Origin of the sequence: Allorhizocola rhizosphaerae, from assembly GCF_003426775.1 — a bacterium.
GTDB lineage: Bacteria > Actinomycetota > Actinomycetes > Mycobacteriales > Micromonosporaceae > Allorhizocola > Allorhizocola rhizosphaerae.
This window is the reverse complement of record NZ_QJUG01000044.1, coordinates 1-47,194: the sequence shown is the minus strand read 5'-3', so window position 1 is coordinate 47,194 and position 47,194 is coordinate 1. Positions and strand designations below refer to the sequence as shown.

Sequence of the window (47,194 nt, the reverse complement as noted above, 5' to 3'; positions counted from 1 at the left end):
GGCCCTGGTCGCGGCCGGCGTGCCGGCACACCACGCGCTCGGCGCGGCCTCGTGGGCCGCCCGCGCCTACCTCGGCCTCGCCGGCCTGGTCGACGGCGCACCCGCCGACGCGGTCGTCTACGAGTCCGACCCACGCGCCGATCTCGACCAGCTCACCCACCCCATGGCCGTTGTCCTGCGCGGAAAACGCCGATAGCTCACCTCACCACGGGCTCGCGCTCGTCGCCCGCAGGACCGCGGTGTAAAGCTCGCGGACCTCGGGACACGGGTCGATCCCCAACCCGTCGGCCAGCCGTCGGGCGAGATCCCGGTACGGGGAAAGCGCCTCGGCCCGCCGCCCGGCGGCCCGTCTCGTGATTGCGGGCCATGTCGCGCCATCGCATCGCGATGTCGGGTGGGCCCAACCTCGCGTACGCTCGCAAGAGAGCCCTGGGGTGTCGGGGCTCACGGTCACGGCACTCCCGGTTTTTAGTACACTCGTTCGAGTGGGATGGGGTAGCAGGTCCGACCTGACGTGGGCTCAGCTGGAGCAGCGCATGGTCGGCGGCACGATCATCGACCCGCTTGCCGACGACGACCGCGCGGGGTGGGCCGGGCCCGAGCGCGTGCCGCCGGCGCCCGGCCACAGCGACGTGCCCTATGCCGAGCTGCACTGCCACACCAACTTCAGCTTCCTCGACGGCGCCTCGCATCCCGAGGAGCTCGCGCATGAGGCGGTCCGGCTCGGGCTGAAGGCGCTGGCCATCACCGATCACGATGGCCTCTACGGGGTCGTGCGGTTCGCCGAGGCGGCGCGCGAGCTGCCGCTGCAGACGGTGTTCGGCGCCGAGCTCGGGTTGTCCGGGGTCGAGCGGGCCGGGCCGCCCGATCCCGCCGGCGAGCACCTGCTCCTGCTGGCCAAGGGGCAGACGGGCTATGCCCGGCTCTCGTCGGTGATCGCGCGGGCCCATCTCGCGGGCGGGCAGAAGGGGCGGCCGCGCTATGACCTCGACGCGATCGCCGGGCTGCACGGGCACGTGGTCGCGCTCACCGGCTGCCGCAAGGGCGCCGTGCCGCAGGCCTTGGCGCGCAACGAAGATGCGGCGCGCAGGCTCGACGAGCTGACCGAGATGTTCGGTCGCGACAACGTTTTCGTCGAGCTCACGGATCACGGCGACCCGCTCGACGGCGATCGCAACGACGCGCTCGTCAAGCTGGCCCGGGCAAAAGGGCTCGAACTGGTCGCCACCAACAACGTGCACTACCACGCCCCCTCCCGCCGCCGGCTGGCCACCGTGATGGCGGCGGTCCGGGCGCGGAGCAGTCTGGATCAGATAGATCCCTATCTGCCGGCGGCGGCAACGGCCCATCTGCGCTCGGGTGACGAGATGGCCGCACGGTTGTTCAGCGCGGAGCCCGTGGTCAACGCGGCCCGGCTGGCCGAGCGGCTGGCGTTCGACCTGCATCTGATCGCGCCGGAGCTGCCACCGTTCAAGGATCTCAAACCGGGACAGTCCGAAATGGACCTGCTGCGAGATCTGGTTTACCGAGGGGCCGCCGAGCGTTACGGGCTGGTGCACTCGGAGGCCTACGCGCAGATCGAGCGCGAGCTGAAGATGATCGATGAGCTCAACTTCCCGGGCTACTTCCTGGTGGTGTGGGACATCGTGCGCTTTTGTCGTGACAACGGGATCCTGTGCCAGGGGCGCGGTTCGGCGGCCAACAGCGCCGTGTGCTACGCGATCGGAGTGACCAATGTGGACCCAATCGCATACAAGCTTTTGTTCGAGCGGTTTCTCGCGCCCGAGCGGGACGGGCCGCCCGACATCGACGTCGACATCGAGTCCGACCGGCGCGAGGAGGTCATCCAATACGTCTATGAGACCCACGGCCGGGAGCGCACCGCCTTGGTGGCCAATGTCATCTCATATCGTCCCCGATCGGCCGTCCGCGATGTCGCGCGCGCGTTTGGGCACTCGCCGGGTCAACAAGACGCGTGGAGCAAGCAGATCGATCGCTGGAGAGCCATTTCCAAAGAAGATATCGATGGGGTACCGGGAAACGTCCTGCACTTCGCCAACGAGCTGCTCACCGCGCCGAGGCATCTGGGCATCCACTCCGGCGGCATGGTCATCTGTGACCGGCCCATCATCGAGGTGTGCCCGGTGGAGTGGGCGCGCATGGAGGGGCGCACGGTCCTGCAGTGGGACAAGGACGACTGCGCGGCCATCAAGCTCGTGAAGTTCGACCTGCTCGGGCTCGGCATGCTGTCGGCCATCCAATACGCTTACGAATTCCTGGGCATGAGAGCGGATCTGAGCCAAAATCAGCCACACGACCCGGAAATCTACGAGATGCTGTGCCGGGCCGACACGGTCGGCGTGTTCCAGGTCGAGAGCCGCGCGCAGATGTCAACGCTGCCAAGGCTGCAACCGCGCGAGTTCTACGACATCGTGGTGGAGGTCGCGCTGATCCGGCCCGGTCCGATCCAGGGCGGGTCGGTGCACCCGTTCATCCGGCGCAAAAACGGGGAGGAGTGGGAGATCCCGCACCCGCTGATGATGAACGCCCTGGGCCGGACCAAGGGCGTGCCGCTGTTCCAGGAGCAGATGATGCAGTTGGCCATGGACGTGGCCGACTTCACCCCCGAAGACGCCGACAAGCTGCGCCGGGCCATGGGCTCCAAGCGATCGCTGGAGCGCATGGCCGAGCTCAAGGACAAGCTCTTCGCGGGCATGGCCAAAAACGGCATCACCGGCGAGCTCGCCGACGACATCTACAACAAGCTCGCGGCCTTTTCCCACTACGGTTTCCCGGAGAGCCACGCGATCAGCTTCGCCCATCTGGTGTATGTGAGCGCCTGGCTCAAGCGCTATCACCCGGCCGCGTTCTGCGCGTCGTTGCTCAAGGCGCAGCCGATGGGGTTCTACTCGCCACAGTCGCTTGTGGACGATGCGCGGCGGCACGGCGTGGAGGTGCTCCGGCCCGACATCAACCGCAGTGAGGTCAAGGCAACGCTGGAGGGCGGCAACTGGGCCGTGCGCGCCGACGGGCCCGGCACACCGCCCTCCCAGTGGGGCCTCGGCGGCCCGTCGGTGCGCCTCGGGCTGGACACCGTGCGCACGATCTCGGAGAGCACGGCCAAACTCATCGTCGAGCGGCGCCCCGAGGCTGGATACGTTGACATTCCCGACGTCGTCGTGCGCACCCGGCTTCCGGCCGCGCAGCTTGAGGCCCTCGCCACCGCCAACGCCTTCGCGTGCTTCGGGCTTGACCGGCGCGAGGCGCTGTGGATAGCCGGTGCCGCGGCGCAGGAACGCTCCGGTCACCTGCCGGGGACCACCGTGGGGCTCGACGCTCCCGCGTTGCCCGGCATGGAAGACGTCGACCTGTTGGTGTCCGACGTGTGGTCCACCGGGCTGTCGCCGGACAGTCATCCCATCAAGCTCGTGCGCCCCTTCCTGGATGAGCAGCGAGCCGTGCCCATCTCCCGCCTGCCGCGCATCGAGCACCGCTCCCGGGTCGCCGTCGGCGGGCTGGTCACGCATCGGCAACGCCCGGCCACCGCGTCGGGCATCACGTTCATCAACCTTGAGGACGAGACCGGCATGCTCAATGTGGTTTGCTCGCCCGGGTTGTGGCAACGTTACCGGCGGCTCGCCATCACCAGCCCGGCGCTGATCGTGCGCGGGACGCTCGAAAGCCAGTCCGGCGTCATCAACCTCGTGGCGGAAAAGCTCACCCGGCTGCCCATCTCCACCAACCCGAAATCGCGCGACTTCAGATAGCCGGGGTGCGGTGGCGCCGAGGGCGGATACATCGCGGTGCCCCCGCTGACGTGCCCGCGTAGCCCGCGGTCACGATCGCGGCCGGTCGATCGGCGCCCCGGGATTGATCTTGTCGCACGAGCATGGCGCACCGGCAGTCAGCCGCAGGCGTCTGGTGCGCGTTCTAGAGACAGGCGCGGATGTCGCGGGGTTGGCGGCGGTCGGCGCGGTGACGGCTTGCCACCCTTGGCGGGCAAGCGTTACCTCGGGCACCGGCGCGGCTTCGCCATCCGGTCCGTCGCCGGAAGCGTTTCGCAATCACCGAGCGCGCCGGCCCTGCCGCCAGTCCGAGCCCGTCGGCCACCGCCGGCGCTCCGCCGGTGTTCAAGCATCCCGGGCTGCTGCACACGCAGGCCGACTTCGAGCGCATGGCGGCCGAGGTCCGCGCCGGGCACAGCCGTGGAAGCCCGGAGGGGACAGTCTGGCCGCCAACCGGCACTCGCACGCCACTTGGGCGCCACGGGCGATGGAGACGGTCATCCGCGGCGGAGACGGAAAACTACACGGTCTTCTATAACGACATCCAGATGGGGTGGCCTATGTCTATGACGGCTTGGTCAGCTGGAAGTGCCAGATAATGGCGCCGGGTACGGCCCACGCTGCCCTGCTCGCCTCGGGGATGAGGTCTAGCAGCGACCACGGCCAGTCGTGCCAGTCGCTCACGGTGAGATCGGCGGGTGGCGGAGGTGGTGGCGTGTCGACGGGGAGGGGGCGGGGTTCCTCGCAGCGTCGGACTTGCAGCCCGGTCGGGAGAGCGGCGCGTAGGAAGTCGCCGGGGGTGTGGCGGTAGGTGGCGACTAGGCCGGGTTCGTCGTTGGGTCCGAGCGCATGTGGGTTGGAGCCGCGGAAGACGATGTCGTGGTGGGCGTCGGAGATGGCCAGGTGCCCGCCGGGTCGCAGGACGCGGGCGAACTCGGCCATCACCGGTTCAAGTGTCGGCACGTGGGACAGGGCGAGGCCGGACACGACGAGGTCGACGCAGCTGTCGGGCAGGGGTAGCTGGTGGAGGTCGCCGAGGAGGAACTCGCCTGACGGTACGCGGGTGCGGGCCCGGTCGAGCATGTCGGGTGAGCTGTCCACGCCGACTACTCGATGTCCGCGTCCGGCGAGGTATTCGGCGTATCTGCCGGTGCCGCAGGCCGCGTCGAGGGCGTCGCCGGGCGGGAGCGCATCGATGATCTGATGCATGACGGGTTCGTCGCAGTCGAACAGGCTGTTGCGTGGCTCATCGTAGGTCGCGGCCCATTGCCGGTACCCGGTGAGCGTGTCGCCGCGGTCGACCATCACCCCGTCGTGGCCGGCGATCGCTTCGGTGGCCAATAGCCGTCGTATCTCGGCCAGGCGTCTGTGGACGAAGTCCTGGTCGAAGTCGCCTACCCAGGCCCGCATTAGCGCGATGCCTTCAAGCCCCAGGAGATAGGCCAACGGGTGCTGATAGATCATGTGTGGGACGTTAGCGTTCGCTGGGGCACCGGTCCACGCATTTATGTATATGCGGGTAAGCGTCTGTTACGGCGTCGGGCTGGTCTGGTGTGGACGGTCACGGCTTTCTGCCGCCCGTTGCGGGTGCTTTTGAGCCGGTAGGAGTCGGTGCCGGTTTCGATGATGCAGGCGTTGAAGGTGAGCCGGTCGACGATGGCGGCGCAGAGCCGCGGGATATGTCGCGTCGGGGATCAGCCGAGCACCCCAAATGCCTCCACATGGCCTTCCAAAAAGCCTGCTGAGATTGGGAAGCAAACGCGCGATGGATCGTCTTGCTCGAGTAGGACAAGCGCATCGAGAACAGGTGCACCCGCACCGGCTCCGGCCGGTCGATCAGACGCACCCAGGCGTCGCAGAAGTCAACCTCGGCCGTCGGTCCTCGGCTTGGCCGGGTCCACGACGACGCGCGAGGGCCACGCCTCTTCGGTGGCGGTGGGATCGCCGACAGCAACGCCGCATGCACTGTCTTACGCGACACCTGGTACCGCGCCGCCAACTTTCCGCTCAGACAGAGACGGATTAAGACGGCGGTCCTGGCGGATCTGCGCGAACAGCTCGACACGCGACGACAAACTCGGCCTCCCGACACGACCGCTGATCGACGCAGAAGACCATCCCAGCAAAGCCATCCAAGGTCGGAAGACACTCAAACGAGGGAGTGTCACCAGCCCGCCTGACACAGGAACGGTGGCCCCCGAAACCTTGCTCAATTGGACCGACTGACGTTGCTAGGAACAACCGGTGCAAAGCCATGCTCCGCAACGCCTTCGCCACCATGGCCGAAGACTTCCTCACCCGGCACAACGGAGCCTCATGGCTGGGAACGCGTCGGCGTAGGCACGCAACGTGGCGGCGTCGCTTACCCGGCCGGTCGCGATGAGGCAGCGGATCGGCGTCGCGGAAGGCGGGCCACATGGCGGCGAGGTTGGCCGCCTTGAGCCGATGGTTGTCGGGATCGTCGACCGTGTCGGCCGGCAGAACCCGATCTGAGCGTGCCACAACCTTCCCACCGACCACCCAGCCCGCCACCAACCGCCTGCCACAACCTGCCTGCCGCTGATGAGCCCGTGGCCACACCGTCCAAAGTGGATGCCGCCCAGGCGTGGCTATGGACCGTGGGGGCGATGATGGGCGTCCAGCAACAGGTCGGTGAGGGCCGTGGGTTGGGACACCATAGGCCAGTGGCCGGTGTCCAGGTCGACGAACGACCAAGTGGGCGCGCCGTGCAGGGCGAGGACATCGTCGCGCGGCTTGGCGTCGGGCCGCAGGCACCGAATATAGGTCGCCGGAAGCTCGGCAAGGGGTCGTGCGAGGTGGGCAGGCTCAAACAAGGTGCCGCCCGGATGCGGGCTTGCCCGTGCGACAAGCCACGCCACCTGTTCATCGGTCAGGTCGTGCCCGTCGAACTCCTCGATCTCCGGCACCGGCCACCACCCGCCGTTGGCGTCGACAGCGGCGCGCACCAGCTCCTGCCCGCGCGGTGACCACCCGTCGGTCATGGATTGACCGTCAACGGGGAGGTTGGAGTCGACGAACACGGTGTGCGCAATCCGCTCCGACACGAGGGACGCGACTTGGCCGGCGACAACGCCCGCATAGCTGTGCCCGACGAGCACGGCCCCGCGCACGTCGGCCGAGTCGAGCAGCTCAAGAACGTCGGACACATGCGTGGCAAGGCCAATCTCCGCGCCAGGCAAGGACGCCCCGGCCGACGGGCCGGAACCGCCAGAAGCACCAGATCCGGAAGACGCGCTGGATCGGTCAGAGGTGCCGGAGCCGCCGGATGAGCCGGGCCGGGCGGACAGGTCAGGCGGACCGGACTCGCCAGACGACCCAGACCGAGCGGACAGGCCAGGCGGACACAAGTCGCCGGCCTGGCGAGACCCGGCGGACGGGCCGGACCCGTCAGGCAGGCCAGAGTCGCCAGACAGGCCTGACAGCGTGAGCACATGGACGCGGTGGCCGAGCGCGCGCAGGCGCTCGGCCACCGGCTGCCAGACCCATGCTCCCAGCCAAGCACCCGGGATCAGCACAAAGGTGTTCATGGCCCGACGCTAAACCAGGGGTCTGACATTTTCCGCGACCGCCGCAGACCGAAGGCAGTCGCCGCAACAGAAGCAGCCGCGCCGTGGCCGAGGCAAACACCGCACCACGAGCAACCGCACCACCACCAAGGCAAACACCGCACCACGAGCAACCGCACCGCAAACGAAGCAGCCGCCGCAGCGGAAGCAGCCACCCTAAACTGAAGCAGTAGCTCGCCGAAACGGCAGCCACCCCGCAAGCCGCGAGCGGAAACCGTAGGGCCTGGGCCTGACGAATAACGTCAAGGCCTGAGTGGAAACCGCCGCAAAGCCCGAACGAAAACCACAAACCCGAGCCGTAACCCGTTGCAAGGCCAGTGCCGTGACCGGCTACTGCAAATCCTGATGCGGTGGCCGCTCCGGTAAAGGCAATGCGATAGTTGCGGGCCGAAGAGGCCTACGCGAAGGTGAAGTGCGTCCACTGCTCCACCGGGTCGAACTGGGCGATGCGCACCGCGATTTCGGCCCCGACTTCGACCCGGCCTTTGCCGACGACCAGCCCGCCGATGCCGGGCGCGACCTCGACGAACGCGCCGAACGGCACGACCCGGGTCACACGCCCGCGCAGGACATCGCCAACGTCATGTTGGTCAAGGAAGTTTTGCCAGTCCGGATTGGACATTTCTCACCTCCCTCCTGTCAAAGGACGGGGAGGTGCGCCGGGCCGTCACGCCACGGCCGGGTAACCAATCAGCTCGTGGCGACCATCTGTCGCCTGCCCGGCAGTCATGCCATCAACCTAGCACGCTCATCGTCCCGTACCAGATGCACAAGCGTGGAGTTCGCCACCGCCAACCCACCCAGCAGGATCGCCCACCCAACACGGCCCATGTCCACCAGCGCGGCCGTCGCTCCCCCAAACACGACCGCCTCGACCGCAAGCCGCCCCGGCAGCGGCAGGAACCACTTGGCCTTGGGTGCCACGAACCTCGCCCACAGCAACGCAGCCGTCAACGGCAGCACGGTTGCCAGCACAACAGAAATACGCCAGCCCCACACCGCCAACACCACCAACGCGGTGATCTCCAGCGCGAACCGCAGCAAAGCGTTGAGGTACACAAACCACCTGGGCACAGCGTCCAACTTCACGACCACGATCATGACCCTATCCGAACTTCAACGGCCAGGACGCGCGGTGGTCCTGGCCGACGTGGGCATCCGTGGGTCATACAGATCCCATACTTGATTCGAGCAGCGTCGCCTCGGCATCCCCGCGGGCGGCCGGACGGTCACATTCAGCAGCGGCAAGGGTGTGTCGCCGCCGGTGAGGACGCATCGCCCCGCCATCGCTACGCACGCGGCAACGACGTGTGGGCACGCGCCCGGATGCCCCAGTCGTCGCACCGTCCCACGCACCAGTGAATGCCCCGCAACGGGTTGCCCGCCCGGTGCGCAGCACCGGATCGGCGCCGTGCATCCGATTCGCGTCCGGCTCTCACCCCACGAATGACCGCCGACCCAGCCTCTCTCCCAAGCCTCACGGACCGGCGCCCGGAAGCGATCGAAAGCAACGAACGAAGCTAGCTGTCCGTTACCGGCCCGCGCTGGCGCAACTCGTCGACCGCGCTCATTGCCTGGCGCAGCTCGGTCAGCCACTGCTCGGTGTGCTGGCCGACCAGCTTGACGCACCAGGCGAGCGCCTCGGACCGGGAGCGGGCGACGCCCGCGTCCACGAGCGTGTCGAGCACCTGGCGCTCAGGCTGGCGCAGCCGTGTCATGACCGGCGCCGAATGCGTGGTGAACAGCGTGCGTGTGCCCCCGCACCGGGCTCCCCACGCTACCTTGCGCCGGTAGCGGTGCTCGGCCTGGCGGGCGAGCTGGATTCGCTTGTCGCGTGTTGACTCACGGAAGGCGGAGATCCGGCCCGCTTCGGCGGCGGCCTGGTCGGCGTCGGTGGAGTCGGCGGGCAGAGTGGGCTCGGACAACGCGCCCACGATCAAAATCTCGTCGCGGTCGATCGTGATGTCGGGCGGCCCCTGGTAAAGGTCGTCGGGAATCAGCCCGGTGATCCAGGCCTTCGCGTCTGAGGCAGTCGCAGTCATGCTTACATGATTACACCCTTGCAAGCGTTACCGACAACCTCGATCACCGGCGGCACTTTCGTGCCAACTTCCACGCATACCGCTCCATCCGTGAAGCCCACTTTCGAACAGGTGTACTATAACCTCCGGCTGGGGAACACTGTCGAAATTGGAGGGTCACCTAGCATGGTCAGCTCGGTGGCGGTGCTGAGCATTGCCCTGATAGCGGTGGGACTGGTGCTGACGCCGGGCCCGAACACTGTCTATCTCGTCTCGCGCACCGTGGCGCAGGGGCGCACTGCCGGGCTGGTGGCGCTGCTGGGCGTCGGCGCCGGCTTCGTCATCTACCTCGCCGGTTCGGCGGCCGGCGTGACGGCCGTGCTGACCCTCGTGCCACATCTGTTCGACGCCATAAGGTTTGTCGGCGCGGCATACCTGCTTTGGCTGGCGTGGCACACGGTGCGCGCACAGTCCATTGTGGACGACAGCGAGCTGACCACCCACTCGCACGGCCGCCTGTTCCTGGTCGGCCTGGCCACCAACCTGCTCAACCCGACCATGGCCGTGCTCTATCTCTCGCTGCTGCCCCGCTTCATCGACTCGGCCCGGGGCAATGTCGCGGTGCAGGGCCTGATCCTCGGATCGGTGCAGATCGCCATCATGCTCGCGTTCAACTGTCTCGTCGTGCTTGCGGCCGGCCGGATCACGCCGTGGCTCACCAACCGCCCGCGCTGGCTGCGCGTCCAGCGCTGGCTGGCCGCGACCGTGCTCGCGTCGCTAGCCGTGCAAATCGCGGTCACCCAATGACACCAAACACATCGAGCACGTTGTCGCGGTAGTTGTAAGCGCCCGGCCGCGCACGTTGCCACGCTCCGTCCGGCCGCAGACCCCGCCGGAGCACGATCGCGTCAGTCGAACTCGGCATCGATCGCCCACTCCCCCTCGCTCAACGCCAGGATCATCGCACGCCCATCCGACAGCAGCGTCTGCAGTCGCACCAGCCGCGCGGCCCGCTCGCCCCACCAGTGTTCCTCGACCGGCCACGGCCCGGCCCACCCTTCAACGTCCAAAGTGGACCGATCGTTGAGCACGACCCGTGCCGGCTCGCCGCTCAGGCGCAGCCGGGCGTCGACCCCGACCGGCCGCCCCCGATCGTCAACGACGCTGACAGAAACCGATTCGCGAGGAAGGATCCGGGCCGGCGACGGGGGCGGCATCCGGCCCGGCCATGGTCCTTCAGGCAGATTTGGTACCCGTTCATCGCCCCACGGCACGAGGGTCGCCCGCGGGCCGTGCGCCCGCCCGCCGCCCAACACCGCGGTCAGCGACCCCTCCGGCCCGAGGATGCCCTGCGTCCGGTGGAGCGCGCGATGCGCCCGTTCCCGCTGCGCGCCCGCCTCGCCCCACAACCCGGGCTGCAGTCCGACCTGGCTGAGCAAGCCCTCGGGCGCCAGCCGCAGCGCGATGATCCCGCTGGCGAGCCTCCGGTTGGTGAGCCAGCCCTCCAGCTGCCACCGTGTCCGGTCGGCGATCGCGGTGGCGGTCAGCACGCCGTCGTGGCGCCAAACACGGTACAGCTCCTGCCCATCGGCCGTGACCGCGACGATCGCCAGCCGCGTGCACGCCAACCCGTACCCGGTCAGCCGCTCATGCAACCGCTCGGCCAGCGCCCGCGCCGCGAACGCCGCCACGTCCACCCGTTCGATCGGCTCGTCGAACCGCTCCTCCACCTCCAGATCGGGCGGCGGCCGGCGCACCGCGAGCGGGCGGTCGTCCTCTCCCGCCGCGAGCCGCTGCGCCAAGGCGGCGTCCAACCCGAAGCGCGCCATCACCTCCGAGCGCGGCAGCCGAGCGTAAGCCCCCAACGTGCGTATCCCGAGCCGCCACAGCAGATCCGTCAGCTCCGGACGATCCAAAGTGGACACCGGCAGCCCGTCCAGGAACGCGGCCGTCCCACTCGGCGCGACCACCTTCCCGGCCCGCGCGGCCAGCAACGCCGCGAATGCTCCGTCGGCGATGCCGATCTGCGCCTCCACCCCGCACTCGACCGCGATCTGCTCGACGATGTGCTCTGCCGCGGCCTCCTCATGCCCATAGAACCGGGCCGGGCCGCGCGCCGCGAACGCGCACACCCCTGGGCGAAGCACCACCACCCCCGCGACCAACTGCTCGACCGCCATCACCACGGGCTCGAACGCCCGCGCGTCCCGCGCCGGGTCGTGCCCGATCACCACCAGCTCGGGACAGCGGGCCTGCGCATCACGCTTACGCAGGCCCCTTCGCACGCCCTCCGCTCGGGCCGCCGCCGAGCATACGACCACGCGGTTGGCATGAAGCACCGCAATCGGGTCAGACATGGACAGCCCATCGAGCAGCGCGGCCGCGATGATCGGCCAGTCCGGGCACCAGACCACCATCGTCCGCCTGTCGACACGCGCCACCCTCCCACAATAGAACACCTGTGCCAATTCCCAGACCCACGGGTCAGTCAACTGGAGCGCTCCTCGATCCCGTCCGCCGCCGACCCTGCCACGACCCGCCGCAGCTCAGCGCGTGTCGACACGTCGAGCCGGCGGAAGGCACCGGTGAGATGGAACTCCACCGTCTCTACGCCGACCACGAGGCGCCCAGCTATCCGCCGGTTGGACAGGCCCTGGCAGGCGAGCACCGCGGCCGCCACAGCCGGATCACCCCGCGAGCTGCCAGACCGTCCAAACCAGACACCGCGCCTGGCATGCCGGCGTGGGCGAGCTCCGCCAGTGCCTCGCCGCCACGCACCGCCAGCGCCTCGCCGCCACGCAGCAGCTCGGCCTGCCGCGGGTCGATCCACCGCAGCTGATGGGCCAGTTCGGTGTCGGTGTGGCGGATCCACCGCTGGTGGCGCTGAATGCCGTGGTTGTCAAGCCACGCGGGCCCGTGCCCGGCCACGAAGCTGCGCCCGCCCCAGAAGTTGCGTCCGTCGATGTCGGGCGCAGCGATGCTGATGCCGAACTGGTGCGGGTGCGAGTCGGGGGCCGCGTCCGTGACCACGCTGCCGCCCAGCGTACGCACCGGATGCAGGTAGGGCCGTGGCGACGTGGCAAGCGGCACGTCGGGCTGCCAGACATAGTGCGCGACTTCCCGCCCGTGCAGGCGCAGCACGGCCGTGCCCTGCACCTGCGGCGGCGGTGATCCGCGGGCGGCCATGACAACCTCGCTTCTCATCCTGGGACCTGTGCGCTCGCTGGATGACATTATCCTGGGAGCTGGCCCAATACGCCGGACGGGTTCGCGTCGCTGCCCGGCATGGGACGCGGCCCGACCACCGGTGGCGCGGGCGGGCAGACCGTGACGGTCACCAACCAGGCCGACCTCAACCGCTACGTGACGGCGGCGGAGCCCTACGTCATACGCGTTGCCGGCACCATCACGATCAGCCCAAAGGGGATGGAGCTGCGGGTCAACTCCAACAAGACCATCGGCGTGGGTGTCAATGATCCGGATCTGGGTGAAGGTGCTCCAGATCCCGCGGCCCATCCTCTACACCGGCATCCTGGTCTTCGCGACCCTTGGCGTGTACGCGGTTTCCGGCAACATCGAAGATGTCCTCATCGCCTTCGCGATCGGTGTCGTGGCAATGTTCATGCGCCACCTCGACTTCCCGATCGCCCCGGTCATCCTTGGCGTGATCCTCGGGCCGATGATGGAAACACAGTTCCGCCGGGCCCTGCTGCTGGCCGACAACGACCTGTCCATCTTCGTCCGCCGCCCGCTCACCCTGACCCTGCCCATCCTCGCCGTCGTCCTCGCACTGGCACTACCGTTTGTGCCCAGGCTGTTCGGCCGTAAGGAGAAACTGGCGCTCGCCGAAGACGACTGAACCTTCACACGATGATCACCAAAGCGGTTCTGATGCCGGATACGTTTGCCGGCATGAGAACCGCCGCGGTGGTCGCCAACGTCGTCTGCCTCTGCATCGCGTACGGCATCCGGGTTTTCGACGATGGCGCACTCGCGGCCTGGTCCGGCACCGCCCTGTACACCTCCGTCGTGTACGGCGTCATCGTGTTCGCCCGGCCCACGATCCGGCCGTTGGCCGCTTTTGCAGGCGCCACAGGATTCAGCTGGTTCATGGAACTGTCCCAGCTGACCCCGGTTCCCGGCTACCTGTCGGCACGAAGCATCCTCGCGCGGCAGGTATTTGGCGCCCAATTCGACCCGAACGACCTGCCCTGGTACCCAGCCGGGGCGCTCCTGATGATGGCGGCCCACACGGTCTACCGCCGGGTCAGGCAAACCGGCTCAGCGCGAACAGAATCGTCAGATACAGCAACGGACCCAGCGACCCCATCGTCTGGATGAGGACGGGCCAAGACCCTCGCTCGCCCCGCACCATCCCGTCCATCCAAGAAAACGCCCTATTCGAACTCCACGATGGGATTGAGGCAGGAGCCACAGTTGGGGTCTGACCCGGTGCCGGTCGAGCGCATGTAGGGCACGTTCACTCTTGGATCGGGTTCCAGCGCGGGCACCCGATCGCCAAGGCCCGCGCCGACCTGACCGGCCTGCTGTACGCCGACGGCATCCACGACAGCCTCTACCGATCCGGCGGCGCCACGCTCCTGGCAGAGCCGGCGCTCGCGCCGGTCGTGCCGATCCGGCCCGGCCTGCCAGCCGCCGAGCCGTTCGGCAAAGCCGCCTGATCAGCAAAACGCGGTGCCACCCCCACCGGGTGGCACCGCATTACCATGTCCCGGTCAGAAGGTGTGGAAGCCGTTCTCCAGCTCGTACACCACGTCGTTCTCCTTGGCGCGCATGGCGGCGATCACCCTGCGGGCCAGCAACTCCGACATCCGCTCGTTGATCTGCGCCTCATCGCACCAGGCCCAGCTGCGCAGCTCGTCGGGCGGCAGATGGATGTCGGCGGTGTCGCGCTCGGTCAGCGTCCCGCCGTCGTAGACGAACATCAGCCCCTCGGTGCGACCCGGCCGCGGCGGCACCCAGTCCATCACCAGTAGCCTGCCCGGGACGATCGTCTTGCCGAGCTCCTCTTTCACCTACCGGGCGGTGGCCTGCCGCGGGGACTCATTCTCATCGACGCACCCGCCGATGATTTTCCCAGCAGTCCCTGTAGACCGACTCGGGACGCTCGCTCGGCCGGCGCCCTCCTTCTCCACGGCGACGTAGCCAGCCCGCTCCTTCCAGCTTGCGCAGATGGGCCGCGAGGTTGCCATCGGGCTTAAAACTGCAGGCGCAGCACCGCACTGCCCGCCGGGGCCGCGTTGGTCTCGCGCACCGAGGCAAGCTCCGTAGTGGACAGTGCGCGTCGCCAGACGCGCACCTCATCGAGCGAGCCCGCGAACCGGTCGGTGCCGTCCAGCTTCTGCCCGATCGCGAAGCCCCGGATCCCTCCGCCGTGCCCGGCAGTCACCGATCCGGTGGGCGCGATAGCCGTGACAGGAACCCCGCCGTCCACGGACAACTGCACCTGGCCAGAAACCCGTTGCAGCACAACATGATGCCACTGATGATCGGCATACGCGGTCGCCGTGGTGAGCAACGCCGAGCCGGAATCGGTCTCCACCCACGCATGGATCGAACCGTCGGCGGGCTGGGCTCGAAGCCACACTTGCGCGCCTCCTGCGGCTCCCACCGCGTACCCCCAAAGAATGGTTTGACGATTCTGGCTCGCGCCATAACGGAACCACGCCGCGATGGTGAAGTCGCCACTGCCCAGATTGAGCGAGCTTGAGTACGGCACTTCACCGAAGGAGGCCCCGTCAAGCACGAGCGCCTGGCCGAACCGTCCGGCCTGCAACGAACCACCCCGGCGCAGCGCGTGATTGCCCGCGCCCGAACTGTCCGATATGGACGGGCCCTGCGTGGTGAAGGGCAGGCGCAGCACCGCGCCCGCGATGTCGATCCGGTTGTCCAGCCAGATGTCGCGCACCTCGGCCGCGGTCAGCGCGCGGTTGTACATGCGCAGCTCGTCGAGCTGTCCGTCCAGGCGCTGCGTGCCGTCCAGCCGTGCCCCGGCATAGACCCGGAACGGCCGGATCGGGCTGACCGTGCCCGCCGGTGCGGCCGCCGACGCGACCTGTGTACCGTCCACAAACAACCGTAGCGTGCCGCCGGACCGTTGCAGCGCAACATGATGCCACGCGTTGTTGTCATAGGCCGATGTCGAAACGACCTGAGCACTACCGTTGGCCGTCTCCATGAAGCCTCTGATGCGATTGGCGCCCGGCTCGGCGCGCAGCCAAAACTGAGACAGCCCCGCGCCCTGCTGATAGGCCCACAGCAGCGCCTGATCGGTTTGCGTTGCGCCATAACGGATCCACGTCATCGCCGTGAAGTCGCCACCGCCGAACGCGAGCGACTCGGCGTAGCGCAACTGCACGTGGTCGTCGGTGCCGTCCAGGTCGACGGCCTGATCGAACCGTCCGTGCACCAGACCCGCCCCACCCCGTAGATAGGCGTCATTGTCCAACCCGGACAGATCCGGTGTGGCCGGACCGACCGGCCCGTCCGGCAGGCCCAGCGCGGCCTCAGTGAAGTGCGCGAATCGTACCTGATCCCGGGCATCCGTCGCACCACCCTCATAGATGAGCCCGATTTCGCCGTTTGCCAACATTTGCATATCCGAGTACCCGGAAAAGGTGTCAGTGGTCACGTCGGCTCCCTCGGCGGCACTCTGCCACGTGCGCCCCTCGTCATACGACGACCGGATCACCATGTCCCGCCGCAACGTCGGATGCGACGGCGACGTGAACAGCACACGATTGTACTTGTCGCCGTTGGCCGTTGACCGCACCACGAGCGTCGACCCCTGCACCGCGTCGGCGACCAACCCCGGCACGTTGGCAAACGGCGCGGCGAACGTGAGCCCGCCGTCGAAGCTCTGCGCGAACGCCCGGTTGATGCCTGTCGACGACTCCGAGTTGTCCCGCGCGGCCGCGTAAATCGACCCGTCGTTGCGCTCGAACAGGTTCAGCTCCTCCGGAATGATCGTGTCGTCGGGCCGGATCTCCCGCGCGCCGACATGCCACGTCTCGCCCCCGTCATCGGTGTAGACCAGTTGCGCACCATGGCGACCGGTGTTGGTGGAAAAGCTCGTGCCGACAACGACCCGCCCGGCGTGCGGCCCGCGCTTGAGTTGTATCCCGTGCCCGGGACCCGTGGCATACCAACGCCAATCCGGCCGGTCGATCACGCTCTCCAGGCTGCGCGCGGGGCCGAACGACCTCCCGTCATCGGTGCTTGTCTGCACATAGGGCGTGCGGATGCCGTTGTTTTCGGCCGGGTTGAAGGTGCTCAGCAGGATGATGTTGCCGGACTCCTCGTCCTGCACGGGAACGGGATTGCCCCGCGTGGCCGGTGCCGCCGGGTTGGCATCGGTGCCCTCCAGCACCACGGTCGGCGGCTGATCCAGCGGCGGCGTCCACGTGCGACCGTTGTCTATGGACCGACGCATCACCAGGTCGATGTGCCCGGAGTCGTTGCACCACGTGGCCCCGCTGATACGTTTCTCCGCGAACGCGAGCAGCGTGCCTTCCTTGGTGCGCAGCAAAGCGGGGATGCGATAACAGACGGCGCCGAACTCGCCCCGGTTGAACAAAGTGGTGTATGGCAGTGCGCCTGCGCTGGGGACGGCCTGCGTCACGACGGCCACGGCCGTGGCGGCAACCAGCGTGACGCAAGCAAGCATAATCCTCATGAACAAAGCCTCCGAAGACATAGGACGTCCTATGTGGTGGCCCGAGCCTAGGCGTCGCGCCGGCCGTTGGCATCCAACCCAGGTATGACCTTCGATCGTGGCCGAAGAGGACGATGCTTAGACTGTCCCGGTTCGCCGGGAGGAGACGGGTCCGCGGAAGCGGGCCAGGGGAGGGCAGGGCAAGGCAAGGCACCCGCCCAGTGGTCGCCGGCGGCCTGAACCGGCCTAACTCTGCGGCGCCTTCGACTGGGGCAGCTTCCTGCCCCGCTTGAGGGACGGGGCCGACGGCGGGGGCACGACCGGGCCGATGTCGCCGTCGGGTGCCTCGTCCAGATCGACGATCACCGGGGCGTGGTCGCTGGGGCCGGTGCCCTTGCGCGCGTGCCGGTCCACCCATGCCGCCTTGACCCGGCCGGCCACCGGGACCGAGGCCAGTACCAAATCGATTCTCATTCCAAGGTCTTGATGGAACATGCCGGCGCGGTAGTCCCAGTAGGTGAACACCCGCTTGTCCGGCCAGCGGTCGCGGACGACATCGTGCAGCCCGGCCGCCCGCAGCTCGGCGAGCGCGGCCCGCTCGGGCGGCGTGACGTGGGTCTGGCCGATGTAGGCGTCGGGGTCGAACACGTCGGCGTCGGTGGGGGCGATGTTCATGTCGCCGCACACGACCACGTCATCGGGGCCCGCCACGACCATCTCGTGCAGCGCGGCCAGCCAGGCAAGCTTGTACTGATAGTGGTCGGAGTCGGGGGTGCGGCCGTTCGGGACGTACACCGAGTACACCCGGATCCCACCACACGTGGCCGAAATCGCCCGCGCCTCGGGGTGCGGGAAGCCCGGCCCATCCGGAATTCCCACCACCACCTCATCGAGCCCCACGCGGGACAGGAGCGCCACCCCGTTCCACCGCGCCTCACCATGCACGGCCACCTCGTAACCGCGGCGGTCGAGCTCGGCGCCGAGCAGCTCTGTGAACGCGGTGTCGGCCAGTTTGGTCTCCTGCAGGCACACCACATCGGGCTGCCGCTCGTCCAGCCACGGCAGGAACCGGGGCACGCGCTGCTTGACCGAATTCACATTCCACGTCGCCACCCGCACTGCACCACGATATCCGTTATGAGACCAAGCTGAGCTTGGGACGGGCTGGAGCCGTCGCAAGGTCGTCGGGTGCGTGCGGCAGCCACAGCGTGGCCCGGCGTGGACGCGACGCGGCACCCTTGCCCCGCGCGACGACCGTCAGCTCGCGAGTGCGCAGCCGCCCGCGCCCCCACCCGAGCCCGTGCCACACCGACCCTTCCGTGCGCAGGGTGATGTCGGCGCCGTCCCACGCCAACGGTCCAAAGGGGACCAGCACCGAGCCGTGCTGCCGGGCGCGCGAGGCGAGCTGGGCGCGCACACCGGCCGCGGGCACCACCCCGGTCGGCGCGGCGACCACGATGTCGAACCCGTCCAGCAGCGTGGCGACCACGCGGTCGAACGAGACCCCCGGACGTGGGATGAGCGCCATGCGGTCCAGCGCGATGCCCATCTCGTGCGCGGCGAGCGCGCCCAGGTCGGGCACGCCCGCGATGGCCACCCACGATCCGGCCTGCGACGCGGCGGCCAGCAGGGCGAGCATGAGCGAAGTCGAGCCGGGCGAGGAGCCGGGCATCACGGCGACGGTGGAGCCGCGCCGCAGCCCGCCGTCGGGGAACAACTCGCGCAGCGGGGGCGTGACGGGCAGCATGCGGTCATCGCCACGCCCGGCGACCTGCGGGCTGAGCTCACTGGCCCGCTTGACGAGCGCACTGAGCTCAACCCGCCCTTCCGCCACCCTTAGAACACTAGTTCTAACCAGTCCCGGCTCGCCATCGACCCCCTGGTCAGAGCCCTATCGATCACCAAATCCGGAATTTCGCTTCAGATCACCGGGCCACGATCGCAATCAGTGATCAACAGACACCTAGCCGTGATAGGTCTTCCCGTAGTACTCGGCCACGTCCGAGCGATGCCCCTCGATCGCGCCGGGGTCGTACTCCGGCGAATCCTTGATCTGGTCCTTGGTGCGGTCGACGTAGACCTTCCGCTCCAAATGATCAATATGATTGACGGTACCGGCCGGGAGCAGCACCTTGCGGCCGAAGATCCACGGACCGGTGTCCACCACCAGGTAAGCCGCGTCGACCTCGTAGCTGGCCTCGTCGATGGTGCCGATCGAGCCGTCGGCCGCCTCCACCCCGTAGCCGTCGAGCAGCACCCGGCCCGGGTCCTGCTCGCCACCGTCCTCAGCGGAGGGCATCCACTGCGGATCCCGCCATATCCATGGGTTGAACACAATCGGATGCATACACGTGGATTACCCGTGCTGCATGCGCGGGAAACGGCCCCGAGGCCGGCGCGGCCGAGGCGAGAAGCCCGCGCCGCGGCCCGAGCACAGCCCTGCCCACGCCCTCGCGCTTCGGTGTCCCAAACAGTTTTTGGCACAGAAGTACCTCATCCAATGAGAACCAACACCTGTCAAGGAGGAATCGTGGAACGCCGGCCGCCGGGCAGGATCGGCGGCGCAATGATGTCGGTCCGTCGCGCTGTGTAACGTTTCCTTTAAGTACACCGATTCCTCCCCTCCAGGGTCGCGTTATGCCCGTCTGTCCGGTAAGGATGGTGAGAAGTTTTCACCGATGGTCTTCACCGGAAGGCTTAGACGCCAGATGCTGAGGATTCACTTCACCAGCGCCGACCTGATGCGCACGCGGATCGCGAGCTCGCCCGATCCCATGTGGGAGCTCACGCTCAGCCTGCACCAGCTGCGCAGCCCGAGTTCGCCGGTGTTCCGGGAGTGGCGCCAGGCCACGCTCAAGCGCCTGCAGGCCGCGGGCGCCACCGACTGCCTGGCGCTGCTGCTGCAGCTGGTGCCGCAGACCGGATACTTCCCCGACTTCCTGACCCCGGCCGAGACCGGCAAGGGGTTGCAGGCGCAGATCGAGGCCATCATGTCCACGCCGATCGAGCGCCTGTCGTCCGACCTCGGGATCCTCGCCGAGGACAACCGGCTGCCCGCGTGGGTGGGCCAATTGGCCCGTGGCGACGTGGGCATGCTGTCACGCCTGGCCGAGGCCATCCGCGCGTACTATGCGGCCGCCATCGAGCCCTATCTCACGCAGATCCGCGCGAGTGTCCACATCGACCGGTCAAGGCGGACCCGCAGCCTCGCCGATGGGGGCTACGAGCGCCTGCTCTCCGAGATGCAACCCACCCTGCGCTGGCACGACTCGGTGATCGAGGCGCGCTATCCGGGCGAGCAGGTGTGCCATCTGGAGGGACGGGGTCTGCTGCTCACGCCATCGTTCTTCTGCTGGGGCCAGCCAATCACGCTGCGCGACACCACGCTACCGCCGGTGCTCGTGTGCCCGGTCGACGGTGACGCCCGCTTCATGGCTTTGAGCCTGACCAACCGCCCGCAAAGCGAAGGGCACAGCGACGCGCTGGCCGCGCTGATGGGGCGCACCCGCGCGGCCGTGCTCGAAACCATCGGCGACGGCTGCACCACCGGCGAGATCGCCCGGCGGCTCGACGTTTCCCTGCCCACCGCAAGCGAACACACCTCGGTCCTGCGCCACGCCGGGCTTGTCGCAAGCGTGCGCGACGGCAACTCGACCCTTCACGTGCTGACTCCACTTGCGACGGCCCTCCTCAGTGGAATCTGAGTTGTGCGTATCTGACATCATCGGTGTCGTGACCAGCTCGGATCTTGCGAGGAGGATAAAGGCCGTCAGCACTTTGCGCGGCGAGTTCGTGCTGCGCTCTGGGCGCACGGCACACGAGTACTTCGACAAGTATCAGTTCGAGGCCGACCCGGCGCTGCTCGACGAGGTCGCGGGCCGGATGGCGGCGCTGGTCCCGCCGGGCACGCAGGTGCTCGCGGGCCTCGAACTCGGTGGCATCGCCATTGTCACGGCACTGGGCCGCCACACCGGGCTGCCCTGCGCGTTCGTGCGCAAGGAGGCCAAGGCCTACGGCACGGCACGGCTCGCCGAAGGCGCGGCGATCGCGGGCCGGCGGGTGCTCATCGTCGAGGACGTGGTCACCACGGGCGGCACGATTCTGATGGCCTCCAAGCACTTGCGGGTCCTCGGCGCGCAGATCGACCACGCGGTGTGTGTCATCGACCGGCTGGAGGGCGGGGGCAAAGCCCTTGCGGCGCAAGGCATCACCATCCACTCCTTGCTCACCCGCGCCGATCTGGACGGCGCGTGAGGCTGACCGTGCTCGGTGCGAGTGGGGCCTTCCCCACCGCCGAGCATGCCTGCAGCGGGTTCCTGCTGTCGTACGGTGGAAGGAACGTGGTGGTCGACCTCGGTTATGGCACGTTTCAGCGGCTGCTCCAGCATGTGCCGGTTGAATCGGTCGATGCCGTGGTCATCACCCATCGCCATCCGGACCACTGCGCCGACCTGAACCCGCTGCTTCGGGCGCGGGCGATGAGCCCGCAGCGGCCGTCCAGGTTGGACATCCACGCCCCGGCCGGCGCGCTTGACGCGGTACTCGCACTCGACCGCTCGGGGATGCTCGATGATGCCTACCGGCTGCACGAGATGGGCGACCGTTTCGAGATCGGGCCGTTCGACGTCGCGATCCGGTGGCTGCCGCACTGGGTGCCCAACCCTGGTGTGCGCATCTCGGCCGGCGGGCACACCGTGGCATACACCGGCGACACGGGGCCGAGCCCGCTCATCGCCGAACTCGCCCGCGACGCTGATCTGCTGGTCGCCGAGGCTTCCTTTGCCTATCTGGTACCGGATGAGGCCGCCGAGTTCGCGTCGAGCGCGCTGCAGGCGGGACAGGACGCGGCCCGCGCCGGGGTGGGCAAGCTCCTGCTCACGCACCTGTGGCCCGGCTCCGATCCGGCCACGTTCGCCGCGGCGGCCCGCGAGAATTTCTCCGGCGAAATCGGCGTCGCCACGGAACCGAGCGCCGCCGTGGTGACTCTCGGAGCGCATGAGTGAAGTTGTGTGCCCGAGGCGGGCACTGCTGGCGGGGGCGGGGCTGACGATGCTGTTGGCCGCGTGCGGCGAGAATCCACCGCCCACCGCACCATCGCCGAGCCAGAACACGGGCTCGGGCAACGGCGACGGTTCACTGGTCAAGGCCGCGGACGTGCCGGTCGGCGGCGGCGTGGTAACGGCGGACAACGTGCTGGTGTTGCAGCTGACCGCGGGCACGTTCACCGCGTTCAGCGCGGTCTGCCCGCATCAGAACTTCCGCCTGAGCCCGCCCGACCCGCAGGGTCTGATCACGTGCGTGGCGCACCAGTCGCACTTCAAGGCCGCCGATGGTTCGCGCGTGGACGGGCCGGCGCCCAGCGGCCTGAGTCCGATCGCTGTGCAGGTCGTAGACGGGCGAGTGCGCCGCGTGGGCTAGCCTCACCTTGTGAACTGGCTTGACGCAGTCGGCTGGGCCGGGTCGGCGCTGCTGATCTGGTCCCTGCTGCAAACGCGGATCCTGCGCCTGCGGCTGTTCAACCTGGTCGGCTGTCTCGCGCTGATCGGGTACAACGCAGCGATCAGGGTCTGGCCCATGGTGGGCCTGAACGTGGTACTGGCAATCATCAATAGTGTTTATCTGATTCGCCTGCAGCGCATGCGGCACGATCCGCAGGCCTACACGGTCGTGGAGGTGAAGGCCGACGACGCCTTCCTGCACCATCTGCTGGCCGTGCACGCCGAGGACATCACCCGGTTCAACCCGGGCTTCCGCCCGCATGCGGAGCAGCTGGCGTTCGTCGTGATGCGCCACGACGAAGTCGTGGGCATCGTCCTGGTCCGCGACGCGGGCGGCGGCGTGGCGCAGATCGACCTGGACTATGTCATCGGGCGGTACCGCGACTTCACCCCCGGCGAGTTCGTCTACAAGCGCAGCAATCTGTTCACCGACCACGGCTTCCGCAAGGTGGTCACACCGCCGACGATGGTGGCACCCTACTACGAAAATATCGGGTTCAAACGCGAAGGCGGCTCCTATTCGCTGACTTTCTAGCGCTTCCAGCCCCCGATGTATGGGTAAATTGGACCGATGGGAGGTGGACCGCGAATCGCGGCGGTGCGCACGGCGCTACCCCCGCATGTCCACACGCAGGACGAAATCATCGCCGAGCTGCAGCGTTACGGCCGCGCGTTCTCCAGGTTCGCCAAATCCAGCGGGGTCCACACCCGGCACCTGGCCCTGCCGATCGACCGCTACGAGCAGCTGGACGGGTTCACCGACTTCAACAACGCCTACATCGAGGTCGCGATGCAGCTCGGTGAGCAGGCTCTGCTGGAGGCGTGCGACCAGGCGGGCATCACGCCGCAGCAGATCGACCTGATCGCGTCGACGACCGTGACCGGGCTGGCCGTGCCCTCGCTTGAGGCACGCCTGGCCGCGAAGCTGGGCATGCGGCCCGATGTCAAGCGGATGCCGCTGTTCGGGCTGGGGTGTGTGGCGGGAGCGGCCGGTGTGGCCCGCATCGCCGACTACCTGCGCGGCCATCCCGACCATGTCGCGGTCCTGCTCGCAGTCGAGCTGTGCACGCTGGCCCTGCAGCGCGGCGACACCAGCGCCGCAAACCTCGTCGCCACAAGCCTTTTCGGCGATGGCGCGGCGGCGGTCGTGATGACCGGCGACGGGCGCGGGCCGGAGGTCGTGGCCAGCCGCAGCCGGATGTATCCGGACAGCCTGGGCGTCATGGGCTGGGACATAGGCTCCGACGGATTCCGCATCGTGCTGTCCACCGAGGTGGCACCGATCGCGGAGCGTTATCTCGGCGATGACGTGCGCGGGTTCCTCAAGGACCAGGCGGTCGATCAGATCGCCGCGTGGGTGTGCCACCCCGGCGGGCCGAAGGTCATCGAAGCCATCGAACGGGCGCTGTCCCTGCCTGCCGAGGCCTTGGACAAAACCCGGTTCTCATTGGGTACCAGGGGAAATCTCTCATCGGTCTCCGTCCTCGACGTCTTGTCGGCCCACCTGGGCGACCCGCCCGCGGCCGGAGAGCACGGGCTGATGGTGGCGATGGGGCCGGGTTTCTGCTCCGAGCTCGTGCTCCTACGCTGGTGACCATGTTCTATCTGTTGATCCTGGCGGTCGGGGCGGAACGGCTCGTCGAGCTGGTGGTGTCCAAGCGCCATGCCGCGTGGGCAAAGGCCAACGGCGGCAAGGAATACGGGCGCTCGCACTATCCGTTCATGGTGGCGATCCACACCGGACTGCTGGTCGGGTGCGTGGTCGAGGTGTGGGCGCTGGAGCGGCCGTTCCTCCCGTGGCTCGGGTGGACGATGTTCGCGCTCGTGCTGGCCAGCCAGGCGTTGCGCTGGTGGTGTGTCGCGACGCTGGGCAAGCGGTGGAACACGCTGGTCATCGTGGTCCCCGGGCTGCCGCTGGTGCGCAGCGGGCCCTATCGATGGTTGCGGCATCCGAATTATGTGGCAGTGGTGGTGGAGGGGATCGCGCTTCCGTTGGTACACAGCGCATGGATCACCGCGGTGGCGTTCACCGTGCTCAATGCGATCGTGCTGACGATCCGGATCCGGGTGGAGAACGCGGCCCTTGCCACGGTTTGACGTCGACGTGCTCGTGGTGGGCGGGGGCCCGGCGGGGCTCGCGGCCGCCCGGTTCGCCGCGCTGAGCGGGCTTTCTGCGATGGTGGCCGAGCCGCGCCAAGCGCCCGTGGACAAGGCGTGCGGCGAGGGCATCATGCCTGGCGGGCTCGCTTCACTGCGCACGCTGGGTCTTTCGCTGGATGGCGTGCCGTTTCATGGAATAGCCTATGTGGACGGTTCTTCTTCTGTCGTCGCGCGTTTTGCCAACGGTCCAGGGCTCGGGGTGCGACGGACGGCACTGCACTGTTCGCTATCGGCCGGTGTCGAGTGCGTGCCGGTGCGGGTGACCTCCCTTGAGCAGGGGCCCGATTGGGTGCGCGCGGGCGGCATCACGGCGCGCTGGCTGATCGCGGCAGACGGTCTACATTCGACAGTCCGGCGATGCGTTGGCGTGCAGTCGTTTGCGGGCACACCGCGCCGATATGGCTTGCGCGCACACTGGAACGCGCGCCCGTGGTCCGAGTTCGTGGAGGTGTGGTGGTCACGACTCGGCGAGGCATACGTGACGCCGGTAGCCCCAGACGTGGTGGGCGTCGCGATCCTATCGGCCTCGCGAGCGTGGCTCGACGCGTTTCCCGGGCTTGAAGACCGCCTCGGCAAGCGGATCGGCTCAGTGCGCGGGGCCGGACCGTTGCGGCAGGTCGTGTCGCGCCGGGTCGCGGGGCGCGTGCTGTTCGTCGGCGACTCGGCAGGCTACGAGGACGCGCTCACTGGCGAGGGAATCAGCCTGGCGGTGAAGCAGGCCCGCGCCGCCATCGCGTCCATTGCGGACGGCGATCCGGCGCGCTACGAACGGGACTGGCAGCGCATCACCCGCGAATACCGCATGCTCACCCGCGGCCTGGTCGTCGCGACCCGATTTCCGGTCGCGCGCAAGGCAATCGTGCCCCTCAGCGCACGGCTCCCATCGGTCTTCACCGCGATCGTCAATCGCCTGGCGGCCTAAGCAGCCGGCCTGTTCCAGAGCTCCACGCCGGCTAGCGGCACGGCGGCGGCTTCGGGCAGCGCGATCCCGGACAGGCGGGACATCTTCGACTGGCTCGCCCTTATCCCGCCATTGGCCCGCGCTGTCAGCCGTGGGCCTTGCCGCGCCCTCCGGGGCCGGTCATCTTGCGCGGCTTGACCGCGATCTCGATGGGCGTCCCCTGGAACCCGAACTCCTCGCGCAGCTTCCGCTCGATGAACCGGACATAGCCCGCGTCGAGCGGGCCGGTGGTGAAAAGCACGAACTTCGGCGGGCAGTTGCCCGGCTGGGTGGCAAACATGATCCGGGGAGCCCGGCCGCCGCGCACCGGGTGGGGCGTGGCCTGCACGAGCGCGGTGAGCCACTGGTTGAGCCGTCCGGTGGCGATGCGCTTCTCCCAACTGGCGAGCGCGATGCGCAGCGCGGGCGCGAGCTTTTCGACCGCTCTGCCGGTGAGCGCCGAGATGTTGACCCGCAACGCCCACGGGATCCGCTTGAGCTCCCGCTCGATCTCCTTCTCCAGGTAGTACCGCCGGTCGTCGTCGACCATGTCCCACTTGTTGAACGCGAGCACGACCCCGCGCCCGGCCTCCGCCACCATGGTGAGCAGGCGCTGATCCTGCTCGGTGATCGGCTCGCTGGCGTCGAGCAGCACGACGGTCACCTCGGCCGCCTCGATCGCGGCCGCGGTGCGCAGCGACGCGTAGTATTCGGTGCCGCTGGCGTGACTGACCCGCTTGCGCAGGCCCGCCGTGTCGACGAACTGCCACACCTCTTTGTCGATGGTCACCAGCGAGTCGACCGGGTCGACCGTCGTGCCGGCGACCGAGTCCACGACCGAGCGCTCCTCCCGGGCCAGCTTGTTGAGCAGGCTCGACTTGCCCACGTTGGGCCGGCCGACGAGCGCCACCCGGCGCGGGCCGCGCGGGCGGCCCTCCCGCACGCGCGGGGCCTCCTTGGGAAAAGCGTCGAACACGGCGTCGAGCAGATCGCCCGCGCCCCGGCCGTGCAGGGCCGACACCGGGTAGGGCTGGCCCAGGCCCAGCGACCACAGCGACATGGCCTCGATCTCGCGCGCCTGGTTGTCCACCTTGTTGGCGACCAGCAGCACGGGCTTTTTGCTGCGGCGCAACATCTTTACGGCCTTCTCGTCGTCGTCGGTCGCGCCGATCATCGCGTCGACCACGAACAGCACGACGTCGGCCGTGGCCACGGCGGCCTCGGCCTGGCGCGCGATCGCCGCGGCGCGATCGCGAGCGTCGGGCTCCCACCCGCCCGTGTCGACGACCGTGAACTCTCGCCCGGACCACGTCGCGTCGTAGGCCACGCGGTCACGGGTCACGCCGGGCACATCCTCGACGACGGCCTGCCGGCGCCCGATGATCCGGTTGACCAGCGTCGACTTGCCCACGTTGGGCCGGCCGACCACGGCCACGACAGGCGTCGGGACCTCGACCTCCTCGTCGCCGACCGGCGTCTCCTCGGGCAGCTCCGCGAGGTCGACCTCAGTGTCCCTCATGCATCGACCTTCTCACGCAGATGGGCGACAACCTGGTCGATGTCCATTTCAGTGGAGTCGAGCACGATCGCGTCGGGCGCCTGGCGCAGCGGATCGGTCGCCCGGGTCGAGTCGAGCAGATCGCGGCGGGCCAGGTCGGCCTGCGTGGCGGCGTGATCGGCCGCGATCTCGGCGCTGCGGCGGCGGGCGCGCTCGGCGGCCGAGGCGGTCAAATACACCTTGAGGTCGGCGTCGGGCGCCACGACGGTGCCGATGTCGCGCCCCTCGACCACGATCCGCTCGGCACCCGCGATGACCTCGCGCTGGCGCTCGACCAGAAGCTTGCGCACGGCAGGCACGGCAGAAACGGCCGAGACGGCGCCCGTGACCTCGTGGCCCCGGATCTCGCGCGTGACGTCGTGGTCGTTCACGCTCACGGTTTGCCGGGCGGGATCGGTGCCCACAACGATCTCGGTATCGACCACCACCTTGACCACGCCCTCGGGATCATTGACATCGACCCCGGCGTGCAGCACGGCCCACGTCGCAGCGCGGTACATGGCGCCGGTGTCCAGGTAGCTGGCGCCCAAGGCCTGGGCCAGCCGCCGCGACACCGTCGACTTGCCCGAACCAGACGGCCCGTCCACCGCCACCACACACCGCCGCAAACTCATACCCCTATTCTGCCCGGTCACGATCGTCAGGAAACGAGCGCCCCTGGCTCGCCCATGCTGGTCTCGTGATGACGACACGCACTACCCAACACCGCCGGGGCCGGTTTGAATCCCGTCCGGACCGCAGTGCTGTCTTCGCGCCGATCTGAGCGCCCCGCACGGCCCCACCTCGGGCATCGTCGAACTCCCTCGCCGCCTGTTCTGCTAGCCCAAACGCCACGTCAACCTGGACAAGCCGGCGCTGCCGGCCTGGATGTACGAGACCGTGCTCCGCGAAGCCGTTTCAGTGACCGAGTTGACAAAGTGGCTGGATGGCCCGACACTGATCCGGTTGTGGCCGGAATTGTTGGTGCCCAAAGGAGTTCGTGCCGCGCGGGAAACCGACACCCCAGCTGATCCACTCCAGACAGAGGTAGCCTGGATCGCTCTCGCGGCCGCCAAACAGCACGGCTTCGCCCTCCGCGGTGGGCACGCGCTGATCGCCCACGGCATAGTCCGACGGTCCACCGAGGATGCCGACTTGTTCACCGACTCAGATGACGGTGTGCGTGCCGCAACCCGACTCGTGGCCGACGCTCTCGGTGACGCGGACCTCGAAGCCGAACTTCTGCCCGACGGCTTCGACGACGAGACGGTTGAGTTTGTCGTGGCCCGCGACGATCAGTCAGTGCGCGTGACGCTGGCACACTTCAACCGCCTTGTGCGCTGGGATCGGCTCACCGGGTGAGCATGTGTGCCTGCCGCATGCGGCCGTCGTCGGTGAACTGCCCGAAGAAGCACACCTCGATGGCGAACTCCTTCCCGCGCTGCTGCACGTGGAGCGTGTAGCGGGCGGCGACGCGATCGCCGTCGGCGATGGCGTCATGGACCTCGATGCGACTGCTGGGCCGGTTCTTGCGTACCGGCCGGGTGTGCGCGATGAGCTTGTCGCGATCGATCCGGTGCCCGTCGGCGACCTGGATGATGTCCGCGGTGTGGTAACGATCGACGATCAGCGCGGGATCGTCGTCGCCGCGCAACAGGTCGGCAGTGAACGAGGTGAAGAAGTCGGCGATGAACTGCTTGGGATCGGTATCGCTCAATCGAGGCATGGCGCTGGCGCTCCTGGAGGGGAGAATCTCTTACACTCTGTAAGATATACGCGACGACACAACTTTGACAAGGCGTAAAAATGACTTCGTCCCAGCCCCGCAATCGCCGTGCCGATGCCCAGCGCAGCAGGACGGCCATCATGAATGCCGCGGTCCGGGTGCTCAACACCGATCCCGACGCCGGGCTGGAAAAGATCGCCGTGGCCGCAGGCGTGACCCGCCAAACGGTCTATGCCCACTTCCCTTCCCGAGAGCATGTGCTTCTGGCAATCCTCGGCCAAGTCACCCAGGAAACCGTGGCCGCGATGGACGCCGCGGCGCCCGAAACCGGACCAGCCGCGGACGCGCTGCTGCGCCTGCTCGACGCCGCCACGCAGACAGTCGAGCGTTATTCCGCACCGCTGCTGCAAAAGATCAGCTTATTGCCGCTCAGCCCACAGGCCGACCACGAGCAGCACACCCCCATCGCCGCCCGCATCGAGCGGGTGATCCGGCGCGGCCGGAAATCCGGAGAGTTCGATGCGGCACTTCCCACCGGCTGGCTCGTCGCGGCCACCATCAAGCTCGCGCACACCGCGAGCGAGGAGGAGCAGGCGGGCCGTTTGTCCAAAAACGACGCACAGGACTCGCTCCACACCAGCCTGCTGCGCATGCTCGGTGCACGCGCCAAATAGCACCCCGACCTGGGTCATACCTCGTGGCCGTGATGGGGTTCACCTGCGCGGCTTCCTGCCGTCCACCTGATCAGAGCAGCCGGCGGCGTGCGACCGTGTAGCGCTCCAGCACCTGCGGATCCGGGGTGACGCCGATGCCGGTGCCGGTGGGCACAGCGACACACCCATCCGCGTCCAACACGAACGGCTCCGTCAAATCCTCGGCGTAGTAACGATTCGAGGCCGATGTGTCGCCCGGCAGCACAAACCCCGGCAGTGCCGCGAGCGCCAGATTGGCCGCCCTGCCCACACCTGTTTCGAGCATGCCGCCGCACCACACCGGCACACCCGCCGCAGCCGCCACGTCGTGGATGCGCCGCGCCTCAAGGTATCCGCCGACCCGCGACGGCTTGATATTGATGATGGAACATGCCCCCATCGCGATCGCCGCGGCAGCGTCCCGGGCGGAACCGATGGACTCGTCCAAACACACCGGTGTATCGATCAAGCCCGCGAGGCGCGCGTGCCCGCTCAGATCATCCGTGTCCAGCGGCTGCTCGATGAGCAGCAGCCCGAACTCGTCCAGCCGCCGCAGGTGCCGAGCATCCGTCAGCGAATATGCCGTGTTCGCGTCGACCTGCAGCGGCACGTCGTCACCGAACGCCTCCCGCACGGCGCGCACCGGCAACACGTCCCACCCGGGCTCGATTTTCAGCTTGATGCGCACATATCCCGCCTCCAGATAGGCGCCCACCTGCTCCAGCAACTGCGGGATCGTGTCCATGATGCCGACCGACACGCCCGCCGGAACGCGATCCACGACCGACCCCAGATAGGTGCGCAACGGCATGCCATACGAGCGCAGCTCCGCGTCCAGGATCGCGGTCTCCAGCACGGCCTTGGCCATGCGATGCCCCTTCACCCCACGCACCGCGGGCCCCACCCGCGCGGCCGTCACCTCCCGGTCCAGCCGCGGAATCAGGTGTTCGGCCAGCACGATCTCCGTGCCGGCCGAGAACTCCGACGAGTAGGCCGGATCCGGATCGCCACCGTACTCGCCCCACCCTTGCCCACCATCCGAAGTCAGCACGCGCAGCAGGAACGTGTCCCGTACCAAATCAATCCCAAAAGAGGTCCGGAACGCACCCACCAAAGGCATCCGGATGTGTATCAGCTCGATCCGCTCGATCCTCACGTGGACTTCTCCAATCGGTACCACCCGTCACGCGTCATCCCCGTTGCCACAAAACCGTTCGCGAACGCGGGCACCATGACCTCGCGCACCGCGACACGCCACCTGCCGGCCGAAGCGGGATCGGTGCGCCGCAATTCGACGATGTCGCGCGGCACCTGACACCACACCCCCTCGCCGCTTTTGACGAATTCGGGGCGCGGCGAGTCCGTGTCCAACCGCCACTGCACCGTCAGCCGGTCGGTCTCATCCATGCCCTGCACCCCGTCGTCCATCGGCCCGTAGAAATCAACGGAATACGCAACCGCCGTCGCGCCCAGCTTCATCAGATTGAACCGCGCATTGCGCCCGACCAACGGGTCGAACGTCCACCGCATCACCGTCGCGCCATGCCCGAGCGCCCACCGCCGCTGCGCCTGCTTGAGCGCATATCCGATCCCACGATCCGGCGCCCGCACCCCCGCCACCAACGAGTAGACGGTGTTGGCCGGTCCGAACACCGCCACCGATGCACCCGCAAGCGAGCCTGCCTCGTAGGCCGCGTGCACCGCGCCGCCCGCATGCGCCAGCGAACGCAGCAGATCGGGTGCGAAGATCCAGCGCCCGTCCGGCGCGCGCCAGATCTCGTTGAACAGCCGCGCCACCTCCCGCAGCCGATCCGGCTCGTGCACCAGCAGGATCCCTTGCTCCATCGTGCCAAGATAACGGCCGTGGACCTGTTCAACGCCCTCTATTCCGACGATGGCCGGCGCGACCCGTATCCCGTCTATGCCGCGTTGCGCCGGATCGGCCCGGTGGTCGAGGTGATGGACGGGTTCCTCATCGCCACGTCCTACGCCGCCGTCGACGAGGTGTTGCGCGACGCCAACTTCGGCGTCGAGCGGGCCCCGCTGATCGCGGACCAGACGTCCCTGCTCACCATGAACCCGCCCGATCACACCCGGGTGCGCCGCCTCATGTCCGGCGCCTTCACCCCGCGCCGCGTGCACGGCCTGCGCGACGCGATCGCTGACCAGGCCACGGCCCTGATCGACGCCATGCGCGGCGACGGAGGCGGCCGCGCCGACCTGATGGCCGACTTCGCCTACCGGCTGCCGGTCAACGTGATCTGCGAGCTGCTCGGGGTACCGGAGAAGGACCGCACCTGGTTCAGATCCGTCGCCGCCGACAGCACGGTCGTGCTGGAGGGCACAGCCACCCTGGAGGAGCTCGACGCGGCCCGCAGCGCGGGCGAGTTGCTGCGCGCCTACTTCAAGCACCTGGTCAAGGCGCGCCGGCCCGGCCTGATCGCCGACCTGGCCGAGGCGGACGGGCTCACCGAGGGCGAACTGCTCGGCAACCTGTCCCTGCTCCTGATCGCCGGATTCGAGACGACCAGCAACCTGATCGGCAACGGCGTCATGACCCTGCTCGAACACCCGTTCTCGAAATCCATCGACGATCCGGTCGCCTACGTCGAGGAGTTCCTGCGCTACGACTCACCCGTGCAGTTGACCTCCCGCATCGCCCTCGCCCCGACCGTCTTGAGTGGACGGAGCGTCCAGGCCGGCACCTACGTGCTGGCGCTCATCGGCTCGGCCAATCGCGACGAGGCCCGCTTCGACAACGCCGACCGGTTCGACCCGGCGCGGCCCAACAACGTGCCCATCTCGTTCGGCGCGGGCGCGCACTTCTGCCTGGGCGCGGCGCTGGCCCGGCTGGAGGCGCAGATCGCCTTCCCGCTTCTGCTGCAAGGACTTCCAGGCCTGCGCCTCGACGGCACTCCCGTCCGGCGGGAGCGTCTGGTCCTGCGCGGCTACGAATCGCTCCCGATAGCCTGGAACTGACCGAACCCGGTCACCGTGATCACGGCCTCGCCCGCCTCGTCGGACGCTTCGAGGTCAACCGTCGCCGTGATGTGCCAGTCGTGATTGGACTCCGGATCGGCGATGATCTGCCGCACCCGCCACTGCGCCGCACCCTCCTCGACCACGAAGAAGCGCGGCCCGCGCGCCTGCGGGCCGGTCGGGATCTCGTCGTGCTCGGCGAAGTATTCGTCCAAGGCGGAACGCCAATCCACGCCCTCGTCGAGTTGGTCATATCGCCGCAGTGCAGCCAGCTCAACCCGCCGGAACAACGCGTTGCGCACCTGCACCCGAAACGCCCGCACATTGCGCGTCACCGCCGGCGGGGCCGCCTCCTGGACCGGTTCACCGGGGTTCTGCAGCCGCTCCCACTCATCGAGCAGGCTCGAATCGACCTGCCTGACCAACTCGCCCAGCCATTCGATCAGATCATTGAGCTCTTCGGTTTTTGCATCATCCGGTACGGTCTGACGCAGCGCGCGATACGCGTCGGCCAAGTAGCGCAGCACGAGCCCTTCCGAGCGCGCCAGCCCATAGAAGCCAACATATTCGACGAACGTCATGCCCTTCTCGAACAGGTCGCGCACCACCGACTTCGGCGACAGGCGCGAGTCGGCCACCCACGGATGCCCCTTGCGATACGACTCGAACGCCACATCCAGCAACTGCTCCAGCGGTTTGGGGTAGGTGATGCCCTCCAGCAGCACCATCCGCTCCTCATATTCGATGCCGTCGGCCTTCATCTGCGCGACCGCCTCCGCCTTGGCCCGGTCCTGCTGGGCATACAGCACCTGGCGCGGATCCTCCAGAGTGGACTCGATGATGGACACGACGTCCAGCGCATACCCCGGTTCGTCCGGCGAGAGCAGCTCGATCGCCGCCACGGCGAACGGCGACAGCGGCTGGTTGAGCGCGAACCCCAGCTGCAGTTCGTCCACCACGCGGATCTTGCCGTCCTCCTGCGCCACGATCCCGGCCGCGCGCAGCCCGCGATAGATGGCGATCGCCCGCCGGATGTGGGCCCTTCGCGAGGCCGCAGGCTCGTGATTGTCGGTCAGCAGCTTGCGCATGTTGCCGAACACGTCGCCGCCGCGCTCGATGACGTTGAGCACCATCGCGTGCGACACGTGGAAGCTGGACGTCAGCGGCTCCGGCTCGGCCGCGACCAGCCGCTCGAACGTGGGCTGCCCCCACCCCACGAAACCCTCGGGCGGCTTCTTGCGCACGAGCTTGCGCAGCTTCTTCGGGTCGCTCGCGGCCTTGGCCACCGCCTTCTCATTTTCGATCACGTGATCGGGCGCCTGGACGATGACCCTGCCGAGCGTGTCGTAACCGGCGCGGCCCGCCCGTCCCGCTATCTGATGGAACTCGCGCGCCTTGAGCAAACGCATTTTCGTACCATCAAATTTATTTAAACCTGTGAATAGTACGGTGCGGATCGGCAGGTTGATCCCCACGCCCAGGGTGTCCGTCCCGCAGACCACCTTCAGCAGCCCGGCCTGCGCGAGCAACTCGACCAGGCGCCTGTATTTGGGCAGCATGCCCGCGTGGTGCACGCCGATGCCGTGGCGCACGAGCCGCGACAGCGTCTTGCCGAATCCCGCGGTGAACCGGAAGTTGCCGATCAGCTCGGCGATCGCGTCTTTCTCCGCCCGCGTGCACATGTTGATGCTCATCAGCGCGCTGGCCTGCTCCAGCGCGGCCGCCTGGGTGAAGTGCACGATGTAGACGGGAGCCTGGTGCGTGCTGAGCAGTTCCTCGATGGTCTCGTGCAGCGGCGTCAGGACATAGCTGTGCAGCAGCGGCACGGGCCGCTCGGTCGACGTGATGACGGCGGTCGATCGGCCGGTGCGCCGGGTCAGGTCCTCCTTGAACCGCGTGACATCGCCCAGCGTGGCCGACATGAGCACGAACTGCGCATTGGACAACTCCAGCAGCGGGATCTGCCACGCCCACCCACGATCCGGCTCGGCGTAGAAGTGGAACTCGTCCATGATGACCGTGCCCACGTCGGCCCCCGGGCCGTCGCGCAGCGCGAGGTTGGCCAGGATCTCGGCGGTGCAGCAGATGATCGGGGCGTCCGGGTTGACCGCCGCGTCGCCGGTCATCATTCCGACATTTTCCGGGCCGAAGATCGCGCACAGGGCGAAGAACTTCTCCGACACGAGCGCCTTGATCGGCGCGGTGTAGAAGCTACGGCTGCCGTGCGAAAGGGCCGCGAAGTGCGCCCCGACCGCGACCATGCTCTTGCCCGAGCCGGTCGGCGTGCTCAGGATCAGGTTCGCGCCGGTGACGATCTCGAACAGCGCCTCCTGCTGAGCCGTGTACAGAGACAGACCCTGATCCCCCGCCCAGGTCTCGAAGGCGTCGAGGATGGCTTCATCGGTCGGCTCAGGCAGGGAGGTCAGCGTCATAATCCCGCAATAGTGCCATGTCATTGGGGTGAGGCGAACCGTATGGGGCGAACATCGATCCCGTCATATACGCTGCGTGAGTAACGGACAAGATTGTGCGGTGGAGGCGGTCATGCTGGAAGACCCGTCGCCGGTCGTGGTTGACCTGGGAGGATTGCGCGAGATCGGCGAATGGCTGCGGCGCGAGGCGCAGCATTTGACGCAGGATCCCGCCCGTGAAGTCCACTTCGGACAATACTCCCCGTGCGGGGAGACCAACGCCGCGCGTTGGGCGGTGCTGACCGTGCTCGACGGGCACGCCGACCGGGCAGATCACCATAGACGTGACATCACGGCCATCGCGTCCGCTCTTAATGACGTGGTGACGCGATACGAGGCGGTCGACAGCGCGAGCGCAGGCAACCTGCGGAAGCTGGGCCGATGATCTGGAGCACGGCCTGGGAGGCCTACGACGTTCCCCGGCTTTGGGATGCGGTGCGCGGCGAGAGTGCGCCGATGGGCTGGGAGCAGGTGTTCGGTCTGCAGCGCCGGGCCGACCTGATGGGTGCGCACGCCGACGGGCTGCGCGCACGGCGTGAGCTGCTGGCCGAGGCGTGGCAGGGCCCGTCGGCCGGACCGATGCTCGGGCGCTGGGACGCGCTCATCGCCACGGCCGACGCGGAGGCGTCCACGCTGACGCTGGCCGCCCGCGGCCTGCACGGCATCATGAGCGCGCTGAGCGGGGCCAAAAAGCGCATCGAGCCGCTGCAGCGGCAGTGGAACGACATCACCAGCGACTGGATCCCCGAATACTGGGAGGAGGTCGCGGCCGAGCTCAACGACGACGCCCGCACGGCCATGCTCGTGGCCGCGGCCGAGATACGCGATCATCGCAGCCGCCTCGGGGTCGAGCCCACACCCGACGGGGCCACTTCGCCACCGCCCGCGCTGCCCGGATACCGGCCCGCGTCGGGTGCCCTGGCCGGTGCTCCGGCGCCCGTCCCGGCCCTGGCCGGACAGCCCGTGTCGATGCTGCCCATCCCGCCCGGCAACCCATATGCGCCGCAAGGCGGGGCCTACCTGCTGCCGGGGCCGGGCGTGGGGCCGCACGGGATGGTGGTGCAGATGGCCGGTGGGCCGCCGCCCGCCAGCACGCGGCGCCGGTCCAGCTGGGAGATCGCGGTCGGCGTGCCGCCGGTGATCCAGCCGGTCACCAACGCGCCCGGCAAACCCACGGCCGAGGCGATCGCACAGTTCGACGACTGGTTTAAAACATTCGCCACGCCTTGGCGCGCTCGCTAGTCTGCGCCACGTGACCTCGACCCCGCTGATCCGGCGGCACCTCACGCCCGCCGAAACCGGCCCGGCGTTGCGGGCACTGTACGATTGGACCCCGGGCGACTCGCCCCGTGACGGCCTTCACCCGGGCGACCTGGGGTGGTATTTGCGGTTTGACGATGCCGTCGTCTACTCCTGGCAGTTTGGTGAAGCACCGGCGGCGGTGGGCTTTCTCGACGGCCCCGTGCTGCGGGTCGCCACCGCGCCCGGCGCCGACCTGGCGGCGCTCGCTGCCGACGCGCTGCAGCTGCTGGAGCCGGGCAACGACTGGTGCGACGGCCTGCTCATTCCCGGATGGGCACGGGAGTCGGAAGACCCCTGGGTCGTCATGGCATGGACGCCGCGGCCGGTGTCGAGCCGCGCGTTGCCAGTGCTCGCCGCCGACATCGCCGACCGGGTGATCGTGCAGCGGTCGGCGTTCGACGGATCCACGTTCACCGTGGAACGCTGGCACAACATGCGGCAGTCGCCCGCGGGTGGGCAGTGCGCGGACGTTCTCGTGCGCACGCCCGCAGGCGAGCCGGCCGCCGCCGCGACCGGATGGTTCGCGGGCGTGGGCCGGTGCGGGCTGCTCGAACCGGTTGGCACGCATCGGGATCATCGCGGGCACGGCTATGGGCGTGACGCGGTGCTGGGTGCGTGCGCGGCGCTTGCCTCGCAAGGTGCGAGCGCCGTCGCGGTCGCGACACCGTCCACAAACGACGCCGCGGTGGCGCTCTATCGCTCCGCCGGGTTCACCGTCGTGCGCGAGACTCGCGCCTGGGCTCGCGCTCAACCAGCTTGAACAGCGCGCCGATCTCGCCCGGGTTGAGCCGGCGGTGCCGGCCAACGCGCAGGTCGCCCAGCTTGATCGGGCCGATGGACGTGCGCACCAGGCGCTGCACCGGGAAGCCGAGCGCGTCGAACATGCGGCGCACGATGCGGTTGCGTCCCTCGTGCAGCACGAGCTCGATCAGGGCAAACTTGTCGATGGCCTGCACGAGCTTGAACGAGTCGACCCGCGCGATGCCATCCTCAAGCTCGACACCGGACTGCAGCGCCCGGCCCACCGCACGCGGCAGCGGCCCCTGCACCTCGACCATGTAGGTCTTGGGCACCTCATAGGACGGATGCGTCAGCTTGTGCGCGAGCGTGCCGTCGTTGGTGAGCAGCATCAGCCCCTCGGTGTCGGCGTCGAGCCGGCCCACGTGGTAGACACGCACCCCCAGGTCGCCGATGTAGTCCGCGATCGCCTCGCGGCCCAGCTCGTCGGCCATCGTCGACACGACCCCGCGCGGCTTGTTGATCGCCAGGTACACCAGCCGGGTGTCGGTCACCACGCGCTGCCCATCGACGTGGATCACCGCCGTTTCGGCGTCCACCTTGTCGCCCAGGGTCGCGCGCTTGCCGTCCACGGTCACCCGGCCACGCCCGATCAGGTCCTCGCATGCGCGCCGGGACCCGATGCCCGCGGCCGCGAGCACCTTTTGCAGCCTTTCCTCAGCCACCTGCGGCCACCTCGTCCAGATTGTCGGGCAGGAACGGCGCCAGCGGCGGCAATTGCTCCACCGAATCGAGCCCCAGCTTTTCCAAGAACAGATTTGTCGTACGGTACAGATGCGCGCCGGAGTCGGGGTCGGTGCCGCACTCCTCGATCATGCCGCGGGTGATCAGCGTGCGGATCACACCGTCGCAGTTGACTCCGCGGATCGCCGACACGCGCGACCGGGACACGGGCTGCTTGTATGCGATCACGGCGAGGGTCTCCAACGACGCCTGCGTGAGCCGCATCTGCTGCCCGTCGAGCACAAACTTCTCCACATAGGACGAATAGTCGGCCCGCGTGTAGAACCGCCAGCCACCCGCCGCACGCCTCAGGTCGAACCCGCGGCCGTCGCGCGTGTAGGCCGCGGACAGATCGATCAGTGCGTTGGCGATCATCTCCGCCGGCACGTCGAGCACACCCGCGAGGGTAATCTCGCTCACCGGCTCGTCCACCACCATCAGGATGGCCTCAAGCGCGGGCACCAGCTCGCTCTCGTCCAGTTGACGGGGCGGCATTTCGTCCACATCGGACACCCGTTGCGCGGGTAGAGCCACCGCACCGCCGGGCGCATCAACCCCGGCTGCCACGCCAGGTCCGGCCACCTCGGGGGCACCCGCCTTGCTCCGCGGCCGCACCCGCGCCCGCGCAGGCGGCGGCACCGGCACAACCTCTGCCACATCCGCACCCGCAGCAGCGTCCACACCAGACTGCACGACGCCGGGCAGGTCCACGACCACGCCCGCATCGTCCGCCTGCTTCGCGCCCCCGGTGTCCAGCCACCGCGCACCCGCCAGCCCGACCCACTGCCGCGGCAGATCCGCATCAACGCGTGTCTCGGCCGCCGACTCCCCCGCCGACTCGGCCACGTCCGACTCAGCCACGTCCGACTCAGCCACGTCCGCATCAGCCGTCGTCGCCGCAGCGTCGCCCTCAGCCTCCGTCCCGACCAAGCCCGCTGGCTCCTCAGCGGCTGCCATGGCCTCGCCAACCCCGCCGCCTCCGGCCGTGGGCGACTCAACCTCGGGCGTCACGTCGCGCTCAGGCCCATCCGATTCGGCTGCGCCGCCCGGTTCGTGGCTCGCACCCGGCTCGGCCGCGTCAACCTCGTCGCCCATGCTGCCGTGGGAGGACGCCCCGGATGCGGGTCGCTGCCATGGCGGCACCCAGGTCGCGGCGTTGGCCGCCAGATCGTCACTCATCGCTCTCGGTCCCCCCGGCCGCAGCCTCGGCCGTATCTTCGCGCATCTCTTCCTGCTCATACTCGTCGAAGTGGAGGGCGGTCGGCGTACTGTCCCCACCAGTCCACCGGACGTTCAACTCGCCCAGCGCCTGCATCTGATCGAATCCGACCAGCCCTTCACGATAGAGCTCCAGCAACGCGAGGAATCGGGCGACCACCTCCAACGTGTTCACACAGTCGCTTGTCAGCACCCGGAAGCTCGCCGCTCCCAGCTCGATCAACTTCAGCCGCAGGATCTCGGCGTGCTCCCGCACGCTCACCCGCACCTGGTGGATGTGCGCGATCGACACGGCCGGCGGGGGCGCCTTAGGTGTGAACGCCTTGGCCGCCAACTTGGCCAGCCGCTCGGGCCCGATCCCCAGCACGAGCTCCGGCAAGGCCTCCGCGAACCGGGCCTCCAACGCGACCAACCTGGGCCAGCGCCGTTCCCCGACCTCCGACAGCGCGGCGATATGCGCCGCTGCCTGCTTGAATGCCCGATATTGCAGCAGCCGGGCAAACAGCAGGTCACGCGCCTCCAGCAGCGCCAGGTCTTCCTCGTTTTCGACGTCCGCCGCGGGCAGCAGCCGCGCCGCCTTCAGGTCCAGCAGCGTGGCCGCGATGACCAAGAATTCGCTCGCCTCGTCCAGGTCCCACTGGTCGCCCATGGACCGGATGTGCGCGATGAAGTCGTCGGTCACCTGGTGCAGCGCGACCTCGGTCACATCCAGCTTGTGCTTGCCAATCAGCTGCAACAGCAGGTCGAACGGGCCCTCGAAGTTGGTCAGCCGCACGGTGAAGCGCGCCGAACCGGACGGTTCAGCGGGCAGGACTTCCGCGGAGCTCACCGACAAAGATTAGCGGGCCGCCTGGGCCGCGATCACTTCGCGGGCCAGCTGACGGTAATTGCGCGCCCCGGACGAGGCCGGATCCAGCGAGGTGATCGGCGCGCCCGCGACAGTCGACTCCGGGAACTTCACCGTCTTGGTGATCACCGTTTGGTACACCTTGTCGCCGAAAGCCTCCACGACCCGCTGCAGCACCTGCCGGCAGTGCGTGGTCCGGCTGTCATACATCGTGGCCAGGATGCCTTCCAACTCCAGGTCGAAGTTGAGCCGCTCACGCACCTTGTCGATCGTGTCCAGCAGCAGCGCCACGCCGCGCAGGCTGAAGAACTCGCACTCCAGCGGCACGAGCACGCCATGGCTCACGGTCAGCGCGTTGATCGCCAGCAAGCCCAGCGACGGCTGGCAGTCGATCAGGATGAAGTCGTATTCCTTGCGCACGTTGCGCAGCACCCGCGCCAGCGCCATCTCCCGCGCGACCTCGTTGACCAGCTGGATCTCGGCCGCCGACAGGTCGATGTTGGCCGGCAGCAGGTGCAGGTTGGCCACGTCGGTCTTGATCAGCACGTCCTCGGCCACTACGTCGTCCTGCATGAGCAGGTTGTAGACCGAGAGATCAAGGTTGTGCGGATTGACCCCGAGCCCGACCGAAAGCGCGCCCTGCGGGTCGAAGTCGACCAGCAGCACCTTGCGCCCATATTCGGCCAGTGCCGCGCCGAGATTGATGGTCGTGGTCGTCTTGCCGACCCCGCCCTTCTGGTTCGCCATGGAGATGATCCGGGCAGGGCCATGCCGGTCGGTCGGCATCGGCTCAGGGATTTCCTTGCGCGCCGTGTAGGCGGAGGGATCCGCCGGCCCGAGGTCAGCGCTCAGGTCCATGCTGGAGGTCTCCGCCCGAAGCGTCGAGGTCCATGCCTCTGCCCGCTCGCTGCCTGCCATCCTGTTTCGCCCTTCCGCCCTATCACGAAGGACTGTACGTCACCGCGTGTCCGCCACGCAGACAGACACGCGGTGACAAGGCATCAAGCGAGCACCTGTTCCAAAGTCAAATAGGGAAGGTGGTGCGCCTCGGCCACCGGCCCGTAGGTCAGATAGCCGTCAAAGGTGTTGAGCCCCAACGCAAGCGCGCGGTCTTTGCGCAGCGCGTCGCGCCATCCGTGGTTGGCCAGTTGGATGGCGTACGGCAGGGTGACATTTGTGAGCGCGAAAGTCGACGTGTGCGGCACGGCGCCGGGCATGTTGGCCACGCAGTAGAAGACCGACTCGTGGACCTGGTACACCGGGTCGGCGTGCGTGGTCGGGTGCGAGTCCTCGAAGCACCCGCCCTGGTCGATCGAGATGTCGACCAGCACGCTGCCGCGCTTCATCCGGCGGACCATGTCATTGGTCACCAGTGTCGGCGCCTTCGCGCCGGGCACGAGCACCGCACCGATGACCAGGTCGGCCTCAAGCACGGCGTGCTCCAGCTCATAGGCGTTCGACATGACCGTCCGAACGCGACCGTGGAACAGCTGGTCGGCCTGCCGCAGCCGGTTGATGTTCAGGTCCAGCAGCACGACCTCGAACCCGAGCCCGTTGGCGATCGTGGCCGCGTTCATGCCCGAGACACCCGCGCCGATCACGACGGCCTTCGCGGGCCGCACGCCCGGCACTCCGCCCGGCAGCAGGCCGCGCCCACCGTTGAAGCGCATCAGGTGATATGCCCCGACCTGCGGCGCGAGCCGCCCGGCCACCTCGCTCATCGGCGCGAGCAGGGGCAGCGACCGATCGGCGGTCTCCACGGTCTCGTAGGCGATGCCTGTCACCTTCTGCGTGAGCAGCGCGTCCGTGCACTGCTTCGACGCCGCCAGATGCAGGTAGGTGAACAGCACCTGCCCGGGCCGCATCCGGTCGTATTCCTCGGCGATCGGTTCCTTGACCTTCAAAACCATTTCCGCGGTACCCCAAACGTCCTCGGGCGTGTCGAGGATGCGCGCGCCTGCGGCCCGATACTCGTCATCGGTGATTGTCGAGCCGAGGCCGGCGCCGCTCTCGACGTACACCTCGTGGCCATTGCGGACGAACTCGTTGACGCCCGCCGGGGTGATCGCCACGCGATACTCGTGGTTCTTGACCTCGCGGGGGATTCCGACCTTCACAGTGCCCTCCTGTGCCTGCGACGGTGTGAGCGGCCCCGTTGCCGCTCTTCGCGGAACACCGTCCGGGCGGTGAGTCTAGGTCTGGTATACCCCGGTTGCTCCCGGCAACCTGTCAGCCACTGTAGATCAACTCTGACACAATGCCAGGGAATTGACCGGCTTCCCTAGACTGGCGCGCATGCCGCGGCGTACGGGGATCGCCTGCCTCCTCCTGATCGTTGGTCTCTGCCTGACGGCGTCAGGGCCCATTGAACGGCCGTGGGTGGCTTCCCTCCGGCTCGCCGCACCTTCGAAGCTCGCCGACCAGCCTGTGCACATTCGTGTCGCCGGGCTGCCCAAGGGCGAACCGATCACCGTGACCACGGAGGCCGTGGACGCCGCGGCGGCGCGGTGGCGCGGCGAGGCGCGATTCCGGGCCGATGCGTCCGGCGTGGTGGATCTCGACCGGGATGCCCCGGTTACGGGCACCTATTCGGGCGCGGACGGCATGGGCCTGTTCTGGTCGATGGTGCCAGCCAACGGCGACGACCCCGACAAACATGTGTTTTTCCGGACGGCTGCCGAGCCCGGCGGCTTCTTCGAGATCCGGCTGGCCGTGCGCGCCCGCGGCCGCGAGATCGCCCACTCCGTACGGCGTCGTGAATGGACGATCCCGGGAGTAACACATCGCAAGCTCACCCTCGCGGCCGACGGTGTCATCGGCGATCTGTTTCTTCCCCCACCCGAAGGGGCCAAGAGCGTGGCCGTCCTTGTCTTCGGCGGCTCTGAAGGCGGCAACTTCCTGCGGCACGATGCCGCACTGTTCGCGTCGCATGGCTTTCCCGCGCTGTCGCTGGCCTACTTTGCCGACACCGGCCTGCCCAGCACGCTGCGCGACATCCCGCTGGAGTACTTCGCCGCCGCGCTCAACCAGCTGCGCACCCTGTCTGGACCTGGCGTGAGGCGCCTCGTGGTCATGGGCTACTCACGCGGCGCCGAGGTGGCCCTTCTGCTGGCGGAGCATTTTCCGCAACTGGTCGACGGTGCGGTCCTCTACTCGCCGAACCAATACATATGGGGTTCTTATCCACCCGGCGGGGCCGCGTGGACCCGCGACGGCCGGCCACTTGCTGGCCGAGGCCCGATCCCGGTCGACCATGTGACCGCACGGGTGCTGGCCATCGCCGGCGAAGACGACAACCTTTGGCCCGCGGCCATCTCCGCGCGCAGCATCGCCTCCAGCGTGCGTGGCGCCGTACCGCCGTTGATCTATCCGGAGGCCGGTCACGCCGTCGGCACGTTTCCCTACCAGCCCACGGGGATCCGGTTCAACCACCCGCTCACCGGCGTCCGCATCGAGCTGGGCGGCAGCCGTCAGGCCGACGCCGCGGCCCGGCGTGACGGCTGGCCCAGGGTGCTCGCCTTCCTGAATCTCGGCAGCGGGTGAGCTCGGACGCTTCGCGATCGACCTCACCCGCGCCAAAAGCACGGCTTCGCCTGAACGGAGTCAACCCACTGGAGCGGCAGAAATCGTCAAGCCAGGCGCACCGCGGCGGCGAGGAGCCCGGCGACGCTCGCGGCGTTGGTGATCTCGCCCTTGAACACCATGTCCACGGCCTCGCGCAGCGGGAACCGGCGGACCTGCATGTCGGCCTCCTCCGCGACACGCACGTGCCGGTGGTCGTCGTGCACGTCTGCCAGCTCTCGTGCCAGGTAGATCCGGATCGACTCGTTGGTGAAGCCCGGCGACAGGTGCAGGTCGAGCAGGTGTTCCAGGCTGCCCGCGACCAGGTCGGTCTCCTCGTTGAGCTCCCGCCGGGCGGTGTCGGCCGGGTCCTCGCCGTCGACGTCGAGCAACCCGGCCGGCAGCTCCCACAAGTAGTCGCGCACCGCGTGCCGGTATTGCCGCACGAGCACCACCCGGCCCTCGCCATCGATCGGCACGACGCCCACGGCATGCAGCTTGGTCACCACATCGCGGGGATGCACCTGCCCATCGGGCATCCGCACCATGTCGGCAACCACGCTGAAGATGCGCCCGTGGTACTTCTCGACACTCTCGACCACCTCGTACAAAGTTTTAACTCCGTTCAGGCGAAGCCGTGCTCTTGGCGCGGTAGGGCTCGGCCGCGAAGCGGTCCGAGCCCTACCGCGGCCCGGAAAGAGAGTTCACACTCCCGCGGACACGCCCGGCAATTGGTCCGCCTGAGCGTATGCGATGGACGCTCCGACCAGACCGGAGAACAGCGGGTGCGGCCGCGTCGGGCGGCTCTTGAGCTCCGGGTGTGCCTGCGTGGCCACGAAATATGGATGCAGCTCCCGATCCATCTCGACGAATTCGACGAGCTTTCCATCCGGACTGGTACCCGACACAAGCAGCCCCGAGCGGGAAAGAGCGTCCCGATAGGCGTTGTTGACCTCGTATCGATGCCGGTGCCGCTCCGTGACCTCGACCGTGCCGTAAAGCTCCGCCACGATCGAGCCCGGCGTGAGCTTGGCCACATAGGACCCCAGCCGCATGGTCCCGCCCATGTCGCCCTTGCCCGCCACGATGTCCTCCTGGTCGGCCATGGTCGAGATGATCGGGTCGGGTGTGCGCTCGTCGAACTCCGACGACGACGCCCGCGCGATCCCAGCCACATCGCGCGCCACCTCGATCGCCATGCACTGCAGGCCCAGGCACAGGCCCAACGTCGGGATCTTGTTCTCCCGCGCGTACCGCACCGCGCCGATCTTGCCCTCGATCCCCCGCACACCGAACCCGCCCGGGATCACCACACCGTCCACTTGCGACAGCGCCTTGGCCGCGCCCTCGGGCGTCTCGCAGTCGTCGCTGGCCACCCAGCGCAGGTTGACCTTGGCCCGATGATGGAAGCCCGCCGCCCGGATGGCCTCCGACACCGACAGGTATGCGTCGGGCAGGTCGATGTATTTGCCGACGAGCGCGATCGTCACCTCGTGGATCGGGTGGTGCACGCGCTCCAGCAGGTCGTCCCACGCGGTCCAGTCGACGTCGCGGAACGAGAGCCCGAGCCTCCGTACCACATAGGCGTCGAGGCCTTCCCGATGCAGCACCTTCGGGATGTCGTAGATGCTCGGCGCGTCCGGCGCGGAGACCACCGCCTCCTGGTCGACGTCGCAGTACAGCGCGAGTTTGCGTTTCATGTTGGCCGGGATGTCGCGGTCGGACCGGCACACCAGCGCGTCGGGCTGGATGCCGATGTTGCGCAGCGCGGCCACGGAGTGCTGCGTCGGCTTGGTCTTGAGCTCCCCCGACGGCGCAAGATAGGGCACGAGCGACACGTGCAGGTAGAAGCAGTTGTCCCGGCCGATGTCGTGCCGGATCTGGCGGATGGCCTCCAGGAACGGCAGCGACTCGATGTCGCCCACCGTGCCGCCCACCTCGGTGATCACGACATCGGGCGTGCGCCCGTGGTCGTCAGGCGAGGCCATGGCCCGGATCCGCGACTTGATCTCGTTGGTGATGTGCGGGATGACCTGGACGGTGTCGCCCAGGTATTCACCGCGCCGCTCCTTGGCGATCACGGCGGAGTAGATCTGCCCCGTGGTGACGTTGGCCTTGGCGGAGAGGTCGCGGTCGAGGAAACGTTCGTAATGCCCGATGTCCAGATCGGTCTCGGCGCCGTCGTCGGTGACGAAGACCTCGCCGTGCTGGAACGGGTTCATGGTGCCCGGGTCGACGTTGAGGTACGGGTCGAGCTTCTGCATGACGACGCGCAGACCGCGCGCGGTGAGCAGATTGCCGAGGCTGGAGGCGGTCAGGCCTTTCCCAAGGGAGGAGGCCACACCCCCCGTCACGAAGATGTGCTTAGTCACTGATGATGTCATCGTCCGCGCCACGGGATTTCACACTAACATCGCGTGCGCTTGTTCCCGCAAGACCGGGTGTTCGATCGGCAGCGTGTTCGAGCACGCGCAGCGCCGTGAGAGTGAGCAGCGGCACAGCCGTGGCGGCTGCGGCGCCCGCGACGTTGAGCGCGGCCCCGCCGAGCACGCCCGCGATCAGGGTGGCCACGGCCATGCCGGTCGCTGTGGCCCGCACGGCCGGGTAGATCCCGAATAGCCTCTTCAGCCCGCCCCACGGGCGCATGAGCACCGCCCAGACGAAGACGGCGGCCGCGATGGCGAGGATGGTCAGCGCGCTGGAGACGAACGTGCTCACGTTGTTCAACGCCACCCGATGCAGGGTGAGTGAAGCCGTACCCTCTGAAAATTGGTTTAAAAGACGGCCCAGGCTGCCTTGATGTTCCACGGGGCGGCCGATGTCGACCAGTGCGAAGCCCAGCGTGACAACGAGGCCGGCCAGGACCGCCCAGGCCAGACGGGTGAAGGTGAGCCAGCCACCGGCGGCGAGCGCGGCGGCGAGGCAGACCCCGGCGGTCAGCGCGACCGCTCCCCCGGCGTCGGCGCCCAGGTTGGGGCTGCCCATGAGCACGATCGCGACCGCGCCGATGCCGACGATCGATATTGTGCGGTACCGCTGCGGCGTCACGTGAGCCAGCCAGCCCGCCGCCATGAGCGCGCCCGCAATGAAGACGCCCATGACAACGATGCCCACACCGGCGAACCGGCCGCCCTGCAGCGCCGAATACCCCACCACGCCGTTGAGCTGCAGCCGCGACCCCGTCACGAGGTCGAGGCAGATCACCGCCGCGGCGATCGACGACACCACGCCGAGCGGGGTCAGCGTCTGCGTGATGCGTGGCAGCCGGGTCACGCCGAACGTCAGCAGCGCGGTCAGGGCGAGCGTGATCCCGATGAAGATCGGGCCCGCAAGCCCCGACCGCCACCACGGAAACGCGTCCGCCATGATCGCTGACGGCAGCACCAGACCGGCGCCGATCAGCACGGTCTCTGCCCCGCGCGGCGACCGCTTGCGCTGCAACAGCCGAAGCATGGCCACGAACAACGCGATCTGCAGCGCGGCGAGCCCGGTGAAGAACCAGCGCGACACGCCGAGCGCGGCCGAGGCGCGCCGGTCGGCGTCGGCCAGCGCTGCCAAAGCCGCCGTGAGATCGTCCGGGCGGCCCGGGGCCGACGCGGCGGGCGCACCGGCGAAGATGCGCTCCGGCGGCTCGCGGCCCAGTACACGCAGGGCGGTCGGAGCCAGATCCACCA

47 protein-coding genes and 2 pseudogenes are annotated in these 47,194 nt (G+C 68.3%); 20 read left to right on the top strand and 29 right to left on the bottom strand.

From position 1 onward, the window contains the following. A pseudogene (locus DM816_RS12045) lies at positions 1-196 on the top strand (amidohydrolase family protein); the annotation flags it as partial. Between the two features lie 6 nt (positions 197-202). On the opposite strand, the gene DM816_RS45755 reads toward DM816_RS12045, so the two are convergent. After that, positions 203-448, bottom strand: coding sequence for a BTAD domain-containing putative transcriptional regulator (locus tag DM816_RS45755; protein WP_211588654.1), 246 nt, complete (start codon positions 446-448; stop codon positions 203-205). A gap of 88 nt (positions 449-536) precedes the next feature. On the opposite strand from DM816_RS45755, the gene DM816_RS12035 reads away from it, so the two are divergent. Then, entirely contained in the window at positions 537-3,767 is a 3,231-nt protein-coding gene (locus DM816_RS12035; RefSeq protein ID WP_117210252.1) for an error-prone DNA polymerase, read from the top strand. Positions 3,768-4,349: 582 nt separating this feature from the next. On the opposite strand, the gene DM816_RS12030 is transcribed toward DM816_RS12035, so the two are convergent. From DM816_RS12030 to DM816_RS12010, 5 genes are all read right to left on the bottom strand, one after another. Further along, positions 4,350-5,249 carry a class I SAM-dependent methyltransferase gene (locus tag DM816_RS12030; RefSeq protein ID WP_117210251.1) on the bottom strand — a complete coding sequence of 300 codons (900 nt, stop codon included), beginning with the start codon at positions 5,247-5,249 and terminating at the stop codon, positions 4,350-4,352. A gap of 1,145 nt (positions 5,250-6,394) precedes the next feature. Next, positions 6,395-7,333, bottom strand: a complete 939-nt coding sequence (locus tag DM816_RS42440; protein ID WP_162907365.1) for an alpha/beta fold hydrolase — start codon at positions 7,331-7,333, stop codon at positions 6,395-6,397. Between the two features lie 436 nt (positions 7,334-7,769). Then, on the bottom strand, positions 7,770-7,994 hold the full coding sequence (locus DM816_RS12020) for a S1 RNA-binding domain-containing protein (protein WP_117210249.1): 225 nt from the start codon (positions 7,992-7,994) through the stop codon (positions 7,770-7,772). Between the two features lie 104 nt (positions 7,995-8,098). After that, positions 8,099-8,461: a YrdB family protein gene (locus DM816_RS12015; protein WP_211588653.1), complete on the bottom strand. Its 363-nt coding sequence runs from the start codon at positions 8,459-8,461 to the stop codon at positions 8,099-8,101. Positions 8,462-8,892: 431 nt separating this feature from the next. Continuing rightward, the gene (locus DM816_RS12010; RefSeq protein ID WP_117210247.1) at positions 8,893-9,414 is read right to left on the bottom strand and encodes a hypothetical protein; all 522 of its coding nucleotides are present in this window, start codon (positions 9,412-9,414) and stop codon (positions 8,893-8,895) included. 165 nt (positions 9,415-9,579) lie between these two features. Here DM816_RS12010 and DM816_RS12005 point away from each other — a divergent pair, with 165 nt between their 5' ends. Then, positions 9,580-10,200 (top strand): LysE family translocator, encoded by a 621-nt coding sequence (locus DM816_RS12005; protein WP_117210246.1) that lies wholly within the window; start codon positions 9,580-9,582, stop codon positions 10,198-10,200. A gap of 101 nt (positions 10,201-10,301) precedes the next feature. Here the strand turns inward: DM816_RS12005 and DM816_RS12000 are convergent, their stop codons facing one another. The 3 genes from DM816_RS12000 to DM816_RS11990 all read right to left on the bottom strand — a co-directional run bounded on the left by DM816_RS12000 (position 10,302) and on the right by DM816_RS11990 (position 12,597). Then, complete coding sequence (locus DM816_RS12000) at positions 10,302-11,810, bottom strand: DNA polymerase Y family protein (RefSeq protein ID WP_117210245.1); 1,509 nt, start codon at positions 11,808-11,810, stop codon at positions 10,302-10,304. Positions 11,811-11,881: 71 nt separating this feature from the next. After that, complete coding sequence (locus tag DM816_RS43705) at positions 11,882-12,013, bottom strand: helix-turn-helix domain-containing protein (protein WP_246001901.1); 132 nt, start codon at positions 12,011-12,013, stop codon at positions 11,882-11,884. 11 nt (positions 12,014-12,024) lie between these two features. Continuing rightward, positions 12,025-12,597, bottom strand: a complete 573-nt coding sequence (locus DM816_RS11990) for a DUF6807 family protein (protein WP_211588651.1) — start codon at positions 12,595-12,597, stop codon at positions 12,025-12,027. A 268-nt stretch (positions 12,598-12,865) separates the two neighbouring features. Here DM816_RS11990 and DM816_RS11980 point away from each other — a divergent pair, with 268 nt between their 5' ends. Both DM816_RS11980 and DM816_RS11975 read left to right on the top strand, forming a co-directional pair. Beyond that, the gene (locus DM816_RS11980; protein WP_246001904.1) at positions 12,866-13,252 is read left to right on the top strand and encodes a tripartite tricarboxylate transporter permease; all 387 of its coding nucleotides are present in this window, start codon (positions 12,866-12,868) and stop codon (positions 13,250-13,252) included. A gap of 53 nt (positions 13,253-13,305) precedes the next feature. Further along, positions 13,306-13,734, top strand: coding sequence for a ribosomal maturation YjgA family protein (locus DM816_RS11975; protein WP_162907364.1), 429 nt, complete (start codon positions 13,306-13,308; stop codon positions 13,732-13,734). A gap of 56 nt (positions 13,735-13,790) precedes the next feature. Here the strand turns inward: DM816_RS11975 and DM816_RS42435 are convergent, their stop codons facing one another. The 6 genes from DM816_RS42435 to DM816_RS11945 all read right to left on the bottom strand — a co-directional run bounded on the left by DM816_RS42435 (position 13,791) and on the right by DM816_RS11945 (position 19,415). Beyond that, entirely contained in the window at positions 13,791-13,961 is a 171-nt protein-coding gene (locus tag DM816_RS42435) for a hypothetical protein (RefSeq protein ID WP_162907363.1), read from the bottom strand. Positions 13,962-14,129: 168 nt separating this feature from the next. Next, a complete protein-coding gene (locus tag DM816_RS11965; RefSeq protein WP_246001900.1) occupies positions 14,130-14,429 on the bottom strand; it encodes an NUDIX hydrolase in 300 nt (99 codons plus the stop codon). 182 nt (positions 14,430-14,611) lie between these two features. Beyond that, the gene (locus DM816_RS11960) at positions 14,612-17,089 is read right to left on the bottom strand and encodes a sialidase family protein (protein WP_162907362.1); all 2,478 of its coding nucleotides are present in this window, start codon (positions 17,087-17,089) and stop codon (positions 14,612-14,614) included. A 225-nt stretch (positions 17,090-17,314) separates the two neighbouring features. After that, on the bottom strand, positions 17,315-18,187 hold the full coding sequence (locus DM816_RS11955) for an exodeoxyribonuclease III (protein WP_211588650.1): 873 nt from the start codon (positions 18,185-18,187) through the stop codon (positions 17,315-17,317). Positions 18,188-18,203: 16 nt separating this feature from the next. After that, on the bottom strand, positions 18,204-18,902 hold the full coding sequence (locus DM816_RS11950) for a hypothetical protein (RefSeq protein WP_117210241.1): 699 nt from the start codon (positions 18,900-18,902) through the stop codon (positions 18,204-18,206). Positions 18,903-19,031: 129 nt separating this feature from the next. Next, positions 19,032-19,415, bottom strand: a complete 384-nt coding sequence (locus DM816_RS11945; protein WP_117210240.1) for a PRC-barrel domain containing protein — start codon at positions 19,413-19,415, stop codon at positions 19,032-19,034. Positions 19,416-19,776: 361 nt separating this feature from the next. Here DM816_RS11945 and DM816_RS11940 point away from each other — a divergent pair, with 361 nt between their 5' ends. From DM816_RS11940 to DM816_RS11905, 8 genes are read left to right on the top strand one after another with little or no spacing between them, the layout of a single operon-like run. Then, complete coding sequence (locus tag DM816_RS11940; protein ID WP_117210239.1) at positions 19,777-20,772, top strand: ArsR/SmtB family transcription factor; 996 nt, start codon at positions 19,777-19,779, stop codon at positions 20,770-20,772. A 28-nt stretch (positions 20,773-20,800) separates the two neighbouring features. Continuing rightward, positions 20,801-21,322: an orotate phosphoribosyltransferase gene (gene pyrE, locus DM816_RS11935; protein WP_117210258.1), complete on the top strand. Its 522-nt coding sequence runs from the start codon at positions 20,801-20,803 to the stop codon at positions 21,320-21,322. Continuing rightward, positions 21,319-22,071, top strand: coding sequence for an MBL fold metallo-hydrolase (locus DM816_RS11930; RefSeq protein WP_117210238.1), 753 nt, complete (start codon positions 21,319-21,321; stop codon positions 22,069-22,071). The genes pyrE and DM816_RS11930 overlap by 4 nt, the downstream gene beginning before the upstream one ends. Further along, the gene (locus DM816_RS11925; RefSeq protein ID WP_117210237.1) at positions 22,064-22,486 is read left to right on the top strand and encodes a Rieske (2Fe-2S) protein; all 423 of its coding nucleotides are present in this window, start codon (positions 22,064-22,066) and stop codon (positions 22,484-22,486) included. The genes DM816_RS11930 and DM816_RS11925 overlap by 8 nt, the downstream gene beginning before the upstream one ends. A gap of 9 nt (positions 22,487-22,495) precedes the next feature. Beyond that, complete coding sequence (locus DM816_RS11920; RefSeq protein WP_117210236.1) at positions 22,496-23,101, top strand: YgjV family protein; 606 nt, start codon at positions 22,496-22,498, stop codon at positions 23,099-23,101. Between the two features lie 36 nt (positions 23,102-23,137). Continuing rightward, complete coding sequence (locus tag DM816_RS11915; RefSeq protein ID WP_117210235.1) at positions 23,138-24,160, top strand: type III polyketide synthase; 1,023 nt, start codon at positions 23,138-23,140, stop codon at positions 24,158-24,160. 2 nt (positions 24,161-24,162) lie between these two features. Further along, complete coding sequence (locus DM816_RS11910; protein ID WP_117210234.1) at positions 24,163-24,663, top strand: isoprenylcysteine carboxyl methyltransferase family protein; 501 nt, start codon at positions 24,163-24,165, stop codon at positions 24,661-24,663. Next, on the top strand, positions 24,650-25,648 hold the full coding sequence (locus tag DM816_RS11905) for an NAD(P)/FAD-dependent oxidoreductase (RefSeq protein WP_117210233.1): 999 nt from the start codon (positions 24,650-24,652) through the stop codon (positions 25,646-25,648). The genes DM816_RS11910 and DM816_RS11905 overlap by 14 nt, the downstream gene beginning before the upstream one ends. 124 nt (positions 25,649-25,772) lie before the next feature. On the opposite strand, the gene der is transcribed toward DM816_RS11905, so the two are convergent. Together der and cmk are read right to left on the bottom strand one after the other, a co-directional pair. Then, on the bottom strand, positions 25,773-27,185 hold the full coding sequence (gene der / locus DM816_RS11900; protein ID WP_117210232.1) for a ribosome biogenesis GTPase Der: 1,413 nt from the start codon (positions 27,183-27,185) through the stop codon (positions 25,773-25,775). Beyond that, positions 27,182-27,838 (bottom strand): (d)CMP kinase, encoded by a 657-nt coding sequence (gene cmk / locus DM816_RS11895; protein WP_117210231.1) that lies wholly within the window; start codon positions 27,836-27,838, stop codon positions 27,182-27,184. The genes der and cmk overlap by 4 nt, the downstream gene beginning before the upstream one ends. Before the next feature lie 286 nt (positions 27,839-28,124). On the opposite strand from cmk, the gene DM816_RS43700 reads away from it, so the two are divergent. Continuing rightward, positions 28,125-28,565, top strand: coding sequence for a nucleotidyl transferase AbiEii/AbiGii toxin family protein (locus DM816_RS43700; protein ID WP_211588649.1), 441 nt, complete (start codon positions 28,125-28,127; stop codon positions 28,563-28,565). Here DM816_RS43700 and DM816_RS11885 read toward each other — a convergent pair. Continuing rightward, positions 28,555-28,929: a nuclear transport factor 2 family protein gene (locus tag DM816_RS11885; protein WP_117210230.1), complete on the bottom strand. Its 375-nt coding sequence runs from the start codon at positions 28,927-28,929 to the stop codon at positions 28,555-28,557. The two genes, DM816_RS43700 and DM816_RS11885, sit on opposite strands and share 11 nt — an antisense overlap. 140 nt (positions 28,930-29,069) lie before the next feature. On the opposite strand from DM816_RS11885, the gene DM816_RS11880 reads away from it, so the two are divergent. After that, entirely contained in the window at positions 29,070-29,603 is a 534-nt protein-coding gene (locus DM816_RS11880) for a TetR/AcrR family transcriptional regulator (protein ID WP_211588648.1), read from the top strand. A gap of 70 nt (positions 29,604-29,673) precedes the next feature. Here DM816_RS11880 and menC read toward each other — a convergent pair whose 3' ends face one another. Both menC and DM816_RS11870 read right to left on the bottom strand, forming a co-directional pair. Continuing rightward, positions 29,674-30,777, bottom strand: coding sequence for an o-succinylbenzoate synthase (gene menC, locus DM816_RS11875; protein WP_117210228.1), 1,104 nt, complete (start codon positions 30,775-30,777; stop codon positions 29,674-29,676). Continuing rightward, positions 30,774-31,466, bottom strand: coding sequence for a chorismate synthase (locus tag DM816_RS11870; RefSeq protein ID WP_117210227.1), 693 nt, complete (start codon positions 31,464-31,466; stop codon positions 30,774-30,776). Before DM816_RS11870 ends, menC begins: the two co-directional genes overlap by 4 nt. An 18-nt stretch (positions 31,467-31,484) precedes the next feature. On the opposite strand from DM816_RS11870, the gene DM816_RS11865 reads away from it, so the two are divergent. After that, positions 31,485-32,600, top strand: a complete 1,116-nt coding sequence (locus DM816_RS11865) for a cytochrome P450 (protein ID WP_246001899.1) — start codon at positions 31,485-31,487, stop codon at positions 32,598-32,600. On the opposite strand, the gene DM816_RS11860 is transcribed toward DM816_RS11865, so the two are convergent. Next, entirely contained in the window at positions 32,570-35,032 is a 2,463-nt protein-coding gene (locus DM816_RS11860) for a DEAD/DEAH box helicase (protein ID WP_117210226.1), read from the bottom strand. The genes DM816_RS11865 and DM816_RS11860 overlap by 31 nt on opposite strands. 76 nt (positions 35,033-35,108) lie before the next feature. Between DM816_RS11860 and DM816_RS11855 the strand changes: the two genes are divergently transcribed. The 3 genes from DM816_RS11855 to DM816_RS11845 are packed head-to-tail and all read left to right on the top strand — an operon-like array spanning position 35,109 to position 37,133. Then, on the top strand, positions 35,109-35,456 hold the full coding sequence (locus tag DM816_RS11855) for a hypothetical protein (RefSeq protein WP_162907361.1): 348 nt from the start codon (positions 35,109-35,111) through the stop codon (positions 35,454-35,456). Further along, positions 35,453-36,313, top strand: a complete 861-nt coding sequence (locus tag DM816_RS11850; protein ID WP_117210224.1) for a hypothetical protein — start codon at positions 35,453-35,455, stop codon at positions 36,311-36,313. Before DM816_RS11855 ends, DM816_RS11850 begins: the two co-directional genes overlap by 4 nt. 10 nt (positions 36,314-36,323) lie before the next feature. Next, positions 36,324-37,133 (top strand): GNAT family N-acetyltransferase, encoded by an 810-nt coding sequence (locus DM816_RS11845; protein WP_246001898.1) that lies wholly within the window; start codon positions 36,324-36,326, stop codon positions 37,131-37,133. On the opposite strand, the gene DM816_RS11840 is transcribed toward DM816_RS11845, so the two are convergent. The 5 genes from DM816_RS11840 to ald form a co-directional block, all read right to left on the bottom strand. Continuing rightward, positions 37,084-37,836 (bottom strand): pseudouridine synthase, encoded by a 753-nt coding sequence (locus DM816_RS11840; RefSeq protein ID WP_246001897.1) that lies wholly within the window; start codon positions 37,834-37,836, stop codon positions 37,084-37,086. The two genes, DM816_RS11845 and DM816_RS11840, sit on opposite strands and share 50 nt — an antisense overlap. After that, on the bottom strand, positions 37,829-39,073 hold the full coding sequence (gene scpB, locus DM816_RS45750; protein ID WP_117210222.1) for an SMC-Scp complex subunit ScpB: 1,245 nt from the start codon (positions 39,071-39,073) through the stop codon (positions 37,829-37,831). The genes DM816_RS11840 and scpB overlap by 8 nt, the downstream gene beginning before the upstream one ends. Further along, positions 39,066-39,941, bottom strand: coding sequence for a segregation and condensation protein A (locus DM816_RS11830; RefSeq protein ID WP_211588646.1), 876 nt, complete (start codon positions 39,939-39,941; stop codon positions 39,066-39,068). Before DM816_RS11830 ends, scpB begins: the two co-directional genes overlap by 8 nt. 9 nt (positions 39,942-39,950) lie before the next feature. Then, positions 39,951-40,877 carry a ParA family protein gene (locus tag DM816_RS11825; protein ID WP_117210220.1) on the bottom strand — a complete coding sequence of 309 codons (927 nt, stop codon included), beginning with the start codon at positions 40,875-40,877 and terminating at the stop codon, positions 39,951-39,953. Positions 40,878-40,960: 83 nt separating this feature from the next. Continuing rightward, positions 40,961-42,076 carry an alanine dehydrogenase gene (gene ald, locus DM816_RS11820; protein WP_117210219.1) on the bottom strand — a complete coding sequence of 372 codons (1,116 nt, stop codon included), beginning with the start codon at positions 42,074-42,076 and terminating at the stop codon, positions 40,961-40,963. Positions 42,077-42,254: 178 nt separating this feature from the next. Between ald and DM816_RS11815 the strand changes: the two genes are divergently transcribed. Next, entirely contained in the window at positions 42,255-43,502 is a 1,248-nt protein-coding gene (locus DM816_RS11815; protein ID WP_117210218.1) for an acyl-CoA thioesterase/BAAT N-terminal domain-containing protein, read from the top strand. Positions 43,503-43,588: 86 nt separating this feature from the next. On the opposite strand, the gene DM816_RS11810 is transcribed toward DM816_RS11815, so the two are convergent. The 3 genes and pseudogenes from DM816_RS11810 to DM816_RS11800 form a co-directional block, all read right to left on the bottom strand. Beyond that, positions 43,589-44,068 (bottom strand): NUDIX domain-containing protein, encoded by a 480-nt coding sequence (locus DM816_RS11810; protein WP_117210255.1) that lies wholly within the window; start codon positions 44,066-44,068, stop codon positions 43,589-43,591. A 156-nt stretch (positions 44,069-44,224) separates the two neighbouring features. After that, the gene (locus DM816_RS11805) at positions 44,225-45,904 is read right to left on the bottom strand and encodes a CTP synthase (RefSeq protein ID WP_117210254.1); all 1,680 of its coding nucleotides are present in this window, start codon (positions 45,902-45,904) and stop codon (positions 44,225-44,227) included. Further along, a pseudogene (locus tag DM816_RS11800) lies at positions 45,885-47,194 on the bottom strand (hypothetical protein); the annotation flags it as partial. The pseudogene DM816_RS11800 and the gene DM816_RS11805, both read right to left, overlap by 20 nt.

Excerpts from the sequence above, each read along its gene's own strand:
- DM816_RS12035 (WP_117210252.1), top strand. The coding sequence starts at position 537 with ATGGTCGGCGGCACGATCATCGACCCGCTTGCCGACGACGACCGCGCG.
- DM816_RS12030 (WP_117210251.1), bottom strand. The coding sequence starts at position 5,249 with ATGATCTATCAGCACCCGTTGGCCTATCTCCTGGGGCTTGAAGGCATC.
- DM816_RS42440 (WP_162907365.1), bottom strand. The coding sequence starts at position 7,333 with ATGAACACCTTTGTGCTGATCCCGGGTGCTTGGCTGGGAGCATGGGTC.
- DM816_RS12020 (WP_117210249.1), bottom strand. The coding sequence starts at position 7,994 with ATGTCCAATCCGGACTGGCAAAACTTCCTTGACCAACATGACGTTGGC.
- DM816_RS12010 (WP_117210247.1), bottom strand. The coding sequence starts at position 9,414 with ATGACTGCGACTGCCTCAGACGCGAAGGCCTGGATCACCGGGCTGATT.
- DM816_RS12005 (WP_117210246.1), top strand. The coding sequence starts at position 9,580 with ATGGTCAGCTCGGTGGCGGTGCTGAGCATTGCCCTGATAGCGGTGGGA.
- DM816_RS12000 (WP_117210245.1), bottom strand. The coding sequence starts at position 11,810 with ATGGTGGTCTGGTGCCCGGACTGGCCGATCATCGCGGCCGCGCTGCTC.
- DM816_RS11990 (WP_211588651.1), bottom strand. The coding sequence starts at position 12,597 with ATGAGAAGCGAGGTTGTCATGGCCGCCCGCGGATCACCGCCGCCGCAG.
- DM816_RS11980 (WP_246001904.1), top strand. The coding sequence starts at position 12,866 with ATGATCCGGATCTGGGTGAAGGTGCTCCAGATCCCGCGGCCCATCCTC.
- DM816_RS11975 (WP_162907364.1), top strand. The coding sequence starts at position 13,306 with ATGAGAACCGCCGCGGTGGTCGCCAACGTCGTCTGCCTCTGCATCGCG.
- DM816_RS11960 (WP_162907362.1), bottom strand. The coding sequence starts at position 17,089 with ATGAGGATTATGCTTGCTTGCGTCACGCTGGTTGCCGCCACGGCCGTG.
- DM816_RS11945 (WP_117210240.1), bottom strand. The coding sequence starts at position 19,415 with ATGCATCCGATTGTGTTCAACCCATGGATATGGCGGGATCCGCAGTGG.
- DM816_RS11940 (WP_117210239.1), top strand. The coding sequence starts at position 19,777 with ATGCTGAGGATTCACTTCACCAGCGCCGACCTGATGCGCACGCGGATC.
- DM816_RS11925 (WP_117210237.1), top strand. The coding sequence starts at position 22,064 with ATGAGTGAAGTTGTGTGCCCGAGGCGGGCACTGCTGGCGGGGGCGGGG.
- DM816_RS11915 (WP_117210235.1), top strand. The coding sequence starts at position 23,138 with ATGGGAGGTGGACCGCGAATCGCGGCGGTGCGCACGGCGCTACCCCCG.
- DM816_RS11910 (WP_117210234.1), top strand. The coding sequence starts at position 24,163 with ATGTTCTATCTGTTGATCCTGGCGGTCGGGGCGGAACGGCTCGTCGAG.
- der (WP_117210232.1), bottom strand. The coding sequence starts at position 27,185 with ATGAGGGACACTGAGGTCGACCTCGCGGAGCTGCCCGAGGAGACGCCG.
- cmk (WP_117210231.1), bottom strand. The coding sequence starts at position 27,838 with ATGAGTTTGCGGCGGTGTGTGGTGGCGGTGGACGGGCCGTCTGGTTCG.
- DM816_RS11885 (WP_117210230.1), bottom strand. The coding sequence starts at position 28,929 with ATGCCTCGATTGAGCGATACCGATCCCAAGCAGTTCATCGCCGACTTC.
- DM816_RS11880 (WP_211588648.1), top strand. The coding sequence starts at position 29,070 with ATGAATGCCGCGGTCCGGGTGCTCAACACCGATCCCGACGCCGGGCTG.
- DM816_RS11870 (WP_117210227.1), bottom strand. The coding sequence starts at position 31,466 with ATGGAGCAAGGGATCCTGCTGGTGCACGAGCCGGATCGGCTGCGGGAG.
- DM816_RS11860 (WP_117210226.1), bottom strand. The coding sequence starts at position 35,032 with ATGACGCTGACCTCCCTGCCTGAGCCGACCGATGAAGCCATCCTCGAC.
- DM816_RS11850 (WP_117210224.1), top strand. The coding sequence starts at position 35,453 with ATGATCTGGAGCACGGCCTGGGAGGCCTACGACGTTCCCCGGCTTTGG.
- scpB (WP_117210222.1), bottom strand. The coding sequence starts at position 39,073 with ATGAGTGACGATCTGGCGGCCAACGCCGCGACCTGGGTGCCGCCATGG.
- DM816_RS11825 (WP_117210220.1), bottom strand. The coding sequence starts at position 40,877 with ATGGCAGGCAGCGAGCGGGCAGAGGCATGGACCTCGACGCTTCGGGCG.
- DM816_RS11815 (WP_117210218.1), top strand. The coding sequence starts at position 42,255 with ATGCCGCGGCGTACGGGGATCGCCTGCCTCCTCCTGATCGTTGGTCTC.
- DM816_RS11810 (WP_117210255.1), bottom strand. The coding sequence starts at position 44,068 with ATGGTGCGGATGCCCGATGGGCAGGTGCATCCCCGCGATGTGGTGACC.
- DM816_RS11805 (WP_117210254.1), bottom strand. The coding sequence starts at position 45,904 with ATGACATCATCAGTGACTAAGCACATCTTCGTGACGGGGGGTGTGGCC.